Annotated in this window: 37 protein-coding genes; 29 read left to right on the forward strand and 8 right to left on the reverse strand. The window is 41.3% G+C overall.

From position 1 onward, the window contains the following. Positions 1-505: 505 nt before the first annotated feature. The 13 genes from FC85_RS05350 (at position 506) to FC85_RS05410 (ending at position 13,683) form a co-directional block, all read left to right on the forward strand. Positions 506-1,345 carry an alkaline phosphatase family protein gene (locus tag FC85_RS05350; protein ID WP_057864523.1) on the forward strand — a complete coding sequence of 280 codons (840 nt, stop codon included), beginning with the start codon at positions 506-508 and terminating at the stop codon, positions 1,343-1,345. A 116-nt stretch (positions 1,346-1,461) separates the two neighbouring features. Further along, a complete protein-coding gene (locus FC85_RS05355; RefSeq protein WP_057864524.1) occupies positions 1,462-2,730 on the forward strand; it encodes a NupC/NupG family nucleoside CNT transporter in 1,269 nt (422 codons plus the stop codon). A 29-nt stretch (positions 2,731-2,759) separates the two neighbouring features. Next, positions 2,760-4,073, forward strand: coding sequence for an NCS2 family permease (locus FC85_RS05360; RefSeq protein WP_057864525.1), 1,314 nt, complete (start codon positions 2,760-2,762; stop codon positions 4,071-4,073). A 27-nt stretch (positions 4,074-4,100) separates the two neighbouring features. Beyond that, positions 4,101-5,015, forward strand: coding sequence for a ribonucleoside hydrolase RihC (rihC, locus tag FC85_RS05365; RefSeq protein ID WP_057864526.1), 915 nt, complete (start codon positions 4,101-4,103; stop codon positions 5,013-5,015). A gap of 392 nt (positions 5,016-5,407) precedes the next feature. Continuing rightward, complete coding sequence (gene pepT / locus FC85_RS05370; protein WP_057864527.1) at positions 5,408-6,691, forward strand: peptidase T; 1,284 nt, start codon at positions 5,408-5,410, stop codon at positions 6,689-6,691. 565 nt (positions 6,692-7,256) lie between these two features. Next, positions 7,257-7,991 carry a 16S rRNA (guanine(527)-N(7))-methyltransferase RsmG gene (rsmG, locus tag FC85_RS05375; protein WP_057864528.1) on the forward strand — a complete coding sequence of 245 codons (735 nt, stop codon included), beginning with the start codon at positions 7,257-7,259 and terminating at the stop codon, positions 7,989-7,991. An 18-nt stretch (positions 7,992-8,009) separates the two neighbouring features. Further along, on the forward strand, positions 8,010-8,777 hold the full coding sequence (locus FC85_RS05380) for a ParA family protein (RefSeq protein ID WP_057864529.1): 768 nt from the start codon (positions 8,010-8,012) through the stop codon (positions 8,775-8,777). After that, the gene (locus FC85_RS05385; RefSeq protein ID WP_057864530.1) at positions 8,767-9,651 is read left to right on the forward strand and encodes a ParB/RepB/Spo0J family partition protein; all 885 of its coding nucleotides are present in this window, start codon (positions 8,767-8,769) and stop codon (positions 9,649-9,651) included. Before FC85_RS05380 ends, FC85_RS05385 begins: the two co-directional genes overlap by 11 nt. Positions 9,652-9,690: 39 nt before the next feature. After that, a complete protein-coding gene (locus tag FC85_RS05390) occupies positions 9,691-9,876 on the forward strand; it encodes a DUF951 domain-containing protein (RefSeq protein WP_057864531.1) in 186 nt (61 codons plus the stop codon). A gap of 24 nt (positions 9,877-9,900) precedes the next feature. After that, a complete protein-coding gene (gene ychF, locus FC85_RS05395) occupies positions 9,901-11,001 on the forward strand; it encodes a redox-regulated ATPase YchF (RefSeq protein WP_057864532.1) in 1,101 nt (366 codons plus the stop codon). Positions 11,002-11,184: 183 nt separating this feature from the next. After that, positions 11,185-11,919, forward strand: coding sequence for a DUF1129 domain-containing protein (locus FC85_RS05400; RefSeq protein ID WP_057864533.1), 735 nt, complete (start codon positions 11,185-11,187; stop codon positions 11,917-11,919). 329 nt (positions 11,920-12,248) lie between these two features. Then, complete coding sequence (guaB, locus tag FC85_RS05405; RefSeq protein WP_057864534.1) at positions 12,249-13,400, forward strand: IMP dehydrogenase; 1,152 nt, start codon at positions 12,249-12,251, stop codon at positions 13,398-13,400. Between the two features lie 58 nt (positions 13,401-13,458). Continuing rightward, positions 13,459-13,683, forward strand: a complete 225-nt coding sequence (locus FC85_RS05410; protein WP_057864535.1) for a hypothetical protein — start codon at positions 13,459-13,461, stop codon at positions 13,681-13,683. Positions 13,684-13,695: 12 nt separating this feature from the next. Here FC85_RS05410 and FC85_RS05415 read toward each other — a convergent pair whose 3' ends face one another. Beyond that, positions 13,696-14,325: a matrixin family metalloprotease gene (locus FC85_RS05415; RefSeq protein WP_057864536.1), complete on the reverse strand. Its 630-nt coding sequence runs from the start codon at positions 14,323-14,325 to the stop codon at positions 13,696-13,698. A gap of 724 nt (positions 14,326-15,049) precedes the next feature. Here FC85_RS05415 and FC85_RS05420 point away from each other — a divergent pair. The 11 genes from FC85_RS05420 to FC85_RS05470 all read left to right on the forward strand — a co-directional run bounded on the left by FC85_RS05420 (position 15,050) and on the right by FC85_RS05470 (position 27,140). Next, positions 15,050-15,826 (forward strand): NrtR DNA-binding winged helix domain-containing protein, encoded by a 777-nt coding sequence (locus FC85_RS05420; protein WP_057864537.1) that lies wholly within the window; start codon positions 15,050-15,052, stop codon positions 15,824-15,826. Positions 15,827-15,948: 122 nt separating this feature from the next. Beyond that, entirely contained in the window at positions 15,949-17,385 is a 1,437-nt protein-coding gene (locus FC85_RS05425; RefSeq protein ID WP_186825099.1) for a nicotinate phosphoribosyltransferase, read from the forward strand. Positions 17,386-17,401: 16 nt separating this feature from the next. Further along, complete coding sequence (locus FC85_RS05430; protein ID WP_057864538.1) at positions 17,402-18,409, forward strand: ADP-ribosylglycohydrolase family protein; 1,008 nt, start codon at positions 17,402-17,404, stop codon at positions 18,407-18,409. Between the two features lie 234 nt (positions 18,410-18,643). Continuing rightward, positions 18,644-19,990 carry a purine-cytosine permease family protein gene (locus tag FC85_RS05435; RefSeq protein WP_147008625.1) on the forward strand — a complete coding sequence of 449 codons (1,347 nt, stop codon included), beginning with the start codon at positions 18,644-18,646 and terminating at the stop codon, positions 19,988-19,990. Continuing rightward, positions 19,987-20,871 carry a PfkB family carbohydrate kinase gene (locus FC85_RS05440; RefSeq protein ID WP_057864539.1) on the forward strand — a complete coding sequence of 295 codons (885 nt, stop codon included), beginning with the start codon at positions 19,987-19,989 and terminating at the stop codon, positions 20,869-20,871. Before FC85_RS05435 ends, FC85_RS05440 begins: the two co-directional genes overlap by 4 nt. A 287-nt stretch (positions 20,872-21,158) precedes the next feature. Next, complete coding sequence (gene croR / locus FC85_RS05445) at positions 21,159-21,848, forward strand: response regulator transcription factor CroR (protein WP_057864573.1); 690 nt, start codon at positions 21,159-21,161, stop codon at positions 21,846-21,848. 526 nt (positions 21,849-22,374) lie between these two features. Further along, entirely contained in the window at positions 22,375-23,544 is a 1,170-nt protein-coding gene (locus FC85_RS05450) for a sensor histidine kinase (RefSeq protein WP_057864540.1), read from the forward strand. An 11-nt stretch (positions 23,545-23,555) separates the two neighbouring features. After that, positions 23,556-24,821 (forward strand): D-alanyl-D-alanine carboxypeptidase family protein, encoded by a 1,266-nt coding sequence (locus tag FC85_RS05455; RefSeq protein WP_057864541.1) that lies wholly within the window; start codon positions 23,556-23,558, stop codon positions 24,819-24,821. A 235-nt stretch (positions 24,822-25,056) separates the two neighbouring features. Beyond that, on the forward strand, positions 25,057-25,845 hold the full coding sequence (locus FC85_RS05460; RefSeq protein ID WP_057864542.1) for an AzlC family ABC transporter permease: 789 nt from the start codon (positions 25,057-25,059) through the stop codon (positions 25,843-25,845). Positions 25,846-25,850: 5 nt separating this feature from the next. Next, a complete protein-coding gene (locus FC85_RS05465) occupies positions 25,851-26,180 on the forward strand; it encodes an AzlD domain-containing protein (RefSeq protein ID WP_057864543.1) in 330 nt (109 codons plus the stop codon). Positions 26,181-26,537: 357 nt separating this feature from the next. Continuing rightward, complete coding sequence (locus tag FC85_RS05470; RefSeq protein ID WP_057864544.1) at positions 26,538-27,140, forward strand: nitroreductase family protein; 603 nt, start codon at positions 26,538-26,540, stop codon at positions 27,138-27,140. Positions 27,141-27,689: 549 nt separating this feature from the next. Here FC85_RS05470 and FC85_RS05480 read toward each other — a convergent pair. Beyond that, positions 27,690-28,070 carry a DUF1694 domain-containing protein gene (locus FC85_RS05480; protein WP_057864546.1) on the reverse strand — a complete coding sequence of 127 codons (381 nt, stop codon included), beginning with the start codon at positions 28,068-28,070 and terminating at the stop codon, positions 27,690-27,692. A gap of 191 nt (positions 28,071-28,261) precedes the next feature. Beyond that, positions 28,262-29,434, reverse strand: a complete 1,173-nt coding sequence (locus tag FC85_RS05485; protein WP_057864547.1) for a class I SAM-dependent methyltransferase — start codon at positions 29,432-29,434, stop codon at positions 28,262-28,264. A gap of 376 nt (positions 29,435-29,810) precedes the next feature. On the opposite strand from FC85_RS05485, the gene FC85_RS05490 reads away from it, so the two are divergent. Together FC85_RS05490 and FC85_RS05495 are read left to right on the forward strand one after the other, a co-directional pair. After that, the gene (locus FC85_RS05490; protein WP_057864548.1) at positions 29,811-30,734 is read left to right on the forward strand and encodes a hypothetical protein; all 924 of its coding nucleotides are present in this window, start codon (positions 29,811-29,813) and stop codon (positions 30,732-30,734) included. A gap of 411 nt (positions 30,735-31,145) precedes the next feature. After that, positions 31,146-32,138, forward strand: coding sequence for an AI-2E family transporter (locus FC85_RS05495; protein ID WP_083484993.1), 993 nt, complete (start codon positions 31,146-31,148; stop codon positions 32,136-32,138). 166 nt (positions 32,139-32,304) lie between these two features. Here FC85_RS05495 and FC85_RS05500 read toward each other — a convergent pair whose 3' ends face one another. Continuing rightward, positions 32,305-33,153, reverse strand: coding sequence for a hypothetical protein (locus tag FC85_RS05500; RefSeq protein WP_057864550.1), 849 nt, complete (start codon positions 33,151-33,153; stop codon positions 32,305-32,307). Between the two features lie 13 nt (positions 33,154-33,166). Beyond that, on the reverse strand, positions 33,167-34,042 hold the full coding sequence (locus tag FC85_RS05505) for a hypothetical protein (protein ID WP_057864551.1): 876 nt from the start codon (positions 34,040-34,042) through the stop codon (positions 33,167-33,169). A 206-nt stretch (positions 34,043-34,248) separates the two neighbouring features. Here FC85_RS05505 and FC85_RS05510 point away from each other — a divergent pair, with 206 nt between their 5' ends. Further along, complete coding sequence (locus FC85_RS05510; protein ID WP_057864552.1) at positions 34,249-34,938, forward strand: 2,3-diphosphoglycerate-dependent phosphoglycerate mutase; 690 nt, start codon at positions 34,249-34,251, stop codon at positions 34,936-34,938. A gap of 141 nt (positions 34,939-35,079) precedes the next feature. Here FC85_RS05510 and FC85_RS05515 read toward each other — a convergent pair whose 3' ends face one another. The 3 genes from FC85_RS05515 to FC85_RS05525 form a co-directional block, all read right to left on the reverse strand. Continuing rightward, positions 35,080-36,432, reverse strand: coding sequence for a threonine/serine exporter family protein (locus tag FC85_RS05515; RefSeq protein ID WP_057864553.1), 1,353 nt, complete (start codon positions 36,430-36,432; stop codon positions 35,080-35,082). A gap of 210 nt (positions 36,433-36,642) precedes the next feature. Further along, positions 36,643-37,299, reverse strand: a complete 657-nt coding sequence (locus tag FC85_RS05520) for an SDR family NAD(P)-dependent oxidoreductase (protein WP_057864554.1) — start codon at positions 37,297-37,299, stop codon at positions 36,643-36,645. Positions 37,300-37,325: 26 nt separating this feature from the next. Further along, positions 37,326-37,838: a DNA-3-methyladenine glycosylase I gene (locus FC85_RS05525; protein ID WP_083484989.1), complete on the reverse strand. Its 513-nt coding sequence runs from the start codon at positions 37,836-37,838 to the stop codon at positions 37,326-37,328. 430 nt (positions 37,839-38,268) lie between these two features. Here FC85_RS05525 and arcD point away from each other — a divergent pair, with 430 nt between their 5' ends. Together arcD and FC85_RS05535 are read left to right on the forward strand one after the other, a co-directional pair. Next, on the forward strand, positions 38,269-39,711 hold the full coding sequence (arcD, locus tag FC85_RS05530; protein ID WP_057864556.1) for an arginine-ornithine antiporter: 1,443 nt from the start codon (positions 38,269-38,271) through the stop codon (positions 39,709-39,711). Between the two features lie 562 nt (positions 39,712-40,273). Next, positions 40,274-42,271 (forward strand): S53 family peptidase, encoded by a 1,998-nt coding sequence (locus FC85_RS05535; RefSeq protein ID WP_147008607.1) that lies wholly within the window; start codon positions 40,274-40,276, stop codon positions 42,269-42,271. Positions 42,272-42,698 lie beyond the last annotated feature (427 nt).

A 42,698-nucleotide genomic window follows, 5' to 3' on the forward strand; every position in this document is an offset into this window, starting at 1 on the left:
TATATGCAAAAAAAGATTGATACCTTACGGTATCAACCCCAAAAATTTTAGACCCTTTTATTTTAGTTGCTAATGTTTGCTTAGCAGTATTAGATGTTGGTTTTATCCTGATGCCCCATCTTCAATTGGTCATTATTCAAACGGCTCAAAATTTCTTATGTCTTGATTCGAGCTTCATTGTTGACAAAATTAAAAATAATGAAGCTCAGTGGTTAATCAGCTTCGAATCGTTAAAAATTTAAGCAAATTACATTTGTTAATTGATCCTGATTGGTGAGCACAGTTGGCGGTGTGATACGGTTTGAACATCATTTCACAAAAATTAAGTTAAAGGTTGTAACTGCGAATGCTTTTTGATATAATGAAAGCGCAATCAATTAGGTAAAAGGTATTACTTCCTCACATTACGATGATTTTAGTTTACATCGTTTAGATTATTGAGTATCCTTGTCATTAGAATTACATATTTTATGCCGAATATTTTAGGGGAAAAGAAGGGTCTTGAATGAATTTTCGACGCGTAATTATTATTGACCTGGCTTCACTCGGAATCGGGGAAGCCAGTGATGCTAATCGATTTAATTCGGTTGGCGCAGATACTTTGGGCCACGTCGCCAGCCACGAGGGGATTAACTTAAAGCTGCCGACCTTGAGCAAATTAGGGTTAGGGAATATCCGGTTTGGTGACCCGATTTTGGGGATTGCGCCTGTTGATAAGCCGATTGGTTATTTTGGCAAAATTCACGAAAAGAATACGGCGACTGATTGTCAAAGTGGTCTTCGTGAAATGCTGGACTATCAAGATCCAATTCGGGTGACCAGTGTCTTGGACCCGATTGTTAAATATAGTGATAACTATGCTCGTTCGATTATTATCACGAATTATCAGAGCTATTTTTCGAATCAGAACCTGTCGGATATTATCGCGGTTAACAAGGATAAGTTGGCGTATCAATCACTTCATCACGAAGCAGTGGCACCCATCGACGGATTAATTTATACCAAGATTCTAGGCTTACAAAAGGCGGCTGTGACCGGTGACTTTGGCGCGTATGTGCAATCACTGCGGGAGGCTGACCAGCAAATTGCCCGGTTAATTAATGAGATGTATAAGACTGATTTATTACTCATTACCGCTTCGTTCGCTGATGACCTGACAATCAGTACCACGCCAACTCGTGAGTATTTGCCACTGCTGGCATATGTACCGGCGGATCCTGAAGGCAGTTCGCTGGGAATCCGTCATACTTTAGCCGATATTGGCTCGACAATTGCCGATGTCTTTCAACTCGATGTTGCCAAAGAGTCCATCGGGCATAGCTTTTTAAGTGAATTAAACAATTAATTCACACATCAAACGGGGTTTAAAACTTAAAACCAATTTCAATCTATAGGGAGGATAGGGATCGTTTATTGTTTTGCAATTATTGTTTATAAATTCAGAAAAGAGGATTTTACGATATGTATCTAGCAATTAATATTCTGGGGATTGTTGTTTATTTAGCCATTGCGCTATTATTCTCCAAGAGTCGCAAAGATATCAACTGGCGGTCAGTCGCCGTTGTTTTAGTACTTAACTTGTTGATCGCATTTGTTCTGACCGAGTTTAAGTGGGGCCGTGATGCTGTTAAGGCGGCTGCTGATGGTTTCAATTGGTTGGTTCAGGTTGCCTACACTGGAATTAATTTTGCATTACCAAACTGGGTAACGCCACAATTTGGTGGGACTGCCAAAACGATGAATTTCGTTACCAGTGCGTTATTACCAATTTTGATGATTGTTCCATTGTTTGATACCTTAACTTATATTGGGGTCTTACCTTGGATCATCAAATGGGTTGGCCGTGGCCTTTCATTTGTGACTGGCGCACCTAAGTTTGAATCATTCTTTGCTGTTGAAATGATGTTCTTAGGAAACACTGAAGCACTTGCTGTTTCATCACTTCAATTAAAGCAAATGTCAGCAAAACGTAACTTAACCTTAGCCTTAATGTCCATGTCATGTGTTACGGCTTCAATCATTGGTGCTTATACGCAAATGGTTCCAGGACAATTTGTATTAACTGCCATTCCTTTGAACGTTTTAAACGCATTGATTATTACGAGTATTCTGAATCCTGTTAAAGTGGCTCCTGAAGAAGATACCATTGCTAAAATGGGTGGCTCCAGCAGTAGCCAAGCTGCCATTGAGGCTGGCGATGTTCAAGCCGATGGTAAACGTGAACCTTACTTCTCATTCTTAGGCGACTCAATTCTTGGCGCCGGCCGTTTGATCTTAATCATTGCTGCCAACGTTATTGCCTTTGTTGCCTTGGCTGCATTGATTGACAAGATTTTGGCATTATTCAACCCATGGTTGTCATTGGAACACATTTTAGGAATCATCATGTTCCCATTTGCATGGTTAATGGGACTCGATGTTAATCAAGCCTTCCAATTTGCTCAATTTATGGGAATGAAGTTAGTTACCAACGAATTTGTTGTTATGGGTAAAATTGCCGGAACTATCAATAATCTTGCAATCTTCCCACACCATTATCAAGCACAATTGACGGTCTTCATTACATCATTCGCCAACTTCTCAACGACCGGTATGATTATCGGTGCCTTCAAGGGATTGGTTGATAAGGAAAAGAACGATTTAATCAGTAAGAACGTTGGAACGATGTTACTTTCGGGGATTTTGGTTTCACTAATGTCTGCCGGAATTGTCGGACTATTTGTTTGGTAGAATTTGAGCTAGAAAGTTAGGTTTTATGTTTGGATAAGAAACAAAGAGAAGAAGTTGTCGCTAACAAGTTGCCCCTTCGTGAAGCTTTGAAGGATAAGACACTCATCAAACGTGAAATGATTGCCGGAGTGACTGGCTTTTTCGCCATCTCTTATATCATCATTGTGAATCCGATGATTTTAAAAGATGCAGGGATTCCAACTGATTTAAGCGTTTTTGCCACCATTATTTCGTCTTTGGTTGGTTGTCTGATTATGGGGATCTGGGCAAATGCACCAGTCATTTTGACGCCTGGAATGGGTGTCAACGCGTTTTTCACCTATACTGTGGTTGTTGCCATGGGGTTATCTTGGCAGGAAGCAGTCGCCATTTCAATGGTTTCAAGTGTGATTTATATCTTGATCGCGTTTACGAAGCTAAGCGAGATATTGGCTAAAGGGATTCCGGATGCATTGAAAGCGGGGATCACTGCTGGTATTGGATTGTTCCTAGTTGAAATTGGTCTGGAAAAGGCCCAACTCATTCAACAGGGAAAAAATTCGATTCTGGCGTTGGGTGATATGACTAAACCAGCGACCTTATTAGCGATTTTTGGTTTGTTGTTGACACTATTTCTGTTTATTCGCAACGTGACAGGTGGTTTTTTCATTGGCATTTTGGTGACATCACTCATCGGAATTCTATTTGGGATTAAGGATCAAGCATCTCCATCAGTTGGAATTGGCGATATTACCAAGTATAGTGCGATCGTTGCTAAGGGTGATTTTAGCCGGATTATTTCGATTCCATTTATTTTGGCCTGCTTTTCAATGACGATGATTTTAGTCTTTGAATCGATGGGGCTTTTGGAAGGAATTATGCCCAACCCGAAGAAATTCAAAAAAGCGTTTCAAGCAAGTTCTGTCACTAGTTTTATTTCAGGGATTCTTGGAACCAGTCCAACTGTTGCGGCAGCAGAAAGTGCCTCTGCAATTGAAAGTGGTGGCCGAACAGGCTTAACGGCAATTGTGGCTGGCATGATGTTTGCAATTTCGATGTTTTTTATTCCGTTACTATCATTTGTTCCGCAAGCAGCGATTGCGCCGGTGATTATTATCACGGGTGCCTTGATGATGAACCAGCTTAGTCGGATCAATATGTTCGATTTTTCGGATTGGTTTCCTGCATTTTTAATTGTTGTTTTGATTCCGTTTACGACCAGTATTTCAACTGGCTTGGCATTCGGATTCGTAACGTACCCAATCCTGAAAATCGCTGCCGGAAAGGTCAGGGAACTGACCGTTGCGACGTATATATTAGGTGTTTTGTTCTTGTGCGACTTGGTTTTAAGCGCACTACTTTAAAATAATGTTCCAAAGGGGAAAATAACAATGACAATTAAGATAATTATGGATACCGATCCGGGAATTGATGATGCAGCGGCTTTAACGATGGCCTTAAATGATCCACAAATTGACTTAAAGTTGATTACCAGTGTTGCGGGTAACGTGACGGTTGATAAGACCACGAAGAATGCTCAGAAGATTGTCCGCTTTTTCAATAAAGATGTGCCAGTTGCTGCTGGTGCCAAGCAACCCTTGATTAAAGAATTTGAGGATGCTGCTCGGATTCATGGTGAGTCAGGGATGCCAGGCTATGATTTTCCAGAGGACTTACCTAAGCCATTGGATGTTACAGCTGTTGAAGCATTACATGATGCCATTATGAGTAGTGATGAAAAGATTACGCTGGTGCCAACCGGATCATACACCAATATCGCATTGTTATTTAGTGAGTATCCAGAGGTTAAAGATCACATCGAACGAATTGTCGCAATGGGCGGTTCACTAGGTAAAGGAAATATGACCAGTGCGGCCGAGTTCAATGTCTTTACTGATCCTGATGCAGCCAGAATTATGTACCATTCAGGAATTCCAATCACAATGGTTGGTTTGGATATCACAATGAAGGCGTTATTAACACCGGATTCACTAAAGAAGTTAGCCACCATGAATGAAACTGGTAAAATGCTGCATGATATTATTATTCATGACGGCGATAACAGTGATGATGGGATTGCGATGCATGATGTTAATACGATTTTCTATCTATTGCACCCAGAGGCGATTACCACGAAGCAGATGTGGATTGACGTTGTCACAGATGGTCCGGCAATTGGTGAAACAGTTGGTGATATCCGTGGTGCTTATCATGACGGTAAGACAAATGCCAATGTTTGTGTTGATATTGATGCGGATGCATTTAATCAATGGTTCTTAGATGAAGTTAGCAAAATTCAAAAATAATTGATAAATTTATTTTGGTCAGAGCGGGACAAGGGGCGTTTAACTTCCAGAGTGTAATCGGATTATTCGGTTACACGGCCGGAAGTTGCCTTTTGTCCCGCGTTTTTGCTTGGTAGCAATCGCATTTACACGAACGGAGACTGGACAAAGCGACTATTGTTCCAGTCTTTTTGTTCGAGAAAAATCGGATATCCAAGCCATTTAAAAAAATTGTCAGTTGACGTATAGTTGACATATTAAAGAAGTAAATTCATCGAAGTTATTCTGATAGTTGGTATTGCTTATTATGTGGGCATGCCAATTGAGCAGGCGAGGTAAAGAAGAACGCAATCAATCCAAATGTCTTGGATAAACGCATTCATCTGAAGAAATTGAAGAAGTAGGTGGGCAGCATGGATGAAATTGACAGTGAGTATATCGAATCGTTGTTTATTAAATATGCAAAAGTGAATACGCGCTCGGATCCCAAAACACAGACGGTGCCAACGAGCCTAGGCCAAGTTAAACTAGCTAAAATGATTGTTGACGATCTCAAAAAGTTGGGAATCACTGATGTTGAATATGAACCTAGTAATGGGTATGTGATTGCAACTTTGCCAAGCAATTCTGATAAAGACCTGGCACCAATTGGTTTTATTGCCCATTTGGATACAGCGGATTATAATGCCGAAAATGTGAAACCTCAAATTCATCCAGATTATAATGGTGATGACATTGTCTTAAACAAGAAACAGGGGATCGTTTTAAGTACGCAGCAGTTTCCTAATTTAAAGAAATTTATTGGGCAACGATTGATTACTTCTGATGGGACAACGCTCTTGGGGGCTGACGATAAGGCTGGTATTGCGGCAATCCTTGGTGCGTTTAAATTCTTTTTACATCATCCGGATGTCGAGCATGGCACTGTTCGGGCGGGCTTTGGTCCGGATGAAGAAATTGGTCGTGGCGCAAAACAATTTCCTGCTGAAAAATTTGGGACAGAATTTGCTTATACATTGGATAATGGCCAACCCGGTCAGATTGAACCGGAAACGTTTAATGCCTCTCAGGCCGAAATCAGCATTGATGGAACATCGGTTCATCCCGGGAATGCTTATGGTCTTATGGTTAATGCAATCAGTCTTGCTAACGAGATAATTAATGGACTACCTGAAGATGAAGTTCCGGAAAAGAGCCGCGATCGGCAAGGGTTCTTTTTAGTGACCGATTTTAATGCGACAATTTCTAAAGCGGATTTGACGATTATTATTCGTGATTTTGACACCGACAAATTCCGTGAACGGGAGCATTTGCTTCAAAAAATTGTTGACCGGATTAATGCTCGATTTGATCAACCGCGAATTGAGTTGAATGTAACTGAGCAATATCAAAATATTGGTGATGCGATTAGAAAGAATCCATACATTGTTAACCTGGTGTTAGATACTTATAAGCGACTGGGCATTAAGCCAAACGTTTCGCCATTTCGTGGTGGGACAGACGGTGATTTTATCACGGCTAAGGGGATTCCAACACCCAACTTGTTTAATGGTGGTGACAATTTTCATGGCCCATATGAATGTGTAAGCACGGAAGCAATGGCGGAAGTTGCCAAAGTGGTGGTTGAAATTGTCAGGGAACATGTGGCGCAGTATGGAAACCGGGATGAGAGTGCGTTAAGAAACAGAGTGCATTAAGAAGCGGTTAGATCCCAGAATATAAGTACGTCACGCCTAACAGTCCGGTTTTGACTGTTAGGCGTGACGTGCTTATATGGCCGGGATCTGCTTCTTAATGCACGTTTCGGCCAAGTAGCCATAACGGATTTTAAGTCCGGTTTTGACTGTTAGGCGTGACGTGCATATATGGCCGGGATCTGCTTCTTAATGCACGTTTCGGCCAAGTAGCCATAACAAATTTTAAGTCCGGTTTTGACTGTTAGGCGTGACGTGCATATATGGCCGGGATCTGCTTCTTAATGCACGTTTCGGCCAAGTAGCCATAACGGATTTTAAGTCTGATTTTAATTATTAAGCATGGCTATTATTCATATGATTAAACCATCATATCAATGTGATCTTCCTGATTTTTTCAAGAATCAGGAACATCCGGTAATTGAATTATCATTGTTTATTGAAAGTGTCATTTTCGGATTCATTTCTGAAAGCTTTTAGCGTACTCTGCCCTTGTCATATAAGCGATTTTAAGGTAAAGTATAATAAGACGTGAAACAGATTGTTTCACAATTCAGGAGACTAAATAATGAACAACGATCAATTTAAAAAAGCCCTTCTTGATCAGGGCATTGAAGTTAACGATCAACAGATGCAGCAGTTCGATGCCTATTTTAAGCTGTTAATCGCAACTAACGAACACGTAAATTTAACGACGATCACCAAAAGATCGGACGTTTATTTAAAACATTTCTATGATTCTGTGACGCCTGCCTTTTTTGTTTCACAAATTAGAGATCAACCACTTGCTATTTGTGATGTTGGTGCCGGTGCCGGTTTTCCATCAATTCCACTAAAAATTCTATTTCCACAATTGAAGGTTACGATTGTTGACTCATTAAATAAACGAATTAATTTTCTTGAAACGTTGATTGAAACGCTCCAGCTGACTGACGTAACACTGGTACATGCTCGCGCTGAAGAATTTGGCGGCAAAAAGTCATCCAGTCGGCAAGCATTTGATTTGGTGACGGCTCGTGCAGTTGCCAGGATGTCGGTGCTTAGTGAGCTTTGCTTGCCGTTAGTCAAAGTTGGTGGCCTAATGGTTGCCATGAAGGCTGCCAAGGCTGAGGACGAGTTGAAGGATGCTCAGTCCGCAATTTCAATTTTAGGTGGTCGGTTGGCCGATGACTATGACTTTTCGTTGCCAATTTCGGACGAACAACGCCATATTATTGTTATCAAAAAAATAAATGAAACGCCAAGAAAGTATCCTCGTAAACCTGGGACACCGAATAAAGAACCGTTAGGGCAAAGTAAATGATGAGGAGGAGGGATGCAGATGAGCTTTGTAATTGCACTGGCAAATCAAAAGGGTGGCGTTGGTAAAACGACGACTGCTGTTAATTTGGGTGCCGGTATGGCTTCCTTAGGTAAAAAGATTCTCCTCGTCGATGCTGATGCTCAAGGAAACGCGACAAGTGGGGTTGGGGTTGCCAAAGCAGACATTAAGAAGGATATTTACGATGTTTTGGTCAATGAGGAATCAATGGCTGAAACCATTGTTCATACCCAACACAAGGGATTAGATATTGTTCCGGCAACCATTCAATTGTCGGGTGCCGAGATTGAATTGACTCCTCAGATGGCCCGTGAAACCCGCCTGAAAGCCGCCCTTGATGAGGTAAAAGATCAGTATGACTATGTTCTGATTGACTGTCCACCATCGTTAGGATTAATTACCATTAATGCCTTTACTGCCAGTGATTCGATCTTAATTCCGGTTCAAAGTGAGTACTATGCTTTGGAAGGATTGAGCCAGCTTTTGAATACCATTGAGTTGGTTAAGAAACATTTTAATCCCAATTTGAAGATTGAGGGCGTATTGTTGACGATGTTTGACGCTCGAACCAACTTGGGTGTTCAGGTTAACGCTGAGGTCCGTAAATTCTTTAAGAATGAGGTTTATGAAACGGTGATTCCAAGAAACGTCCGGCTGTCCGAAGCGCCAAGTTATGGACTACCAATTATGGATTATGATGCGAAGTCGAAGGGCGCTAAGAAATACATGAAACTGGCCAAGGAGGTGTTGGCAAATCATGGTGAATAAAAAGAAACCAACCGGTCTTGGAAAAGGAATTGAGGCACTTTTTCAAGATAATAATGTTGACACTAGTAAAGAAGATGTGATTGATATTAAGGTTAATCAAATTAAGCCTAATCCTTATCAACCACGTCACCGATTTGACCAAAAGGCCTTGGAAGATTTGGCAGTTTCAATCAAGAATTCTGGCGTTTTCCAGCCGATCATTGTTCGACAACCCAATCCAGAAGTTCAAGCTTACCAACTATTGACGGGTGAGCGGCGATTGCGGGCGTCTAAAATTGCCCAGCAGGAAACGATTCCAGCGATTGTTCGTAACGTCAATGAAGAACAGATGATGGAAATTGCTGTTATGGAAAATCTGCAGCGAGAAGACTTAACGACTTTAGAAGAGGCTGAAGCTTATAATATGCTAATGACCCGGCTTGATTTAACACAGGCGCAAGTTGCTTCCAGATTAGGTAAAAGCCGGCCATATATTGCCAACTATCTCCGGATCCTGGGGCTACCAACCGAAGTTAAAGATATGCTCGAAGATAATAAATTATCAATGGGCCAAGCACGGACATTGCTTTCAGTCAATAATAAGCAGGAATTAATCAAACTGGCCAAGAAATCGGTCACTGATTCAATGACTGTTCGGCAACTGGAGCAGGCAGCCGCCAAAATTAATGGAAAAAAGGGCACTAAAAAGAAACGGGTGCCACGTAAATCTCCGTTTGTCAGAGCCTCTGAAGGCCAACTTCAAGAGAAGTTTGGGACACAAGTTTCAATTTCGAATTCTTCCCGTAAAAAGGGAAAGGGTAAAATTGAAATTGAATACGCGTCTCAGGATGATTTAAACCGGATTCTCGAGATGTTAGACGTCAACTTAGATTAAAGATTAGGGCTCTTGGGTGAGTTAGAAAGGATGTTTAATATGTATGATCTCAATGATCTTGTTGAAATGAAGAAGCCACATCCATGTGGCACGAACCGTTGGGAAATCATCCGAATGGGTGCTGATATTAAGATTCAATGTACGGGATGTGGTCATATCGTTATGATGCCCCGAAGAGAGTTTGATCGAAAATTAAAGAAAATCCTTGTTAAAGCTGAAAAATAAACTAGAAAGAAGCGTTGTTGAGTTATGTCATTAACTGCAGGAATCGTTGGGTTACCAAACGTTGGTAAGTCAACACTATTTAATGCAATTACCAAGGCCGGTGCTGAAATGGCCAACTATCCGTTTGCTACTATTGATCCAAATGTTGGCATGGTTGAAGTTCCGGATAAACGATTGGATCGGATTCAAGAATTAATCCCCGCCAAGAAGGTTGTACCGACAACCTTTGAATTTACTGATATTGCCGGAATCGTTAAGGGTGCCAGTAAAGGTGAAGGACTTGGCAACAAGTTCTTGGAAAATATTCGTCAGGTAGATGCAATTGTTCACGTTGTCCGGGCATTCGATGATGATAACATCACGACCGTTACCGGTAAGGTTGATCCAATTGATGATATTGAAACCATTAACCTGGAGTTGGGAATTGCTGATCTGGATGCAGTTAACAAGCGCCTGGGTAAGGTTCAACGGGCTGCTAAGGGCAGCGACAAAGAAGCTAAGGCTGAATTGGCCGTTCTTAACAAAATCAAGCCGGTTTTGGAAGCCGGTGGTTCGGTTCGATCCATTGCTTTTGATGAAGACGAGCAAAAAATTGTCAAAGGGTTGTTCTTACTAACCAGTAAGCCAGTTCTATATGTTGCCAACATTGCTGAAGAAGATATGGCTGATCCTGAGCATTCTAAGTATTTTCCTGCCATTAAAGAATATGCTGAAAAAGAGGGTGCCCAAGCTATTGGAGTTGCAGCTGCTCCCGAAGAAGAAATTGCACAGTTGGATGACGATGAGAAGAAAGAATTCCTCGAAGCTGAAGGCGTTGAGGAGCCTGGTTTAAATCGGCTCATTCGGGCTTCATACAAGCTTCTAGGCCTGCAAACCTTCTTTACGGCCGGTGGTAAGGAAACCCGTGCATGGACCTTTAAAAAGGGAACCAAGGCGCCACAAGCTGCCGGAATTATCCATTCGGATTTTGAACGTGGTTTTATTCGAGCAGAAATTATGGCCTTTGAAGATCTTGATAAATACGAAACACCAGCTGCTGTTAAGGACGCTGGTAAATTACGGCTTGAAGGTAAAGACTACGTGATGCAGGATGGCGACATTGTTGAGTTTAGATTTAACGTCTAATGAGATGGTTCTGAGTAGCGGCCGGGTCAAATACCATTTTATTCAGCCCATTTTAAGTTAATCAAAATTTGTTATTCAGCAAAAACGTGCGAAGAAAGACGACTTCCGGCCATGTCACCGGCTTTCATTCGACTCACATGTCAGGAAGAATTTAATCGGATTATTTTAAGGAGCGAACAGCTATTGAGTAGTAACAGTGATGAAAAGCGGCGTAATGCCAACGTTCGGCAAAAAAACGCCAATGTCCATCAGGATCGGGACCGGACAACGAAAATTGTCCATTCTCAATTTGATAACATTGGGTTAACCAAGCGAAATGCCGAGTATATGTTTAAGTTCAACCAAGCAATTAGTGGTACTAAACTAACCGCTGACCAGCAAGGTGAAATTGTCAAAAAAATGGTTGATGAATTATTAGCTGAGCAGAAGTCTGGAAAAACTGCCCGTAATATGTGGGGAACAGTTGATCAAAAAGTTGAGAGCATCTTGAACCCACCTAAGCGGCCGGCAGATCCGATCAAGGATTACTGGCCCAATGCAGGATACAATATGTTACTGTTCTTTGTGATCTTTTCATTCTTGTATGGGATTACTTATTTCTTCTCCAAGGGTGGCCAGCAGACGACAATGGGGATTACAGGAATCGTTGTAACGGCTGTGGTTGCCGGCTTGGGTATTCCGGCTTTAACGATGTTGATTCAACCTGGTGTTAAGCATAAGTACTCGCTGTGGGTTCGAATTCCGTTAATTATTCTGTTCTTCTTGGTTTGGATGTTTATCTTCTTCCTTGCAGGAATGTTACCAGCAGTTATTAATCCAATTCTTAATCCATATGCTTATATTGTTCTGGGATTATTGGGTGCTGTTGCGGCTTTCTTCGTCAAGCGTCGCTGGAATATTACCGGTGGGTTGTTTTAGCGTTAAAACGAGTTATTAAATCCAGATTGACTAAGTCCGTTATCGAGCAATTGTCTCGATGGTGGACTTTTTATTTGGCCGTTTTAAAGTAAAACACGAACAATACATGATATGGATTTATGATAATTCCTATTTCAACTAAAAAATAGTTAAAAAGGCTTTATTTATTCGGAAAGTTCGTGTATAATCAAAACAATTTCTACAAGTTAGATTGTGACATAGTAGCGTCAATCATGAGACCGTGATGAGAATCCTTTCATAATCGTTGATTGTTGCGGGGCAAAATGATAAGTTATTAGGCAATCGATATTTAAAAAGGAGCGAGATAGATGGTTAGTTGGGATGAAAAGTTCGGAAAAAAGGGATATACGTTTGATGATGTGCTGTTAATTCCTGCAGCAAGTAATGTATTGCCGAACGATGTGGATTTATCAGTACAATTGGCAGACAATTTGAAATTAAATGTTCCTTTTCTCAGTGCCGGTATGGACACAGTTACCGAATCGAAAATGGCGATTGCGTTAGCTAAACTTGGTGGATTGGGTGTTATTCACAAAAACTTGAGCATTGAAGCCCAAGCAGGTGAAGTCGCAAAGGTCAAAGCAGTTAAGAAGACTGATGCGGCGCCTAAAGCTGCCATTGATGATCAAAATCGATTGTTAGTTGCCGCCGCTGTTGGTGTTTCATCCGATACGTTTGACCGTGCTTCCGCGTTGCTTAAGGCTGGAGCTGATGCCATCGTGATTGACACCGCTCATGGCCATTCTGCAGGGGTTCTCCGCAAGATTGCCCAGATTCGTGATCATTATCCTGATACCACTTTAATTGCCGGCAACGTCGCAACAGCTGCCGGAACTGAAGCTTTATTCCAAGCCGGAGTTGATGTTGTGAAAGTTGGAATTGGTCCCGGATCCATCTGTACGACTCGAGTTGTTGCCGGTGTCGGTGTTCCCCAACTAACTGCCGTTTATGATGCCGCATCAGTTGCCCGTAAATGGGGCAAGCCAATTATTGCCGATGGTGGTATCCAGTATTCTGGTGATATTGCCAAAGCGCTTGCTGCTGGTGGAACTGCCGTTATGCTTGGCAGTGTTCTGGCCGGTACTGAAGAAGCGCCTGGTGACGTTTATGAACAAAACGGTAAGAAATATAAATCATACCGTGGCATGGGAAGTGTTGCTGCGATGAGCCAGCAACATGGGTCAAGTGACCGTTATTTCCAAGGCGGCGTGAATGAAGCCAACAAGCTTGTTCCAGAAGGAATTGAAGGTGAAGTTGAATATAAAGGATCAATCAACGACATCGTCTTCCAAATGGTTGGCGGCCTGCGTTCAGGAATGGGTTACACCGGTTCGGCCACGATCAAAGACATGAATGACAACGCTCAGTTCGTTGAAATTTCAAATGCCGGTTTGCGGGAATCACATCCGCACGATATTATCATCACTAAAGAAGCACCGAACTACGAGCCGGAAAGTTAGAACACAATATGTTATAACTTTCCGCCAATCATACATTTATTTTAATGAAGGAAGCAGAGTGAGACAAAAGGCGGTTAACTTCCAGAGTACAACTGGATTATCCGAATATTCCGGGCTTGAATATTGGGATAATTCGGTTGTACGGCAGGAAGTTGCCTTTTATCTCACATTTCCACTCGGTAATAATCGTGATTACACAAAGGGGCTGGGACAAAATTACTTTTGTCCCAGCCCCTTTGTGCAGACTTTCGGGATTAACTTAATCGGAACATTTAACGACTAGTCAGAATCCGAGTTATTCTTCTGGTTGGCCCTTCACCTTCAAAACAAAAGGATCTTGGAATGTATAGCTTTGGTAGGGAAACGCCTGGTTTCCAAGTGGTGAGCCGTACAATTGTTGAACTGCCTGAATATCAATATTTTGAATCCCATAGGTACGATTGTTGATATACATAACGCTGGCTTTATTAGCACTGTGCAATAAACCAATTGCGTGACCCAATTCGTGTTCGGCAACATTGGTTTGTTCAGTTGGCAGGTAAGAATACTTTGCTAATATTTTTGGATTTAGATTGGTTGTGACGTGTGAAATATAGCCTTGATCGTTGGTTGTTAAATTAGTTAGACCGGTAAACTTGGCGCTCATACCTGAATTAGTGCCAGCTATTACTTGTGCATTTGGACTGGTGCTTAAAGAAAAGCTAAATACACCAGTTCGATTCCATGCTCTGATTGCATTCATCCAGATAACCTGATAAGACTGTGAACTGTTTGAAATATTGATTGTTGCCTGTGGACTATCAAACCTTGCTGTTCCCTCTGGAGTGATTTCAGTTGCAGATGTTGTGCTGACAAAGAAACCAAATATAGCAATGACAATCGTTAATGTACCCAAAGCAATTGCTATCAATATTTTCTTTAACATTGGTCCCACTTCCTCTGTGAACTAGTGAGCAAAAGTGTCGAAATAAAAAAATTAAGAGTTGGATAATTCAATTCTCAACAGCAATAATGGATATCTAGTATCAAGTTAATTGTACAAATCGTAGGGAGATTAGGCAATAAAAGCGATCGTTAAAAATGAGTTGGTAAGGCTGACGTTACTAATTGATTGTCAACTGTGCAGAGGGTTGTTCAAACCGTGAGTATCTGGACTTTCTTTTGGATGTTTGTTGCTGAAACTGTCTTATAAGGTAGCTTAGTTTATATTAGAGATATGGTGTTTGGGGTTACCGAGCCTAAACGTGCAAAGGAGAAGCAACTCCCGGCCATATAAGTCCCTTAATCCCATATTCCAAAACCGGGAATATTCTTTGTGGGACTGGCTCCCGAGTCTAAACGTGCAAAGGAGAAGCAGACTCCGGCCATATAAGCCCCTTAATGGCATATCCCAAAACCGTGAATATTCTTTGTGGGCTGGCTCCCGAGTTTAAACGTGCAGAGGAGAAGCAGACTCCGGCCATATAAGCCCCTTAATGGCATATCCCAAAACCGGGAATATGCCATTAAGGGGCTTATATTCTGGAGTCTAACCGCTTCTCTTTGCACTCTCTATTTTCATTCCCCCCAAAATGGACTAAAATTAACATAGTTGTCACTTATGTTCAAACGATTTAAATCCAAACATTAACAATACTTATGATAAGGGGATGGTTCATTTGGCAGCATCTAACATCTTGGAACAACCATTTATTAACATTACTAACATTATTTGGAGTTTTGATCACACGACCAACCGAGTGAACATTCTGTTGGTGAAGCGTGATAATCAACCCTACAATGGCTATTGGGCGCTTCCCGAAACGTTCATGCGGTTTCAAGAGAGTGCTGATGAAGCGGCACTACGTTTGGTTAAAGAAAAAATTGGAATGGCTTTATCCGGCAGTCACACCGAGCAGTTGGCTACCTTTACTAATAAATTGCGGACCCCGGGTGATCGAACCTTGTCATTAGCCTACATGACGTTTTTACCGGACAAACCGCAATTAAAGGCTGGCTACGGCGCTTCTGATGCCCGCTGGTTCTCAATGGGGTATGCGGATAATTGCTATACGTTCAGTGATGGTCAACAAACTTTTCAAACCGCGATTAGTAGTACCGAAACCATGTTTTATGCGAAATTTGCTAAAGCCAATCTTGATCCGACGAAACATTTGGCCTTTGATCATGAATGGATTTTAAAAATAGCCTGTGATCGGATTCGAAACAAGTTGGACTATCAACCAAATATTCTTTTGGTTTTGGGTGCCAAATTCACCTTGAAGGATGCTCGAATGGTCTATTCACCGTTTCTTAAGACACCTGTTAACAAAATCGATAATTCTAACTTTAAGAAAAGTCACAATAAGTTATTTACAGATATGGGCACCACAACTGAAAATCGGCCTGGGCGGCCTGCTCGGGTTTACAAATTAGCGGCACTTTAGACTTGAAATTTTTGAACAGAAGCGTTAACTTAGAATAAAAGTTTTCAATACTTTTATTTTTATAACCATAAAAGTGGAATGTACTTTTAAGGAAACACCAAATAATGATGAAGAAGGATTTAATGATGGATAATTTATCAATGGTCACTGATTTGTACGAATTTTCAATGGCAAATGGGTATCGCCAAACGATCGATGAAGAACAGGGTGTATTTGATATCTTCTTCCGAAAGGTTCCAGATCAGGGAAGCTTCGTGATTTCAGCCGGGCTTGAGCAGGTCGTCAAATCACTTCAGAACTTTCATTTCGACGAGAGCGATATCACTTATTTACGCTCACTTCATTTGTTCAAAGAGAATTTTCTTGATTATTTAAAAACATTTAAATTTGACTGCCAGGTATCTGCAATTCCTGAAGGGACGCCGGTCTTTCCACGTGAGCCGATGCTGACAATTAAAGGACCGCTTTTGCAGACCCAGCTATTTGAAACACTCTTGTTAAGTATTTTAAATCATCAGTCACTGATTGCGACTAAGGCACGGCGAATCACGTATGCTGCTGGCAAGCGACCGGTTATGGAATTTGGTGCCCGTCGTGCACAAGGCCCTGAAAGTGCCACGTATGGTGCCCGAGCCGCCGTGATTGGTGGCTGCACAAGCACATCGAATGTCTTAGCAGCTAAAAAGTTCGGCATTCCATCTGCCGGAACAATGGCCCATGCGTGGATTGAGGCCTTTCCTGATGAATTGACCGCCTTTGAGAAATGGGCGGAAGTTTATCCGGATAATGCCTCCTTGTTGGTTGACACGTATGATGTCCTGAAGTCTGGGGTCCCTAATGCGATTAAAGTCTTTAGGAAATTAAAACAAGCCGGGCATCAGCCAGTTGGTATTCGAATTGATTCTGGTGATATTACGCAACTTGCCAGAGGTGCCCGTAAATTATTAGATGACGCCGGATTCCCAGACGCCAAGATTACGGCTTCCAACGCCTTGGACGAACACGTGATTCAATCGCTACTTGGAGAAGGAGCGCCACTTGATAATTTTGGGGTTGGTGAAAAGTTGATTACCAGTGCGTCATCACCTGTTTTAAGCGGCGTTTATAAGCTGGCGGCGATCGAGCAAAACAATCAATTAATTCCAAAGATTAAAGTCAGTGCCAGTCGTGAAAAACTGACCTTGCCTGGATTAAAGCAGGTATATCGACTTTATTACCCTGGCACAAAACATGCTTTTGCGGATGTGATTGCGCTGCAGGATGAAAAATTGGATAAGCCAATTGATGTGATTAAAGCCAATCCGTTGGCAACCAAACGCGACCACATGATTGATGATTATGATGCAGTACCGCTCCAAGAGAAGGTCTTGGACGCAACGAATCTTAAAACAGATTTACCTGCAGTGTTTGATATTCAAAAACATAGTAAGGAAATGTTGGCTGAAATTCCGGCTGCCACACAACGCTTAGTTAACCCAGACGAATTTCCAGTTTATATTACCCAAAAGTTGGCCAATTTACAGGATGAGTTGTTGCAGCGCGATAAGGTATTTAAGTAAACCAAGGAGCCGATTAATGAGATCAACGGATAAAATTTTGGGCGCATTATACGGTCAGGCAATTGGCGACGCCATGGGAATGCCATCTGAGCTTTGGCCAATTCAAACACTCAAAAAACAGTTTAAGCAACCCATCACTGATTTTCTCGATAGTCCCAAAAATAACGATATTGCCAAGAACTTTAAACGTGGGCAGTACACCGATGATACCAACCAGGCATTGGCAATTCTTGATTCGTTAATTGAAACAAATTGGCAGCCTTCTGCGGCTAACTTAGTTAAACATATTATGGCTTGGGCAGACAAAGTTGGTGCATGGCAATTTAATATTTTAGGACCCAGCAGTAAAGCAGCACTATTAGCTGTGAAGGCTGGTAAAGACCCACGCCCGGTAACGGATAAAGCGTTAACTAATGGGGCGGGGATGCGGATTTCGCCGATCGGCACGTTATATGAGCCTGACCAAATTGATGAACTTGTTCAAATGGTTGATCAGGTGACGCGAATTACCCATTCAAGTGATGTTGCGATTAGTGGGGCTTGCATGATTGCCGGAGCAGTGACGGCTGCGGTGGCCGATTATTCCTGGGATCAAATTATTGATTATGCCTTAAAAGCAAATGATTTGGGGTTTGAACTTGGCGCGCCAACTTGGTCTGCCCACACCCATGAGCGCCTGCAGATGGCAATTTATACGGCCAATCGGCACATTGACAATCAAAGTGGGTTTATGACCCAAATTTATAATTTAATCGGCACTGGGACGTTGATTTCGGAAAGCATTCCCGCGGCGGTGGCCATTGCCTACTTCACTAAGGATGTTAAAAAATGTGCTTTAATGTGTGCCAATTTAGGCGGTGATACCGATACAATTGGTGCGATGGCAACGGCAATTTGTGGTGCCAAGCAGGGCTACCATACAATCAATTCTGATTGGGTTGACTTAATCGATAAACAAAATCCAGATCATGATTTGAAACAATACGCAGAAGTGATTAGTCGATTTCGGGATGGTTCGGAATAGTGGAAGAACCAGTGGCAGAAATCAGGTATTCTTTAAATTGAATTAGTCAAGGAAGTTGTTTCCCGCCACGGATTTTAGAGGCTGAGACAAAAGTAATTTTATCCAGCCCCGTTTTGTGTAATCACGATTATTACCGAGTGGTAACATGCGCCAAAAGGCAACCGCCTTTCGTCCCACTCTCTAATTAAAATAAATCTTAATGAGGTGATCGTCTTGGACGACAACGTAATTTAAATTCCGACTGTTGATAAAACACTGACGCCCGGAAAATTATTTTATAATTGGTTTGCTGCAAATGTTGGCATCATGGGGTTTGTGTTTGGAGCGATGATTGTGAGTTACCACATGTCGTTTTTTCAAGCAATTCTGGCATCTCTGGTCGGGTCGTTGTCATTTCTGATTCCCGGTTGGGTGGCGATGATTGGCCAACGGGAAGGTGTCACAACGTTTAAGCTGAGCCGAGCTGCGTATGGCAGTCAAGGTAATAAGATTCCCAATACTATCGCTTGGCTCAACATGGTTGGCTGGTTGGCAGTGAATGTCATCACGGGATCGTTGCTGTTGGTTTCTTTATTTAAGTTTTTTGGTTTTACCAAAAGCAATGTGACGGTTGGTTTCTCGCTTATTATTTTTGGTGGCCTGGTCTTATTTTCCGGGGTTTTAAGTGAGAAAACGTTGGCTAACATTCAAACTTGGTTAAGTTGGGTCTTTGGTATTTTAACAATTGTGATATTAGGGCTGTTTTTGGTAAAAGCAAATTGGTCGGCGGCCATTCATTTACCAAGTGGTCATTGGGTAACTGGTTTTCTGCCGGCTGTTAGTATTGTTGCGGCCGGATCCGGCATTTCCTGGTCAATGGCAGCAGCTGACTGGGGTGCGTATGTTAAGCCAACGACTAAACCGGCTGCTACTTTTTGGAATACGACGTTGGGTGGTGCTGTCCCGTTATTCATTTTAATGGCGGGCGGCGTTGTTTTAAGTACGATTGAACCTACGTTAGCCGGCACTGGTGATCCGTTTGGTGTGATGTATGCGGCGCTGCCAAGTTGGATTGGTGCGATTTACTTTGTGGTTGCAGCCGGTGGCCTAATTCCACAATGCATTATTTCGTTTAGATCAGCTCGAATTAATTTAGCAACCATTGGTATTAACGTTTCTCAGCGGACTTCGTTGATCTTTCATGGGGCTATTGTGATATTGATCCCAGTATATGTGTTATTTATTTCGGGTAATTTTTTAGGTAATTTTGAAATTTTTCTGAACTTTCTGGGCATTTGTTTGGCCAGTTGGGTTGCTATTTTTCTCTGTGATAGCGTGATGTTTCGACAGCGGGGGTATGATATCAAGCTTCTTGACCCTAATTCGCAGTTCAAATACAACTGGGGTGGCATTATTTCCTGGATCATTTCAACAATTACTGGATTCTTATTTACGAATAATGCCATTTGGAATGGTCCATTTGCTTATGGCATTTTTCGGAATAATAGTTTGGGTGTCTTTGTTGCAGCGGTTTTGGCAATTGGGTCAATGCTGATCGTCAAAATCGCACGGATTCAGCGAAAAAGTGGGGTAACACGATGAGTCGATCATTGATCATTGGCGCGGCGTTTGTGGACATTGTGCTCGAATTACCAAAGCTGCCTTCATCTGGTCAGGACGTGACTGCTAATTTCCGAAAGTATAACATTGGTGGTTCGGCCTTTAATGTTTATGGGGCACTCCAGTATGCTGAACAGCCTGCTGATTTATTTGTACCGGTGGGGAATGGCCAATATGCTGATATGGTTCGGGCTCAAATGCAGCGGGCAAAGATTTCTGAAAAATTATCCATTTCAACTGGTGATAATGGCTGGGATTTGTCATTTGTTGAGCCCAACGGTGAGCGAACTTTTGTGACGATTCAAGGGGTCGAGCAGCAGTGGCGACCAGAGTGGTTTGATAATATTAACGTGAAAGACTACCAATATTTTTATTTAAGCGGTTATGAAATGGAAGACCCCAAAACAGCAAATGTGATTCTAGATGGACTAGCAAATCGTCGATCAGATTCTTACCTGTTATTTGACGTTTCGCCGCGAGTATCCTATCTCTCACCGAAAATTATGGCACGATTATTGACGCAACACGTGATTGTTCATGCGAATCAGGATGAAGTTGGTGAACTCTTGGGAAATGGGAGTAATCTGGCAGGCAAAATTACTCAGGTTAATCAACGAACGAACGCGCCGGTATTAGTGACACTGGGTGAAGCCGGTACGTTATATTATCATGATGGCAAGCAGGAAAAAATAACCGCTGAGAAAAACCGAGTTGTTAACACAATTGGTGCTGGTGATACTTATTGTGGCGGAATCATTGCTGGGCTGAGCCAGGGAATGTCAATGATTGATGCCATTAAATTTGGAACCCATCTGGCCTCGTTGGTTGTTGGTCAGGAAACGAGTAGTTTAATTAATCACTGAGTTAATGCTTGGAGTCGGAGTAAGATCATTTTGCCCCGACTTTTTTGTGCTTTGAAGGATGGTTTGGGATGGCAGGTTTTGGTTCCTTACATATTAGTGAGCAGAGTGATATGACTGGGTAGAAAGCTGTCTTTTGCGTCACTGCGACTTCTGTAGTTTCTTTTAAGTTGGTTTTCTAAGAGTTGTCAGTTACACTAGAAAGTGTAAAATCAGTGTTGAACGACAAATTTAACGGTAAATGATAACTTATAACAATAACAATTTAAAAATAATGAGGTTGATTAATGATGAAAATTTTAGTTGTCGACGATGATAAAGAGATTGCTCAACTGCTTGAAATTTATATTCGAAATGAAGGTTACGAACCAGTTTCAGCATATAGTGGCCAAGAAGCATTATCCAAGTTGCGGACTGAGTCTGATATTGGCTTAATGATTTTGGACATTATGATGCCGGGAATGAATGGTATTGAAGTGATTAAAGAGGTTCGTAAAGATTCCCAAATTCCAATTATTATTTTATCCGCGAAGACTGAAGATATGGATAAAATTCAGGGACTGATTAGCGGTGCCGATGACTATGTGACTAAGCCATTTAACCCGCTTGAGGTGATGGCGCGAGTTAAGTCGCTTTTACGACGGACTGAGGAACATGTTAAAAATGATACCCCGGATGTTTTGGATATTGGACCTTTAACAATCAATAAGGATTCACACGAAGTCAAAACAATCACTGGCACGCCTATTCAGCTGACGGCTTTGGAATTTGGGATCCTGTACCTGTTGGCAAGTCATCCTAACCGGGTCTTTTCGGCGGATGAAATTTTCGAGCGAGTATGGCGTCAAGAGAGTATTGTCTCGGCTAAAACAGTCATGGTTCATGTGAGCCATTTGAGAGATAAGATTGAGGACGCCACAAACGGTGAAAAGGTAATCCAAACGGTGTGGGGCGTCGGGTATAAGATTGAGAGCCATTAGAACAGAGTGTGCCAGAAAGCGGTTAGATCCCAGAATATAAGCACCCTAAGCCCAATATTCCGGGCTTGAATATTGGGCTTAGGGTGCTTATATGGCCGGGATCTGCTTTCTGGCACACGTTTCGGCACGGTAGCCAGCCAAAAAAGAAATATTCCGGGCTTGAATATTGGGCTTAAGGTGCTTATATGGCCGGGATCTGCTTCTTAAAGCACGTTTCGGCACGGTAGCCAGCCAAAAAAGAAATATTCCGGGCTTGAATATTGGGCTTAAGGTGCTTATATGGCCGGGATCTGCTTTCTGGCACACGTTTCGGCTAGGTAGCCAGTCCAAAAAGGAAATATTCCGGGCTTGAATATTAGGCTTAGGGTGCTTATATGGCCGGGATCTGCTTTCTGGTAAACCACTTAAACAAGTTATAGTCATTTATTTCGAAAGGGATCAATTCACCAACCTATTGTCATACTAAGTTGGCAAGAATTGGTATGTTTCATTGTTGTCAATTTTATTTGAAGGAAGAGGGACCATCTTGAAGTTAACCGGCCGTGAAAAAACAGAATTGTTTCTTGAAGGAATTGTAACGGTCATCCTGCTCTTGTTGCTAAATCTGTCGATTATCATTCTGATTAACCAGTCAATCCAAACAAATCCGGGCCTCCGGGATGGCATTTTCATTATTAAACGATCGATCTTAATTGGACCTGATCACTTTCATCTTTGGAGCTGGGAGAACATTTTTATTACATTAATGCTGGTCTTTGACGCCGCGGTTGTTTATTGGCGTCTTATTCGGCGTTACCATCAAATGCAGCTGCGCCATATTATTAGTGAACTTCATTATATTGCGAATGGGCATTTGGATCACCGAATTGGCTTCAAGTTGAAAGGAAATACCCAGTCGGTTGTTGAGAGTATCAATGCGTTGGTTGATAGTGTCATTAAATCAATGGATGAAGAGCGGGCAATTGAAAATTCGAAGGATGAGCTGATTACTAACGTCAGTCATGATCTACGAACGCCATTAACTTCTATTTTGGGCTATCTGGGATTGATCCAGGACAAGCAGTATCATAGTCAGGAAGACCTGTTAAAATATACAGAAGTTGCCTATTTAAAAGCTAAGCAGATGAAATCACTGGTTGACAATCTGTTTGAGTATACCAAGGTTAAACAAACCGGGACCCCGTTATCAATTAATCGAATTGATTTAAATCAGATGATGGAACAATTAGTTGCAAGTTTTGAATTGGAAGCCAAAAAAGTGGGCTTGACCATTTCTGCCAAAGATACTGATCAGCCATTATATATTGAAGCAGATGCTGAAAAGCTTGGTCGGGTTTTTAATAATTTAATTTCCAACGCGATCAAGTATGGGAAGGATGGCAAGCACATTTATTTGGATGCGCAAACCGGCCAACCTGGAGAAGTCATCATTCATGTTTCTAACGACGGGTCGCAGATCCCTCAGAAATCTTTAGATCAAATCTTTGAACGCTTTTACCGCGTCGAAGCTTCTCGCAATAAAGATACTGGTGGTTCTGGCTTAGGCTTAGCGATTGCCCAGAGTATTATCGATTTGCATGGGGGTTATATCAGTGTTAGTTCCGATGAAAGATTGACGACGTTTTCTATTCATCTCCCCGTTAAACACGGTGATCGACTGACCAAGAAAGATCAAGCACCTAAAACTACCAATTAGAAGGGATCTCTATGAAGTCCAAGCTTAAATTACTTCTCGTTGCAATTGCATTATTTGCGTTACCATTAAGTACCCAGCCTTATGTTAGTGCCAGCACGGTTGAAACAGCTCAGCCCAAAATTTATGCAAAGGCAGCGATTGCCGTTGATGCTAATACGGGGCAAATCTTATATCAGAAGAATGCTAACCAACCGTTGGCAATTGCTTCAATTTCCAAGTTGATGACGATCTATATTGTGCATCAACAAATTAGCCAGGGAAAACTATCTTGGAATGATCATGTGAAGATAACCCCGGCAGTGGCTAAACTTAGTACAGCGTCTGGATTGACTAATGTGCCATTGAAATCTGGTCATTCTTATTCAGTACGTGCGTTAGTTAATGCTACTTTAGTTGCTTCTGCGAATGCGGCAGCGATTGCGTTGGGTCAAGAAGTTTCCGGAAGTTCAAGCCAATTTGCCGCTAAAATGAATCAAACGGCCAAAAAATTGGGGATTACCGATGCTAAATTTTACAACGCCTCCGGGTTAACGAATAAATTGACGGGTGGGTTAGCCTTGAAAGGGGTTAATGCCAACGCTGAAAATGAATTATCAGCCAGTGACGTTGCACTATTAGCCAGTCGGTTGTTGAAACGTTTTCCTAAAGTAACTCAAATTACCAGCCAAGCACAGTCTTCGTTTTATGGGACGGCAATTAGTGGGCACAATGAACTACTAGGCAACAAGCAAATTGCACGTGGCGCGGTCGTTGACGGACTAAAAACCGGGACTTCTGATAAGGCCGGTGCTTGCTTTGTGGGTTCGGCTACCCGTCAACACCATCGAATTATTACAGTTGTTTTGGGAACGCGTAACGATAGTGCCACGGATCCAGCTCGATTTATCCAAACAGCTAAATTAATGAAATTTGTTTTCACAAAGCAACATCCAATTATTGTTTCAAAAAATAGTCAGGTCAAAGGCGTTCATCTGGCAAAGGTACCTGACGGGAAACAAACCAGTGTTGATGTGGTGAACCAAAAGAAAACGTGGGTTTGGGCACCTAAGGCCATTTCTCGAAAGCAAATTACGGCCAAATATTTGCATCATCCTAAAAAAATTGCCGCACCTGCTAAGAAGAATACGAGTGCTGGGACTGCAAGACTCCTTGCTAATGGTCAGGCGCCAAAGTACTTAGCTACTTATCAGGGGACAATTAAATTGTTCACAAACAAGTCGGTAAAGAAGGCCAATCCGTTTGTTCTCCTATGGCGAGCAATTTTGCGGCTCTTTTGAAAATGAATTGCCGTAAAAGTGTTTATTAATTGTTCAATATCCCATATAATTGAACTTGAATTGTGTTTACATTATTTTTACATTGAAATGTGATGTGTGTCGAAAAGTTACATAACTGAGATTTTGAGTAGAATAATTGACTAAATTTAGTTAGGTGGCATAAATTGTCGGGCGCGGAGCATTTAAGGAAACAGTTAAATCTGAATTTAAAGGTTTTTAAATGGAGGAAATCTTTTTGGGTAGAAATGCTGCAAGAATTGATAAGGATGCGCCGTATTGGAAAAAGATTTTAGACGCATCGTTACCAGTAGACTTGAGTTATATTCCAATCGGTTTGGCGTGTGGGATTTTATTGCATGCTTCGGGATTTAATGTTTGGACAACGTTGATGGTGTCAATCATGGTCTTTTCAGGTGGTGCGCAGTTTTTAATTGCTTCACTACTGGCGACTAATTCACCAATGTTATCGGTTATCCTGATGTTGTTTTTTCTTGAGTTGAGGTATGCGTTACTGGGATCGAGTCTTTCCAAATACTTACATGGGCAGTCGCTAGGCTTTACAGCGATATTTGCGGCGTCAATGAATGACGAAAATTACGCCTTAAACTATCTGAAGTTTTCAACCGATAAAAAGTTCACGCCCAAAGATGCTTTGAACGTCGAACACACAACTTTGTTATTTTGGACGGTTAGCAACCTGATCGGGAGTTTAATTGGCAGTGCCATTAATATTGATTTAACGATTGTCCATTTTGCCTTGACCGCATTGTTTTTATACATGATTGTGATGCAGTCAAAGAACGGTTTAATTATTGTAATCTGTGTTTTATCCGGCTTCTTGGCGGCTTTTTTCATGGTTCTTACCAAATCAACGCTTGGATTGGTTATTTCGACTGTAGTCGCCTCTTTCATTGGATTTGCGGTGGAAGCTACAATCCGAAAGTTCGATCCAAAGAGTGGTTGGCTCAGGTCAATTAAAAACCTTGCTGGTGGGCCTGATGAAGACATTAATGACGAGGAGTAGGATTTATGGAATGGAACACGACACAACATGTTTGGCTGATATTAGCGTGTTTTTGCGTGGCGTTTGCACCACGTTTGATCCCGTTACTATTTTTTCGTACTCGAAAAATACCTGACTGGTTCAATGAATGGATGAGGTATGTGCCCATTTCATTATTCACGGCACTGGTTGTTAAGGATCTTTTCATTTCGCCAGATTATGCAGTGACTTTCAGTCGAATCCCAGAAATGGTGGCCGCTGTTATTGTGATCGGCATTGCCTTTTGGACACGCTCGATGGCAATTTCGGTTGTCCTTGGACTGGCTGCTGTCTTTATGTTGGCGCTGTTTTTGTAGTCAATATTAGGTGATTATTTTAGATTAACATTTAAAATTAAATAAAAATTGTGATGGGGCTGAGACAATGTGATTTTGTCCAGCCTTATTTTGTGTCATCATGGCTATTGCCTCACGTTACTTTTGATGACGTGTGAACATTAGAACTAAATGATGGGCTAGGATAATTGTCAGTATTAGGGGTGGTTGTGGCGTTAAACATGAAAAATTCAAAGCGCGCAAGGGATGAGTCAATCATGTTAATGGTGATATCGGGATCATTGAATTAAGAAATTAACTAAAAATCCTTTACTTATTAAAAGTAAGTTGATATACTTATAAGCATTGAATAAGAAATAAATAAAGCGAGGTATTACAATGAAGGAACAACTTTTAGACTTAGCTAAGAAACGCCGTTCAATTTATGCATTAGGCCGTAACGTTGAACAATCCCAGGATGATATTGCTAACTTGATTAAAGAAGATATCAAGTGGGCACCAACTCCGTTTAACAATCAAACAACCCGTGCCGTGATTTTGTTTAATGAGAATCACGAAAAGTTGTGGGACATTGTTGCAAAGCGTCTGAAGTCGGAGGTCCCAACTGAGGCTGCTTATCAAAAGACTTTGGAAAAGATTAACGGCTTTAAAGCTGCTTTTGGAACGGTTCTTTTCTACACTGACGAAGAAATTGTTCATCGTTTTGAAAATGATTTTGCATTGTATGCTGATAACTTTGCTGATTGGTCGGAACAAGCGCAAGGAAATGCCCAATTTGCTGTTTGGACATCATTAGCTGAAAATGGTATTGGCGCCAACTTGCAACATTACAACCCACTGATCGATGACCAAGTAAAGGAAGCCTTTAATATTCCTGATAGCTGGAAGCTCAGAGCGCAATTGGACTTTGGCTCAATTGAAGCACCGGCAGGGGACAAAGACTTTATCGAGGATTCGGAACGGTTTAGGGTGTTAAAATAACAAGAGTGGTCTAGCAAGCGGTTAGATTCCAGAACATAAGGCCCCTAAACCCAATATTCCTGAACTTGGAATGTTGGGTTTAGGGGCCTTATGTGGCCGGAATCTGCTTGCTAGACCACGTTTTCGACTAGATAACCAATACCGAGCCGAATATTCCTGATTTTGGAATATGGGCAGTTACAAATGGCTTATATGTGCGGAATCTGCTTGCTAGACCACGTTTCGGCCAAGCAGCCAGCCCAGAATCCAAACCCTGATTTTGGAATATGGGCATTAATGGCTTATATGGCCGGAATCTGCTTCTGATTGGCTCTTTCCACACTTTAGTGAAATTTTGATGATGATTGTTAAACCGCAAACTGAAAACGGAATAACTTGGCAAGTTCAACCAATTTTCATCTGATTTTATTTTCAATTATCACTTCATCATGGAAAGAGCCTTCTGATTCCACGTTTCGAACACTAATCGATATCCAAGAATTGATAACAAAAGGTTGAGACAGTTTCACGTCTCAACCTTTTTTCATCGGCTTCTCAATATCAATAAAGTTACAACAAAATTCGCCGTTTGATTTTTTTATCTGGTGAAGCGATAACCAATCCAAAATCACCTGAATGAACCTCTTGTTCAACTCGAACACCATTTTGAACGAGAATGGTAAATTGATAATTTGATTGGACCGCAAGTTTCATAAATTTTGTAATAAGCGAGTCTGGCATTTTGCCGTTGATATACATTCGGTATTCGGGATAGTGGTCAACAATATTTTGAACCATCTTAACGGTTTCAGGTTGACGCAATTGTTGAATGGTTAACGCCAAGGCAACGCGTTCACGAAAATTACCCAAAAATGCTCGTTTTTCGTCTGGTTTAAGTTCGGGCTGACCAAACATATGCTGCTTAATAAACTCTTCTGATTCATTTGCCATTACAGAGGCTCCTTTCATCCTGAACAATTAACGCTACTATACCAGAGTATTCTGAAATTGTCTTGTTGTTAGAGGGCAGGCTGATATCGCAAAAATTTGATTGTGATTACTGAATGGCATAACTAAGCAGAACCTGATTTTTTGAATCGATTTCCAGCCTTTAAATTAACTACTTGGTTGGCAAAAGTACGTTATTGATACATATATTCCCTTGTCATTGGCAAATTGTGGCCTGATGGTCCCTTTGAAATGAGATATTGCATGACGTCAATATTGCCAGAACGAAATGAAGCGGCACATGCTTGGAGATACAAGTCCCACATTCGAGCGAACCGTTTATCAAACATATCTTCAACTTGGCCGCGGACATGATTAAAATTATCATCCCAAGTCTCAGTCGTTTTCTGATAGTGACGGCGCAATGATTCCAAGTCATAAATTTGCATGCCATTTTCAACGATGTGATCAAGATTTTCACTTAAGCCGGGAATGTAACCACCCGGGAAAATCCATTTATTGATCCAGCCGTTGAGGGCACCCCCTTGCTGACGGGTAATTCCGTGAATAAGTGCGGTGCCGTTGGGAGCTAAATAATTTGCGACACAATTAAAGTACTCACCAAGGTTTTCTTTGCCAACGTGTTCAAACATACCAACTGAAGTAATGTAGTCAAATTGGACATCACCCAACTCACGATAATCCATGAGTTTGACTTCGGCGACATCTTTGAGACCCAGCAAGTTAATTTTCTGGTTGACGTAATCATACTGTTCCTTGCTCAATGTAATCCCAACAACGTGAACGCTGTATTTTTCCGCTGCCCGCAGCATTAATGTTCCCCAACCACAACCAATATCGAGAAGGGAACGGTGTGGCTTCAAATTTAGTTTTGCCAAAATATGATCGACTTTATTTTTCTGGGCAGTCTCTAAATCATCATTAGGGGTTTTAAAGTAGGCGCAGGAATAAGTCATTGTTTTATCCAACCAGAGCCGGTAAAAGTCATTACCAATGTCGTAGTGTTCTTGAACATCTTTGGCACTTTCTTTTTCATCGTGTGAGACTTTTGGTAGATAATGAATGAATTTTTTGTTGTGAAAGAAGCTGTTGGGATTCTCGTAAGCGGACGTAATTAAGTCTTCAATACTACCATGAATATCAATTTTGCCATCCATATAGCCCTCGCCAAGAGCGGTTGACGCATTTTTAATGATTTGGCGGATCGGGATTGCTTCGTGAAATGTGATACCGACTTTTGGCGTGCCATTCCCATAGATTTCTGTTTTGCCGTCCCAATATGTAACCTGAACCGGAATTGTAAAAGCGTCTTTCAAAAATGATCGATAGAAGTGTTTTTCAAGCATTAAATTTTCCCCTTTCAACTGGTGTCATATTTTGGCTGAATCATCAAGAAGCTGAAATAAGCGTTATTTTAACCAGCTTTTTTGAACAATCGCAACTATTATTGAGCGAAAACATGAGAGAAAAGACAACTCTCTGGCGTCCAACTGGATCATCTCACAATTCAACCTGCAGAGTAAACCTCTGGAAGTTAACCGCTTTTGTCTCACTCTGGATATTTCGCCATTCATATTTATTATACCTTTTAATCTAGGCGACTAAACACTTGAATGTCAGGGCTGCAAAAATGTTATAATTACGTTGAGACTTATTTCACAACTGTTTGGGATTGTGAACGATGATAATCTTAAACGTAATTATAATGTAGGAGGGCAAATTTTGAAGAAATGGATATGGGTTGTCATTACCATCATTATTGCAGGTTCGGTTGGTGGTTATGCATATGCTCGTCATAGTCAAAATGAAAAATTATACGCGCAGGCAATGCAACGCGCCAGCCTTCAAATTTCAAATGAGAATTACCCGTCGGCTGAAACATCATTTACCAACGCCTTGAAACGTAAGCCAAGCGATACAAAAGCGAGTCGGCTGCTTAATCAGACCCAATCATTCATCGCTGCCAATGAATCGTTTGACAATCAGCAGTTTGGAACTGCGAAGGACAATTATCAATCCGTTGCCAATACAAAAAAGGGTAACGAGCAACTAAAGGATCGGGCTCAAACGCGAATCGATACAATTAAAACCATTCAGGGCAATATGAAGACCTATAATAAGCTTTATGATCAGGCCTTGAACGAGAGTGGTGAGGGAAAGTACGTACAATCTAATAGTACTTTGGACAAACTCTTCGCTGACAAATCGATCAAGCAAACCTACTACACTAGCATTTTGACAAAAGCCAAGAAGCTGCAAAAGCAAAACAACAATGCAATCAGTGGTTCAACGTTTGATTCCGGGAGTAGTACGGCTAGTTCAAGTAATGATTTTGAACAGTCCAATTCTAATCAGAATACGACTAACAATCCCAATGTTTCTTCCAGTAGCAGTGCTAGTCTGACTTCTTCAGAAAAGAAGGCAGCCAATGATTACAAAGGATCTAATGAATACACGGTTACTAAGAAGGATAAAGAGGTAAATGGTAAGCCGATTACCGATAACCAAATTACCAAAGCCCGTCAAGAAATTAGCGCTGCCGGTGTTGATTCGAATGCCATGAGTGATCAAGATGTCCGAAACGTTATTAAGGGCGCCCATACTAATCACCAAACGATCCAGCAGTATGTTAAAGAAAAATACTAAGACAAATTGATTGGTATTACATCAGATTTGTATTTAACTAGGATTCATTCAAAAGGGGAGTGGGGGCTGAGACAAAAGTGATTTTGTCCAGCCTCCCATTTTTGTAATCACGACTATTACCAAGCCGAAACGTGAGATAAAAGGCAACTTCCTGCCGTACAACCGAATTATCCGGATATTCAAGTCCGGAATATTCGGATAACCCAGTTGTACTCTGGAAGTTAACCGCCTTTTGTCTCACTCTCCCCCTTTGATAAATCAACTAACATTTCCTTGTTTGAAACCGGTTCACTAGAGTAGAATTAGGATCACCCAGAGGGAAAACTAAAATTGATTCGAGAAGGAGTGGGTTGTTTGTCGGTTTGGTCAAGATTTGTTAATAATGTGCCACTTAGAAGATTTGCTGTATTGATGCTCGCAATTTTGGTGCTTTACATTGTCAGAAGTATGATGAGTACGATTTTGTTAACTTTTATCTTTTGTTTATTGGTGGTTAAACTCACTAATTTGGTCAGACGGCATGTCAAAATTCCGTCACAAGTCATCGTTACCGTCCTGTATTTAGTGGTGATCTTGGCGCTGTATTATGCGATTACAATCTATATTCCGCGGATCGCGGAGCAAACCATTGGCTCAACCAAAGATATCATTGATTTTTATTCAAATCCAAAGAACTTACCAGATGATAATACTTTAGATTGGGTAAATGAACTCATTAAACAGAGTAATATCATGGGACAAATGAAAAATGGTGTTTCTCTGATTTGGAAGTACATCACTGGAATTGGGACGATGGGTGTAACATTGTTTCTGTCAATGATTTTGAGCTTCTTCTTTTCAATTGAGAAAAAAACAATGGATACCTTTTCGAGAACGTTCCTGCAAAGCGATTTTGGCTGGTTCTTTCAAGACTTATATTTCTTTGGCAAGAAATTTGTTTCAACTTTTGGCGTGGTGATTGAAGCCCAGTTCTTCATTGCAATTTGTAATACGATTCTAACTACCATTGTGATGGCATTTATGCATTTACCACAATTAGCAGTGTTGGCACTAATGGTCTTTATCCTGAGTTTGATTCCGGTTGCCGGAGTTATTATTTCTTTTGTTCCGTTATCGCTGGTTGGGTACTCGGTTGGTGGTATTCAGGATGTCTTTTATCTGTTAATTACAATCATCGTTGTCCATGCTTTTGAGGCTTATGTTTTAAATCCTAACTTTATGGCTTCACGAACGAATTTACCAATCTTCTATACGTTTGTTGTTTTATTAATTGGTGAACACTTCTTCGGTATCTGGGGGCTGATCTGTGGCGTCCCAATTTTTACATTTTTCTTGGATATCCTAGGAGTTAAACGCCATGATGAAACCGTTCCTGTACCAAAAGAACCGGATCCAAAAAAATAGCTGATAGGACTGGTTGTAACTTGCATTTTCCAGAAAATCGGTTGTCTTTTAAATCGTAATATTAGTAAATAGGGCATTTTCCAAGTCAATATGAATTGGTTGACTTGGAAAATGCCCTATTTACCGTGGCCTTAATGGCTGATGTTAACTAACTTTGTTTTGCACTTTAATACTTGCTCTTAATCTCAGCAGTTCCCAGATGCATCAAATAATTAGTTTTGCCAATCTGATAGCGACTCCCAATTTCAATTTTGCTGATATTTGTTGGTTCATTGGTTGCAGTAATTGGGGTTGCAGTGTATGCAAACAGCCGTTTGATGACGAGTCGATATCGATTGTTTCCCTTCTTATTAATTCGGGTAGTTTCTGCAAATTTTGGCTTGGTTTTAAAATATAAATCCAATTTCCCGTTATTTACCGAGTACGTTGCTTTTTGAATTTGAAGAGAATCGGTTGGCTTGGGTGCCAGCAGGCTGGTCATATTAACACTTTGAGAATACTCCAAATAGCCATTGGCAGTAATTTGAACCAAGGCTGCAGATTGCGTACTTGGATCGGCCGGCCAGACAGTCGTTTGCCATAGATTGCCATCAGCGACATATGAGCGATAAGCCCCCTTGGGATAGGATTTGTTAATCGCGTAAAAGTTGAGGTATGTGGGTTTGTGGACCCGTTTGAAATTCTTGGTGTTGGTAGAAATCCAATGGGTCCATTTGGTGGTGCTGTTATTCGCAATTAGTGGCTGGCGAATCTTATAGTTTAGCTGATTCGCATTTAAATCAATGTAACGCTTCTTATTGCGAGTAGTGACTCCTGCTACTTGAACAACAGTATTTTTAGGGATCGTCATTGAAATGGTTTTCTTGCTGTTATAGGTTTTGATCTGACGGGTTGTTTTTAAGAAGTTGTTTTTGGTAACTTTTAAGTAGGTATCGGCAGCCGCAACGTGGGTGGGGATGTTGAAGATAATCACAGCGCCCAGCATGGCACCAACTAACAAATGAATGATTTTCATGACATAATTCCCCTTAATTATCTAAATTAATTGATTCAGTTGTCATGTAGTAGTCCTTGTTGGCAACTGTATACTTTCCAGAAACCATGACGTAATCAACGTTTAATGGATCGGCAGGATTTTTTCCGTTTGAAATGTTAGTGACCGCATTTTGATACAGCCGATTAATAATCAGTCGATAGCGATAGTTGCCTTTTTTATGGAATTTGGTGGTTGCAATTTTTTTAGGCTTTGTCTTAAAGTACAAATTGAGATGTCCTTTGTTAAAGTAGAGTGCCTTCTGGACTTTTGTTGTACTATCTGGTTTTCCACTGATACTGTAATAGAAGGGTGACTTGCTAAAATGTTCAAGATAGCCGTTGGTTGTCACTCGAATTCGATTGGCGGTCGCACTTAAATAATCGGCTGGTAATTGAGTGCCCTGCCAAAGATTACCATCATTACGGGCGATTCGTGATGCACCGGTTGGGAAAATGTGGTTACCTGGATAATATTTTAAATAAGTTGGCCGTTTGATCCGTTTAAAAAGAGTCGATTTTGCTGCAATCCAAGCCGTGTAGCTGACAGTTGATTTGTGAGCCAAAAACGGTTTTCGGATGCTGTAGTTTAGCCCATCAACGGAAACTTGGAGATATGAATGACCACGTTTCGTGGTGGTTGTATAACCGGGCTGAAGAATCGTCCCTTTGGGAATGGTTACCTTGAACCGTTTAGTTGATGTCCCTTGAGTAGTAAGAATTTTTGCTTTAGTTAGGTAATAATGATGTGGTGAAACATTTATGTAACCCTTGCTAAGTTTGGTGGCCCTCGCGTCAGTCGTTTGCGAGGTGCTGCCCAACAAACACAGGCTGGCAGAAACGCCAAGTAAAATAGTCGTTAATTTTGTCAATTCCTTTGTATCCTCCCCATAGAAAGTATTCAATTCAAGTATACTTTAAACGCAGGTATTAGGATATCTTGACGTTCGTTTTTGTCTTGTTTGGATAACCGAGAATGTCCAAACTGCTTTTTTCCGATTGGGGCTGAAATTCCGGTGGATTTGGTGTAAAATCTAATGAGTATATGACTAAGAGAATTTAGAAAGAGGTAATTATATTGGCAAAACTTGTTTTAATTCGTCATGGTCAAAGTGAATGGAATTTATCTAACCAATTTACTGGTTGGGTTGATGTTGATTTAAGCGAAGAAGGCGTTAAGCAGGCTATCAATGCTGGTAAATTAATCAAACAAGCCGGCATTCAGTTCGACTATGCTTTCACTTCTGTTTTGACCCGTGCAATCAAGACATTACATTACGTATTGGAATACTCAGATCAACTTTGGATCCCAGAAGAAAAATCATGGCGTTTAAACGAGCGTCATTATGGTGCATTGCAAGGCCACAACAAGGCTAAGGCAGCTGAAAAGTATGGTGAAGATCAAGTTCATATTTGGCGTCGTTCATACGATGTTTTGCCACCACTTTTGAGTGCTGATGACGAAGGTTCAGCTGTTCACGACCGTCGTTATGCCAACCTTGATCCACATATTGTTCCTGGTGGTGAAAATCTCAAGGTTACTCTTGAACGAGTAATGCCATACTGGGAAGACAAGATTGCCCCATTATTGCTTGATGGCAAGAATGTGGTCATTGCCGCCCATGGTAATTCATTACGTGCCCTTTCCAAGTACATCGAAAACATTTCTGATGAAGACATCATGAATCTTGAAATGGCAACCGGTGAACCAGTTGTTTATGATTTTGATGATAAATTGAACGTTTTAAATAAGAAAAAATTGGACTAAAAGCCTGGAGTAGGGTGGTAAATGCCCAGCTCTCAGATTTTAAATAATAAAAGCCAATATTCCGAATCTTGGAATATTGGCTTTTATTATTTAACTGTTGGAAAAAAACATCTTCTGTCTCAATTTCAATTGGTTGAATAATTAATCAAAATGCCGCCATTCCTTATCCAACAAGACTCGAGCAACGAATAACCCAAACGGCAGGAACATGATGATCAATACCGCCTTTGTGAGCCACAGCGCGCCAACTGCGATTGAGTTAATCCCGATACTATAGACGGCGCGATAAATATAAAGGCCGGGAACCATAATTACAATGGATGGCACGGTGAGTGAAATTCGCGGATATCCATTGTAGCGGTTGATTAGGGATGCAAGTAAACCGGCAACCAGTGCGCCGCAGAAAGCCGCAGCGGCTGGTGGCATTGAAGTTAGGTCAACCAGTTCCAATCTTAGGGTGTTGGCAATGGCACCAATTAGTCCAGCGGCAGTTGCCATCCGAGTTGAGCTGTTAAACATAATTGAGAAGCCGAAGACCCCGCAAAAGCTGGCAGGTAGCCGCAGAAGCATCAAGACAAGGGGACTAATCCCAAGTGGGATAAAATCTTCAGGCTTTAAATTCACGGTTAATGCGACCAGCCAACCAATTAAAGTTGCAACGACGGTGATCATAATAGCATAGGCAAGTCGTTCCAGTCCTGAGCGCATGTCCAACTTGGAGATATCCAACATACTGGTAATAAATGGAAACCCTGGGATCACGAATAGCATTGCCCCAATATAACCTGCTTCGTGGTGAGCTGGAATTTGAAAGGCGTATTCAAATACTTTAAACATGCAGAGATAAACCAAGCAGGCCACTGCAACACCCACGGCTACGTTGGCAATGGTGGTCATCCGTTTATCAATCATTTTTCGGCGAGTCCAATTACCAAGACCAGCACCGACAAATGAGCAGAACATTTCGGGGAGACCACCACCCAGCAGAAAAATGAAGGCACTGCAGGCTAAGGCAGCCGCCAATCCAGCACTAACCGGTGAATAGCTTCCTGGTTTATGCTGGATTTCATCGATTCTCGCATGAATTTGTTTGATTGTTAAACCAGCGCATTCTTTTTTAAAATTCATTGCGAAATTTTCCAGTAGGTTTAATTTATCAGTATTAACTCCCGTACTTGGCAATGAAAGTACCTGAGAATAACTGAGGTCGGCTTCGAAGCAAGTGTATTCGATGGTTGTCAACCCGATATCAGCCGAACAGGTTAGTCCGAAAACTCGTGAGACAGTGTTCATCGCGTCACGAACCCGCCAAGCTCCTGTCCCGCAGGCTAACATCTGAATTCCAACCCGGCCAACAACTGAGGCTCGTTCCTTTAGACTGGCATCCTTAGCCAGAACATTATCATTTTCAATGAAGTTATTCCACGGAATTGTCATGTGGTGGCTTTGAGATAGTTTGATTTTTGATGAGACTTTTACTTTACTTTTATCCATGATAAACCCCGTATTTTATTTTTCTTACTATGTAATGAGAATTTTGTAAAAAGCATATACCCAAAAAGATAGCCCATTTACAACCTTTTTTCAAGTTAACGGTAAAGTAGATAAGCGCTTACATATCAGTATTTATAAGAAAACAGCAATCAAAAACAAAATTGCTTTTGACTGCTGTTTGAATTTTCAATAACGAATGCTGTCGGATTCCTAATGATACTGGACTTCTGCCGGTTGGCGGTCATTTGCCAAATTCTCAAAAGCGCCTGCGATTACATTTGGATCCATGTGACCTGGTTTTCCTTTCCGAATATACGTGTTGATGGTGACCATTCCGGCAAAAACACCTGATTTGCTTAATTCTTTATTCAGTGCCAAAACATAGCTGTGTAAGCCAGCTTTGCCGATTGACTGTTCAACATCACTTGGGCCTGGTTTGGCTGCCACGATACTACCAGTATATAGAAAGACCCCGTTACCGGTTTTCTTGACATAGGGAAGTGCCAAATTAGTGACGGTAATGGCACCGATTAAATTACTGGGAAGGCTTTGATTCAAGATGTCGGCGGTTAGTTCAGCTGGTTTGTTTTTGGTTCGCTGAGTTGCTGTATAAATAACGGTTTGAAGCTCACCTTTATCCGTGATTTGCCTTAATGCCGCACTAACAGTTGCCGGATCAGCCAAGTTGGCAGTCACCGCGAATGCCGAAATATGATCGTCGGCTAACACTTGTACTAAACTATCAAGGTCGGCTTGGTTTCTACCCAGCAACGCGATCGTGTTACCTTGAGAACCAAATCGTCTTGCAAGAGCTTCTCCGAGGCCAGCGTGTCCAGGACCGACAATTAATGTCACTTTTTCAGCCATTTTAAAGACTTCCTTTCATCGTTCATTTATTCGGGCTCATGTTTCAAGATACCTGTACTGACCAGCAGTAATTCGATCGTGGTGGGCCCGACAAACGTAAACCCACGCTTCTTCATGTCTTTGGCAACCAACGTGCCTAATGTGTGGGAATCGTGGGGAAGTGGTCCTTTAATAATATCCGCGTCAGAATGAGTTGGCTTAAACGACCACAGATAATCAGCCAGACTTTTAAATTCAGGCTGCAGGTTTAAAGTGGCCTGGGCATTTTGAACAACGGCCCGAATTTTACGCGGATTACGAATCATCTGAGGATTTGCCTCTAATTCTTCGAGATCTTGTTCATCAAATTTTGCAATTTCCGTGACATCAAAATGTTTAAAAACCTTGTCAAAAACTGGGAGTTTACTGGCTGCAACCCGCCAGTTCAGGCCCGGTTGGAAGACGTTTACAGTGAGCATTTCAAACATCACTCTTGGATCATGTGTTTCGGTACCAAACAGTTCATGGTAAATTTGAACACCATTTTTTTGTTCAGTCATCATTGGCCTCCTTGATTAGTTATTTTGAATGTAGAATAGCACGTTCTGATAATAGTGGGGTTGAAAACGCTTATTTAATGTTCGTAATGGTGTGACGGCTGGTATATAAAAATCTGGAGATTCCAATTAACGTTAATGTCTGGAATCAATCTCTTCTAAAGTCAGAAATAGTAGCATATTCTGGATTGTCGGTCTTAAATATTCTATTTTTATGCAAATTAGCACTGATTTCACCGAAAATGTGAATAATTTTCGCAAAATTTTAACATTTATATGTAAAGATGTTACAGTCGATTTTGGTATTCAAATCATAGGTTTTAAATTTTGTGAGAAAAATCTGACATGATATTCTAACTATAATGAAGCATTGACAGACATCAATGCCAATTGGCTTATATTAATGATTTTATGATGAAGGGAAGTGTTCACCATGACAACTCAAACGAATCAAATAACGAACCCGAAGGGAATTGGACTAACTTCGCTAACTGCGATGGCAGTGACAACCTCAATTGGCGCCGGCGTCTTTGCCCTAACTTCTGATTTGGCAAAAGCAGCCTCACCGGGTCCGGCATTGATTGCTTGGGGCATCGTTGGATTGGGAATTTTGATGCTGGCGTTATCTCTAAATAATCTTGTTTTGAAACGACCTGATCTTGAGGGTATCTTTGCTTATGCCGAAGCCGGATTTGGTCAATATGCCGGATTTATCAGCGGTTGGGGTTATTGGTTATCGTCATGGATGGGCAACGTGGCTTTTGCGACCGTGATGATGAGTGCCGTTGGCTACTTTATTCCAATTTTTAAAGCCGGCAATAACGTCCCATCAATTATGGTTGCCAGCGTGATTGCATGGAGCTTAACAGCCATTGTGAATCGCGGCGTTGAAAGTGCCGCAATTTTGAATGCGGTAATTACCGTTTGTAAATTAATTCCACTATTCACATTTATTGTCTTTGCAATTATCTTGTTTAAAGACCATCTATTTACTGCTGATTTTTGGAATAACATGACAGGGAATTTCAATGGTGGCGCAACCGTTGGCTCACAGATCAAGAATTGTATGATGGTGATGATGTGGGTCTTTGTTGGTATTGAAGGGGCCTCGATGATGTCATCGCGGGCTAAGAAAAAATCTGATGCCGGCAAAGCAACGATCTTAGGTCTGGCTTGTCTGCTGACAATTTACGTATTAGCCTCTCTTTTGCCATACGGCTATATGTCCCGGTCCGAATTGACGACCATTAATCAGCCGGCAATGGTTTATATTTTTAAAGATATGGTTGGAACCTGGGGTGGGGCCTTGATTAGCTTGGGATTGGTTATCTCAACACTTGGCTCATGGCTGTCGTGGACGATGTTACCGGCTGAAACGGTCAGTCTAATGGCAAAGCGAAATTTATTGCCCGCTATTTTCGGTCGGAAAAATAAACATGGTGCGCCGACATTCTCATTAATTGTAAGTGGCTTGTTAATCCAGGGATTTCTATGTACCCTGATCTTCACTGACCGGGCATATAATTTTGCCTATTCACTTTGTACGGCTGCAATTGTTGTATGCTATTTATTTGTGGCCGCGTACCAGATTAAATATTCTTTTCAACACATCCATGTAAAAGGAAATCGAATCCAGCTGTTGATTGGCATTCTGGCATTTGCCTTTGAAAGCATCGGCATTTATATGGCCGGCTTGCAGTATTTGTTGCTGTGTTCAATTGCCTACATTCCAGGATTCTTTCTATTTATGCACGCTCGTAAAGATGCTGCTGGCAGTAAATGGTTCAATAAAGTGGAATCATTGTTAACGGTGGCAGTGATTAGCAGTGCGATATTAGGAATTGTCTTATTCTCAATGGGAAGAATTAGTATCTAACAATCCGTTAATTATTTACAACTAAGCAGGAATCTGGTCTTGATAAAAAAAGACTGGGTTCCTTTTTTGTCTCTTAGCAGTTAGCTAGTGATTTTAAAGGATGACTTAAATCGGAAACCCAAAATAAACTTAATCGAAAACTAATTCATCAAAAATGCTTTAACAACGGGAAGGGTAACCTAATGTAACGTATTCATTGCTAGTCGAAAATAAGAGTGTGTGTTAGTGTTTTGCTTATGCGATCAATTAAATTGGCGGAGAAATTGTCACATTGCAAATGTCATGTTTTTGTAATGCTATTGACACAATTTCGAGAATGGCGTAATCTCACAATAGTTAGCAACGTTTGTGGTCTTAATGGGTGGTGATCATCTTTGAAAAGCTCGAGAGATGGGAATTTGATTGATCCGTTATTCACTTTCAGGATTAGAATTCATACATAATCAAAATGTGAATTAATGATAAGATCAAAAACGCTTTCAATTGTACTAGATCACTATTTGAGCGTATTCTAAAGGTGTGAATTTGAGCAATGATTTGGGGAAAATTTGAGTCTAATGATATGAGGAAGAAGTTGAGGAATTTGAGGAAGAAGAAATGGTTCGTTGGCGCTGTCAGCTTTGCAGCATTGCTATTGGTTTCGCCGGCAGCCCAGGCGGCGTCAAAAAAGAAAGCGGCTGGAAAGGATCCTTATGGGATCAATAAGCTCCTAAAACAGTTAAGTGGTAAGCAAAAGCTTTCACCAAACAAGCAGGTGCAACTCGAGGTTGTCCTGAAGCCACGGGATCAGAATCAAATGGCTGATCAGATTTATGCGGTTAATACACCAGGAAATCAGGACTTTAAACATTTTTACAGTCCTGCAAGTTTCCGTGCTAAATTTGGTCAAAATGCAGAAGTGGTTGGTCAGTATCGACCATATTTTAAAAAGTACCATTTAAAGACCCACAATTATAGTAATGGCTTAATGATTAAGGTTTCAGGGAAAGCTAAGAATGTTAATAAAGCTTTTAATACGAACTTACAAACGGCTAAGTATCGTGACAATCCCGTTCAGTTTTCATCTAAGAAGCCCAAAATGCCGGCTGAATTAGCTGACAATGTTTTGACAGTTCTAGGAATCACTAGTTTTAATAGTAAAATGGGCGGTGGCCTGACTCAAACGGGGGCTCAAGCCGCATCAGCCAAATCATCTAAAAATAAGACCAACAAGAAGACCAACAAGAAGACCAAGGTTCAGACTAAGGTGACCAAGAAGAAACCAACTAAGCCTGAGAAACAATTTGCACCTCAGAAGTTTGTTAATCGATATCATTTACAGCCCCTGTACGACAAAGGCTATTACGGACAAGGCCAAACTTTAGGGGTCGTTACTTTCGGTGGCTTCAGTAAGCGTGATGCCCAACAGTATTGGAAAGGTGAGCATATTGCAACTAAACCCAATCGGATTAGTGTTAAGAAACTTAGTGCACCGTCTCCATTTGGGGCAGCCGCTGAAAAGTCTTATGGTTTAGAGACGACGCTTGACGTTCAACAGTCGGGTGCGATTGCACCTCAAGCCAATATCCGGGTTTACCAATCGAAGTTTAGTGATGTTGGCATGGTTGATGCATTCACAACGGCATTTGATGAAAATCGAGTTAGTTCATTATCTTTGAGCTATGGCTTAAGTGAGTACATTATGCGTTACTTAAAAAATCAAGGCCTTATTAATCCGGTTTACGGCCAAGTTATGAATATTGTGATGGCTCAAGGTGCTATGCAAGGGATTTCAACATTTGTCGCTTCCGGTGATACCGGAGCCTATAACATTGGAATTGGCGGAAAAATTTTAAATGCCATTCAGTTACCAAATTATAGTATTTATGGTACTTTCCCAGCTGATAATCCGTGGGTCACAACGACGGGTGGGACGACCCTGCCGTTCCATAAAAATTATGGTCATGGTTTGAAATTCTCGGTTGATAAAGAACGGGCATGGGGTGGCGACTATATGTTTAAAGCCTTCGCCAAGCATCGAAACGTTTTCTTATCCAATCTAACCCTTTATTCTCAGTTATTAAATGGTGGTGGCGGTGGCATTAGCCACGTTTATGGCACACCACAGTACCAACAGGGTGTTTCAGGTGTTAATACGTTCAATGCTCGTGAGTTTATTTCCAATGCCCTTCAGCCCCGGATGAATCCGGTTCTGCTTAGTGGTACTGATTATGGGCGTAACTTCCCTGATGTTTCTGCAAATGCGGATCCAATGACTGGTTATCAAATTTATATGAAGAAGACCGGCTGGGTTTCAAACATTGGTGGGACAAGCGCCGTTGCACCACAGTTCAGCGGAGCAACTGCCGTTATTAATAGTGGTAAAGGTGGTCGTATGGGCTTTTGGAATCCACAAATATACAAATTGGCTCAAGATAAGGATAAAACGCCGTTTACGACGCTTGACAGCGCAACTGATAATTCCAATTTGTACTACACAGGCCAACCTGGTAAGATTTACAACCAAGCTACCGGTTTGGGAACGGTTGATTTTGAAAAACTGTATAACAATTTCCAGTAAATGATGAAATGCCGGCATTTGTTGGTCGCATCGTTGTTAAAAATTTGAATATTAAGCGAAGAAATTAGGAGCCTGAGTGATCGTGATGGTCGCTTTGGGCTTCTTTTTTATGGATTGCTGAATGATACTGGTTAGCATCTTTGTAGATTGTTGTATGAAAATGAGTGGTGGTGATTTTGATAGCTGAGGAGAAGTTTGAGGGAGAGGGTTAGTTGCTGAACTTTTTATTGTGCCAAAACGTGGTCTAACAAGCAGCTTCCGGCCATATAAGCCCTGCCAACCAATATCCCAAAACAAGGATATTGGTTTGTAGATTAGATTATTTATTATGCTGAAACGTGGAATCAGAAGCAGATCCCGGCCATATAAGCAACACAACCCCATATTCCAAATTCAGGAATATGGGGTTGCCATTTTGGTAGATTAT

Source organism: Lentilactobacillus diolivorans DSM 14421, from assembly GCF_001434255.1.
Lineage (GTDB): Bacteria > Bacillota > Bacilli > Lactobacillales > Lactobacillaceae > Lentilactobacillus > Lentilactobacillus diolivorans.

What these genes read in the sequence shown, in the direction of transcription:
- FC85_RS05350 (WP_057864523.1), top strand. Translation starts at nt 506, where the DNA reads ATGAATTTTCGACGCGTAATTATTATTGACCTGGCTTCACTCGGAATC.
- FC85_RS05355 (WP_057864524.1), top strand. Translation starts at nt 1,462, where the DNA reads ATGTATCTAGCAATTAATATTCTGGGGATTGTTGTTTATTTAGCCATT.
- rihC (WP_057864526.1), top strand. Translation starts at nt 4,101, where the DNA reads ATGACAATTAAGATAATTATGGATACCGATCCGGGAATTGATGATGCA.
- pepT (WP_057864527.1), top strand. Translation starts at nt 5,408, where the DNA reads ATGGATGAAATTGACAGTGAGTATATCGAATCGTTGTTTATTAAATAT.
- rsmG (WP_057864528.1), top strand. Translation starts at nt 7,257, where the DNA reads ATGAACAACGATCAATTTAAAAAAGCCCTTCTTGATCAGGGCATTGAA.
- FC85_RS05380 (WP_057864529.1), top strand. Translation starts at nt 8,010, where the DNA reads ATGAGCTTTGTAATTGCACTGGCAAATCAAAAGGGTGGCGTTGGTAAA.
- FC85_RS05385 (WP_057864530.1), top strand. Translation starts at nt 8,767, where the DNA reads ATGGTGAATAAAAAGAAACCAACCGGTCTTGGAAAAGGAATTGAGGCA.
- FC85_RS05390 (WP_057864531.1), top strand. Translation starts at nt 9,691, where the DNA reads ATGTATGATCTCAATGATCTTGTTGAAATGAAGAAGCCACATCCATGT.
- ychF (WP_057864532.1), top strand. Translation starts at nt 9,901, where the DNA reads ATGTCATTAACTGCAGGAATCGTTGGGTTACCAAACGTTGGTAAGTCA.
- guaB (WP_057864534.1), top strand. Translation starts at nt 12,249, where the DNA reads ATGGTTAGTTGGGATGAAAAGTTCGGAAAAAAGGGATATACGTTTGAT.
- FC85_RS05415 (WP_057864536.1), bottom strand. Translation starts at nt 14,325, where the DNA reads ATGTTAAAGAAAATATTGATAGCAATTGCTTTGGGTACATTAACGATT.
- FC85_RS05420 (WP_057864537.1), top strand. Translation starts at nt 15,050, where the DNA reads ATGGTTCATTTGGCAGCATCTAACATCTTGGAACAACCATTTATTAAC.
- FC85_RS05425 (WP_186825099.1), top strand. Translation starts at nt 15,949, where the DNA reads ATGATGGATAATTTATCAATGGTCACTGATTTGTACGAATTTTCAATG.
- FC85_RS05430 (WP_057864538.1), top strand. Translation starts at nt 17,402, where the DNA reads ATGAGATCAACGGATAAAATTTTGGGCGCATTATACGGTCAGGCAATT.
- FC85_RS05440 (WP_057864539.1), top strand. Translation starts at nt 19,987, where the DNA reads ATGAGTCGATCATTGATCATTGGCGCGGCGTTTGTGGACATTGTGCTC.
- croR (WP_057864573.1), top strand. Translation starts at nt 21,159, where the DNA reads ATGAAAATTTTAGTTGTCGACGATGATAAAGAGATTGCTCAACTGCTT.
- FC85_RS05455 (WP_057864541.1), top strand. Translation starts at nt 23,556, where the DNA reads ATGAAGTCCAAGCTTAAATTACTTCTCGTTGCAATTGCATTATTTGCG.
- FC85_RS05465 (WP_057864543.1), top strand. Translation starts at nt 25,851, where the DNA reads ATGGAATGGAACACGACACAACATGTTTGGCTGATATTAGCGTGTTTT.
- FC85_RS05470 (WP_057864544.1), top strand. Translation starts at nt 26,538, where the DNA reads ATGAAGGAACAACTTTTAGACTTAGCTAAGAAACGCCGTTCAATTTAT.
- FC85_RS05480 (WP_057864546.1), bottom strand. Translation starts at nt 28,070, where the DNA reads ATGGCAAATGAATCAGAAGAGTTTATTAAGCAGCATATGTTTGGTCAG.
- FC85_RS05485 (WP_057864547.1), bottom strand. Translation starts at nt 29,434, where the DNA reads ATGCTTGAAAAACACTTCTATCGATCATTTTTGAAAGACGCTTTTACA.
- FC85_RS05495 (WP_083484993.1), top strand. Translation starts at nt 31,146, where the DNA reads ATGCTCGCAATTTTGGTGCTTTACATTGTCAGAAGTATGATGAGTACG.
- FC85_RS05500 (WP_057864550.1), bottom strand. Translation starts at nt 33,153, where the DNA reads ATGAAAATCATTCATTTGTTAGTTGGTGCCATGCTGGGCGCTGTGATT.
- FC85_RS05515 (WP_057864553.1), bottom strand. Translation starts at nt 36,432, where the DNA reads ATGGATAAAAGTAAAGTAAAAGTCTCATCAAAAATCAAACTATCTCAA.
- FC85_RS05520 (WP_057864554.1), bottom strand. Translation starts at nt 37,299, where the DNA reads ATGGCTGAAAAAGTGACATTAATTGTCGGTCCTGGACACGCTGGCCTC.
- FC85_RS05525 (WP_083484989.1), bottom strand. Translation starts at nt 37,838, where the DNA reads ATGACTGAACAAAAAAATGGTGTTCAAATTTACCATGAACTGTTTGGT.
- arcD (WP_057864556.1), top strand. Translation starts at nt 38,269, where the DNA reads ATGACAACTCAAACGAATCAAATAACGAACCCGAAGGGAATTGGACTA.
- FC85_RS05535 (WP_147008607.1), top strand. Translation starts at nt 40,274, where the DNA reads ATGAGGAAGAAGTTGAGGAATTTGAGGAAGAAGAAATGGTTCGTTGGC.